This window comes from Shewanella sp. SM32 (genome assembly GCF_025654235.1).
Classification (GTDB): domain Bacteria; phylum Pseudomonadota; class Gammaproteobacteria; order Enterobacterales; family Shewanellaceae; genus Shewanella; species Shewanella oncorhynchi.
Genome location: NZ_JAKKRO010000043.1, coordinates 1 through 41,831, shown reverse-complemented (window position 1 = coordinate 41,831; position 41,831 = coordinate 1). Strand labels below are relative to the sequence as shown.

The following is a 41,831-nucleotide window of genomic DNA, read 5'->3' as shown; positions in this document are numbered from 1 at the left end:
TTGAAATCCGTGAGCTGAAGAAGCAAATAGCTCGTCTTGAGGAGCACAATCTTATCCTAAAAAAGGCAACCGCTCTCTTGATGTCAGACTCGATGAACAATTTACGCTAATCAGCGCACTCAAGCAGAGCCACTCTATTCTCACAATTTGTAATGCATTCAAAGTGCATCGAAGTAGCTATAAGTATTGGCTAAAAAGAAAAGAACATATTGATGCAGACTTTACTATTTTATGCAGTGAAGTGAAGGCTGCACATCGTATTAGTCATGGCTCTGCCGGTGCGCGAACGATAGCGCAATTAGTGACTAACAAAGGGATTGGTCTCAGTCGTTATCGAGCCCGTAATCTAATGAAAAAACTTGGGTTATTAAGCTGTCAGCAGCCTAAGCATTCTTATCGGAAAGCGACACAAGAGCATGTTGCAATCCCCAATACGCTTAATCGACAGTTTGCAGTAACTCAACCAGATCAAGTGTGGTGTGGCGACGTGACGTATGTTTGGGTCGGTAATCGCTGGGCCTATCTAGCCGTTGTTCTTGACTTATTTTCCCGCAAGCCTATTGGATGGGCCTTGTCATTATCACCAGATAGTGCGCTGACCTGTAAAGCTTTGAAAATGGCATTTGAGTTAAGGGGTAAGCCTGAGAATGTGATATATCACAGCGATCAAGGTTCGCATTACACAAGCTTGAAATTCAGACAATTAATATGGCGTCTTCAGATTGAGCAAAGTATGAGTCGCCGCGGGAATTGTTGGGATAACGCACCAATGGAGCGTTTCTTTAGAAGTTTGAAATCTGAGTGGATACCCGCYAGTGGTTATGGGAATTTTACAGAAGCAGATAAAGAGATCACAAATTACATCACTGGATACTACAGTGAGACCAGACCCCATCAATATAATGGTGGGTTAACGCCAAATGAGTCAGAACGTTTATATTGGAATGACTCTAAAACCGTGGCCAATTTTACTTGACCACTACAGTACAGTTTGCAGCACTTGAAGCTGGTGTGGGTGGTGGAGAAAGCATTTTAGTTGTTTCACCAACATCAACAGGTAAAACCCAAATCGCAACATGGGGACTAGCAAATGGCATTCAAGCTGGCTGCACAACTGTATATCTTGTCACTCATAGAGCGTTAGCTAAGCAAAAATTTGCAGATTTCAAAGTTCAATTACTTCCAACCCTCTTAGAGAATGATCAAAGCTCACTCGTTATTGCGACTGGGGATCTCATTGAAGATGCAAATAATGAATTACCAAGTGATCCTCTAAACTCGAGGCTCCTAGTTGCTACTTACGAAAAGTACCTAGCTATGTTATCTGCATCAGGCATTCCTAAAGATATGAGCAACACAGTTATAGTCTGTGATGAAATACAATTAATTGGAGACAAGTATCGAGGTCAAAGTGTTGAGGTTCTCCTAACGTTATTAAAAACTGCAGGCTGGCGTCAATTTGTTGGACTTTCTGCGGTACTCCAAAGTAGTGACGCTGAAATGCTAGCTAATTGGCTTGGGATTAAATTAGTTAAACAGGTTATACGAGAAAAACACCTTAACTACGAATGTTGGGGGCAAAACTCTATTGCTTCATGCAGCACAGCATTACCTGATGAGATTGTGGAAAACAGGCCTTTACCACCAAATACTGAATCAAATGCACTTTCAATCGTTTCACATTTACTAAAACATGAATCCCCTCCTACACCAATTATTGTTTTTTGTATGAAAAAGCAAGATACATATGATTTAGCAAAACTATTTGTTGAAAAATATATATCACCTTCAAGTCCACAGCTTTCCCTGGCTTTTGAGGAGTTACCTGAGACAAGTGCAAATCAGTTTCTATCAGGAATAATTGAACATAGAATAGGTTCACATAGTGCTGATTTGACAGATGAAGAGCGAAATATTATAGAGACTCAACTAATAGAAAATAAATTAGATGTCGTCTTTGCTACATCTACACTTGGTGCAGGTGTTAACTTTCCACTCGGTGCTGCAGTATTCTCTTCTTGGAAACGCTGGGATGGTGATAAAAGACAGCATATTCCAATTGATGCTGCGGAATTCCATAACATGTCAGGCCGCGTTGGCCGAATGGGTTTTGAACATGAAGTAGGTAGGGTAATTTTTACGGCTATTACTCCAATTGACAAAATGTTGGCTGGACATTACTTGAATTTATCGACACTACCAGCACTGCAAAGTAGAGTTTATCCCTCTGGTTTCGAGCAACTTTCACTTCAACTAATTGCATCTGGCTTATGCAATTCTGTAGCAACAATTTCAGATTTAATTTGTGGCACTTTAAGCGGCTTAAGGGAAGCTGATAATAATTTAAATAATTTTAAAAATTGGCCATCTTGTATCCAAACAGCTGTAGATCAACTAGCTACAAAAGGAATGCTTATAAAAACTGGTTCAGGTTTATTAATAACAACAGAAATAGGTAAAGCGACAGCGTTTAGTGGCCTTCAACCTAATACTGGTATTAACTTATTAGAATATTGTACAAAAAAGATTGATGTTTTTATTGACTGCCTGAATAATAGAGATGAAAAAACTTTGGCTTTCCTTATTTTCTCAGCATGTTTTTCAAGTCAAGAGTTTACAGCCCAAGATGGTAAACAGCCTACTAGATTTCTACCATACCCATTGGGAACGTATTTATTCGATCCATCTAACCATGCCCCAAATCTATATGAGCCAGTATGGCAAGCAAATATTCCAGCAATAAATGGAGCTAAAATTTCATTAGATTGGATTTCAGGGTTTGAAATTAGAGCACTAGAGCAATATTTACCTAATCTAACAGCTGGAATGCTAAGTGAAATGTTTAGAAATCTTATATGGGTCATGCAAGGACTATCTACAATTATAATGTCTGCTGTTGATACAAGAGTTCCGATTTCTAGTAGGCCTTCTTTTTTACAAAATAATGATGATTTATTGAAAAAGCTTAGGAAGTTACCAAGGACAATTAGACGTTTAAGTTACAGACTAAACGAGGGACTTCCCGATGATGTTCTCTGGATGACTGCAATATCTAAAGTAAAAAGCACTCAAAATTTTAAAATCAATAGAAATGAAATATTAAAGTTTAAAGAGTTAAACATAACTTCCTCTGAAATATTATGTTTAGGAAACTCAGAATTAGATGCAATTAGATTATCTGTTTTCAACAAAATTAAACCTTCTCCTCACCAGAAAGCAAACTGGCTAAGGGATGCATGCAGACAATGGAAAACATTACAAAGAAAAGACGCTGCAACTCGCCATATAAATAAGGCTAAACAGTGTGGTTTAGGCTTACTATTTGAAAGTTACTATTCTTCTCTAGGTGATAATTTTGAAGTTTCGTTAGAAAACCTTTTAAAAGCTTTAGGTATATTATTCGAAAAAATTGATGATAAACAAAAAACAGGTGCACCTGATTATTTGTTAAAAATAAAAAACTCTCCAAAATTAGTTTTAGAATTAAAATCTAAAAAAGGAGATAAACTTGTTGATTATAATGGTGCTACCGAAGTTCTTGCAGCTTCAGAAATTCATGGGCATGGAGATGCATTCTGCTGCACCTTATGCCATCCAGGGGTTGATCCGAGCGTTGCTCCTGTCATAACAAACTGCGGGCGATTAAGCGTTGTCGAAAGCCATGATCTTGGAGAGGCATTACTTCGTTTAGCAATAGGAGTAATAACACAGGAACAGCTTTGGCATTGGCTTGCAACACCAGGGCAAGCTCTAATGGATGACCTCCCATATCGTGATAATACTGTTTAACCTATCAAAAGTTAGCAAATGTTAACAACATGCTAAGGTATATATGGTCACCTCGGGGTTGGAAACAAATGTCACGACAGGCATAACTCTTCACTCAATGGTTACACCAGAACTGGCATTGTTGCACCAGTGACCTTCTAAAACATGGATGTTTTAGCAGAGCTTACAGGGACGTATTTACAGCGTGTCACTGGTGTAACAGTGCGAGAGCCTGCGGCAGGCAATTGGGAAATATCGTAGCCAAAAGCCATGATAAAGCTATTTCGCACCACTTAACTCAACAGAAATAAAATTCAAATCATTAAAGGTGGACGGCACAATTTAACCCTTCTAAAGTAGAAAGTTGTGATTGGGGTGATAAGATATTGGATGATGCTCTTTCTATTCTAAGAGGTAAAAGATTGTGAAAATGAGATATCAAGAAGGTGATATTTTTATTATTCCTACAGAGGGTAAATTTGCCATCTGCCAAATTGTTTTTGCCCCAAAAGGGAAGTTTAAGCAAGTCATAGGTTTCTGCGTCCTATTTCTACAGGATAATAAAGTTTTTAAAAGTGATGACGTACTTCGCCCTCTTCCTATCATGGATATGGGGAAAGAAATGAAAGTTATATTTACTGGGAATCAAAATGTAAAAAATGGTTCTTGGGAGATAATTGGACATGCAGACCTGACCGAAGATAAAGACGAGTTAAGGATCTTTAATTATGCAGGAGGACTATATAAGGGAGAGGAAGAAATTAAACGAATCCCTGTCTCTGAGTATAATAACTATACCTCAATGGAGGTGTATGGTTTCGAGCTTGTTAATAGCTTATTGGCAAGCCTGTAACACCTCCGTTTTATCAGCAAGCGTCTCGTATTTGGGATATATCAGAACAAGCATAACTCTGTGCTCAACCGTTACACCAGAACAGGCATTATTGCACCAGTGACCTTTTAAAACATGGGTCTTTTAGTAGAGCCTACAGGGACGACTAATATTTAAATTATTGCCGGTGAGTCACTGATGTAGCGAATATAAAAGAATGCGGAAGCCTGCGGCAGGCAATAAAAAAGCGACCTTTCGGTCGCTTTTTTATGCTTCAAATTCGCTGAAGCCAACTACACCATAATTGCGTTGCTGGCGAAGCTAATGCAAGGCGGATTGAAAGCTTTCGCGCGGAGTTGACTCCTGTCAAACTCTCTATTTCGAGCTATGCGAAAGCCTCATTCAACGCCGCAGTAGCTAGCCTAAGTAGCCATTATTAATTATTCGTAGTCTGATAATGGTGCACACGAACACATTAGGTTACGGTCGCCGTACACATCATCAATACGGTTTACGGTTGGCCAGAACTTGTTAGTACGCACTGCTGCACTTGGGAACACGGCCACTTCACGGCTGTATGGACGCGTATCAAACTCTGGGTCCATGATATCGGCCATAGTGTGCGGTGCGTTGTGCAGCGGGTTGTTGTCCGCTGGCCATTCACCCGATTCTACTTTGGCGATTTCGGCACGGATTGACACCATAGCGTCGATGAAACGATCGAGTTCCACCTTAGACTCAGATTCCGTCGGCTCAATCATCAGGGTTCCCGCAACAGGGAAGCTCATGGTTGGCGCGTGGAAACCGTAGTCATTCAAACGCTTAGCGATATCCATTTCGGTCACGCCTGAAGCTTCTTTCAGTGGACGTAGGTCGATAATACATTCGTGCGCGACGCGATCATTACGGCCACGGAACAATACTGGGTAGTGTTCTGACAGCTTCTTCATCACGTAGTTAGCGTTTAACAGCGCAGTTTGGGTCGACTTTTTAAGACCTTCAGAGCCTAACAGCTTAATGTACATCCAGCTGATCGGCAGAATGCCTGCGCTACCGTAAGGGGCAGCCGATACGGCGCCGTTGTTGTCACTTTCACGGCCCGGTTTAACCACAACGTGACCCGCAACAAATGGGGCTAAGTGTGATTTCACGCCGATTGGGCCCATACCTGGACCACCGCCGCCGTGTGGAATCGCGAAGGTTTTGTGCAGGTTAAGGTGTGATACGTCGGCACCGATAAAGCCAGGAGACGTTAAGCCGACCTGCGCGTTCATGTTAGCGCCGTCTAAGTACACTTGACCGCCGTGCTGATGCACTATGTTGCAGATTTCGCGGATAGATTCTTCATACACACCGTGGGTCGATGGGTAAGTGATCATGATGCAAGACAGGTTTTCAGCCACTTCGGCAGCTTTCGTCTTCAGATCTTCTAAATCGACGTTACCTTGCTTGTCACAGGCCGTCACCACCACTTGCATACCGGCTAATTGCGCCGATGCAGGGTTAGTACCGTGGGCTGATTGCGGGATCAAACAGATGTTTCTGTGCGCATCGCCACGTGACTCATGGTATTTCTTGATGGCTAACAGACCAGCGTATTCACCTTGAGCGCCAGAGTTAGGTTGGATACACACAGCGTCGTAGCCTGTGATGTTCACTAACCAAGTCGACAACTCTTCAATCAACTGAGTAAAGCCTTTGGCTTGGTCCAGTGGGCTGAATGGGTGCATGTTGGCAAATTCTGGCCAGCTCACTGGGAGCATTTCAACCGCTGCGTTTAACTTCATGGTGCAAGAGCCCAGTGAAATCATCGAGTAGTTAAGTGCTAAGTCTTTGCTTTCGAGACGTTTGATATAACGCATCATCTCGGTTTCGCTTTGATAACGATTGAAGGTTGGGTGGCTTAAAATCGCATCTTGGCGCACAAGTGCCGCCGGAATCGATTGGCTACCTTGGCTAACGATTTGCGCGTCTAACGCGGCAACATCTAAACCATGGCCGGCACCTAAGATCACATCGAACAGGGCTTCGATATCTGTGCGTAATGTGGTTTCGTCTAAGCTCACGCCCACAATACCATCGGCATCGAAACGTAGATTCATTTCAGCAGCCAGTGCGCGTGCATTGACGGCAGCAACATCTAAGCCTTTGATGCTAACAGTATCAAACCAAGTGCTGTTGACTAAGTTCACGCCCTTCGCTTTTAAGCCTGCCGCTAAAATGTCGGCGAAACGGTGGATGCGTGATGCGATAGTTTTCAGGCCATCTGGACCGTGGAATACGGCGTAGAAAGACGCCATATTCGCCAACAGAATTTGTGCAGTACAAATGTTTGAGTTGGCTTTTTCGCGGCGGATATGTTGCTCACGAGTTTGCATTGCCATACGCAGTGCGCGGTTACCACGGGCGTCTTTTGACACACCAATGATACGGCCAGGCATAGAACGTTTGTGCTCGTCACGGGCAACGAAGAAGGCCGCGTGTGGACCACCAAAACCCATTGGCACGCCAAAACGCTGGGCACTACCGAATACCACATCGGCGCCCATAGCGCCCGGTGATTTCAGTAATACTAAAGACATAATGTCGGCAGCGACAGTCACAACCACATTCTTCGCACGCAGAGTTGCGAATAATTCGCTGAAGTCAGTGATTTGACCGAAACGGTTAGTATATTGGAACAAAGCACCAAACAGCTCATGGTTAACGGCCTCAGATGCAGGGCCAACCACCACTTCAAAACCAAAACACTCAGCGCGGGTTTTCACTACGTCTAAGGTTTGCGGGAACACATCATCGGCAACGAAGAAGATATTGGCTTTTTTCGCTTTAGAAACGCGCTTTGCCAGCGCCATCGCTTCGGCAGCAGCAGTTGCTTCATCTAACAAAGAAGCAGAAGCCAAATCTAAACCCGTTAAATCCATCGACACTTGTTGGAAATTTAGAATGGCTTCTAAACGGCCTTGGGCGATTTCTGGCTGATATGGCGTATAAGCCGTGTACCAACCTGGGTTTTCAAATACGTTACGCAGGATCACGTTTGGCACTTGAGTGCCGTAGTAACCCATACCGATATAGCTCTTAAATACTTGGTTTTGTTTCGCTAAACCACGAATGTAAGCAATGCCTTCGGCTTCGCCGCAGGAATCACCAATGCTCAGATCTTGGCTTAAACGGATCGACTCAGGCACGATTTGCGCGGTCAGATCGTCCAGAGACTCAGCACCAACATAGTTCAGCATGGCTTGCTGTTGGCTGCTATCTGGGCCGATATGACGACGTAGGAATAAATCGTGCTGTTCTAACTGAGTGAGGGTTTGCTTGGTCATGATAAACCTTGTTCCAGATTTGCCGAAATTCAGAACTGTAGGGTACTGATTAACGGACTGTTGTTATGTCAATCTTGCGCTAAAACAAACGAAGCCCCTTAGGGCTTCGTTAGCGTCGACGATTATTCTTCGTCGATAACAGCTTGGTAGCCTTCAGCATCCAGCAGAGCGTCGACTTCTGATTCGTCAGAAGGCATTACGCGGAAGAACCAGCCTTCGCCGTAAGCACTGCTGTTAACGAGTTCTGGCGAATCTTCCAGCGCTTCGTTCACGGCAATCACTTCGCCAGAAATGGGGGCATAAATGTCAGACGCCGCTTTTACTGATTCAGCTACAGCACAGTCTTCACCCGCAGTCACAGTGTCGCCAACTTCTGGGAGTTCAACGAAAACCATGTCACCTAACAGCTCTTGGGCGTGCTCAGTGATACCTACTGTGTAGCTACCGTCTTCTTCCTTGCGGATCCATTCGTGTGAAGAGGCGTATTTCAGTTCTGTCGGAATATTGCTCATTGTTCTTGTTCCTTGTTCCGTTTTTTTAAAATGCTTGTTTACCGTTGCGCACAAAGTTTGGCGCCACTACTCTAACAGCCACACGTTTTTTACGCATTTCGACTTCCGCAGTACCCCCAATCGAACTAGGAACACGTGCCATCGCAATAGAATAGCCCAATGTTGGCGAGAAAGTCCCGCTGGTGATCACGCCTTGTTGCTCTACACCGGCAGCGTCAGTGAAAAATACTGGCATATCATGGCGTAACACGCCCTTTTCTTCCATCACTAGACCAACAAGTTTGCTGGTTCCTGCATCGCGAAGTGTTTCGAGGGCTTTACGGCCGATAAAGTCACGGTCGTTTGGTTCCCATGCAATAGTCCAGCCCATGTTGGCGGCCAATGGGTTGATGGTTTCGTCCATGTCTAAGCCGTAAAGGTTCATACCAGCTTCGAGACGCAGCGTGTCACGGGCACCAAGACCACAAGGTTTAACGCCTTGATCTAACAGTGCTTGCCACAGTGCTTCGGCTTCATCTTCTGGGACGATAATTTCGTAGCCCGCTTCGCCTGTGTAACCCGTAGTCGCAATAAACAGTGAACCAGCTTGCTTACCGAAGAAAGGTTTCATGCCTTCGATGGCGGCGTTTTGCTCGGCACTGAACACGGCAGCGGCTTTCGCTTTTGCGTTAGGACCTTGAACGGCAATCATCGCCAGCTCAGGACGCTCAGTCACAGTGACATCAAAACCTTGGGATTGCTTGGCGATCCAAGCGAGATCTTTTTCGCGGGTCGCTGAGTTCACTACCACGCGGTAGTTAGTGTCAGTGAGGTAATAAGTGATGAGGTCGTCGATGATACCGGCATTGTCATCTAACATGCCGCTGTATAAGGCTTTACCTGGCACTTTAAGTCTAGCCACATCGTTCGCCAGCAACTTACGTAGAAATGCACCAGCGTCGCTACCTATCACATCAACCACAGTCATGTGGGATACGTCGAACATACCCGCGTCTTGACGCACAGCGTTGTGTTCTTCGATTTGTGAACCATAGTTGAGGGGCATATCCCAACCGTGGAAGTCGACCATCTTAGCGTTTGATTCTAAGTGCTTGTTAAACAGAATAGTTTTGTTAACCATTGTTATCCCTTTTTGCGGCCTTTTTCAGGTCTCTGCCTAGTGTAGGGTGTAGATACTAGGGTCTAAAATGCGGCGAAATTATACCTTGCGTCACAAATTTGTATACAGGAGATTTTTCTAATCCGAAGCCATTGCCATTAGATTTCCTCATCTTCAACATGTAATTTTTTTACATGCGAAGGCCAGATTTGCGCAGCTTGCAGTCAATATGCTGATATTAGCGGCAATTCTGATCACATTAGCGCAACCTAGGCTAACGGCACAACTTAGGCAGTGCCGACTTATTGCCCATGGCCTGTTGTATGAACACTGTTTTCAGCCCAGCGACATTATCAACCAGATTTAATCCCAGATCGCGAATCGCCTTTTTGACTGGGTTTGAACCTTCGAATAGGCGTTTAAAGCCCTCCATCGCCGCGATCATCTCCATTGCATCGGCTTTGCGCCAACGTTCAAGTGCACGCAGCTGCGCATAATCGCCGATATCTTTACCCGCTTGCTGTAATTCGCTGATCACTTCGATAATGCTGGCCGCATCTAAAAAGCCGAGGTTCACCCCTTGGCCAGCCAGCGGATGAATAGTATGGGCTGCATCACCTGCTAACACTAAACGGTGGCGGGCAAAATGGCGGGCGTAGCGCATCCGTAATGGAAAGGCTTGGCGCTCGCTTTCCAGCTTGCAAATCCCTAAACGACCGTCGAAAGCCGCGGTTAAGTTGCGCTCGAATTGCACTTTATCCATTGCCAATAATTCAGTGGCGCGCTCGGGCGGCACCGACCAGACGATAGAGCAGAGATTGTCTTCATACAGGGGTAAAAATGCTAGCGGGCCGTCCTGCAAAAACACTTGGCGGGCGGTGGCAAGGTGTGGCATTTCGGTACGAATAGTTGCGACGATTGCGTGGTGGCCGTAATCCCAGAATGTCAGCGGGATCTTGCATTGCTCGCGCACCCAAGAGTTGGCGCCATCGGCGGCTATCACAAGTGCAGCACTGACACTTTCTATTTCAGAATCGACGCCATTGGCAAGGGTCAACCAAGCTTCGCGCTCACCAAAAGCAATGCGCTCTAAGCGTTGGTTTTGAATATGGGTGATATTGTCAAACTCACTGGCGCGTTTGGCGAGGGCAAAGCTAATGGCATCGTTTTCGATAATCGCGCCGAGACTGGTTTCGCTGATGCTGTTGGCATCAAAGGCAATTTTACCGAAACCGTCTTTATCCCACACCGCCATTTTTTGATAAGGCGTGGCGCGGGAAGTGTCTAAATAACTCCATGCCCCTAAGTTTTCTAACAAGCGCTGGCTCGCCTTATTGATGGCGCTCACCCGTAAACGCGGCTCGCCGCTCACGGCCTCGGTTTGGCCCGCATCGATAACGACGACATTCAGATCGGCCTGCGCCAATCCAATCGCGGTGGCGAGTCCCACCATGCCGCCACCCACAATGGCGATGTCATAGGCTTGTGAACTTAACATGGGTACATCCTTTTCGCGTTGCGATACCAGTAAATTACTGAGTTATTTCCAGCCCATTGCCTTTTGAGCGACGGGGGTTTTCAGTGGCGGAAACCAAGACAAGAGCCGCAATCCTAAGTTACGCCCCAGCGCCATCGGCCAATATTGGTTTGAAAAGCCACGGACTAAAAATTCGATATTTCGGATAGTGCTGTTTCTGTCGTGCTCGCGGGCATTTAGGTACGCATGGGTCACAGCGGCGGAGCCGATATCATCACCCTGCGCGAGCGCCGTTTGGATCACCTCGAGCAAACTCACCACATCCCTCAACCCTAGGTTAAACCCTTGTCCCGCAATCGGATGCAGTGTCTGCGCCGCATTGCCGATAAACACACATCTGTGATGAATTGGCCTTGGCATATAAGACAAATTAAGCGGATACGCATGGCGCGCGCTGACATCGATAAACGTGCCCGCACGATAACCAAAGGCCTGTTGCAGCGCCGCTAAAAACTCAGCCTTAGGCGCGTCTTGCATCTGTTTAGCCCGCACATCATCGAGCGCCCACACGAGAGATAATCGAGGTTGACCTTGAATATCGGCCATAGGCAATAACGCTAAGGGACCCGTTTGGGTAAAGCGCTCATAGGCCCAATGTTTGTGAGGCCTATTGGTTGGCAAATCGGCGGTTTGAATATTGGTAATAATGGCCGTTTGCTCAAAGGCCACTTGGGTCACGGGCAAATTAAAACTGCTGCGCACTTTGGATTGCAAACCATCTGCGGCAACCACAAGTTTGGCTTGAATTCGCTCGCCCGTATCGAGCACTAAGGTGTGACCTTCAACGGCGGGTTCTACTTGGGCAAGCTTGGCGGGGCAATAGAGTTTGACATTACTCTTATTCAACTCGTTAAACAGCACTTGGCCAACTCGTTCAAGCTCAACCACTTGGCCTAGGGCATCTAAATGAAACTGCGCCGCATTGAGTTCTGTCATGCCAAAGTGGCCGCGATCCGACACATGGATATTTTCAATCGCCGTGCCCAAATGGGCGAGCTTTTGCCATAAACCTAAACGGGATAATTCGAAAATAGAACCGTGGGCGATAGCAATAGAGCGGGCATCGAATCCGGGGTGTTGCTTATCGGGAAGGTGCGCTTCGATTAAGGCGATAGAAAGTGGCCGAGCTGCGGATAAAGAAAGACGCGCGAGAGCTAACGCTAGTGTCGCCCCCGCCATCGCACCGCCTACAATCGCGATGTCGACGTGTTGAACTGAAGTATCCATGTGATTTGTGGCCGTCATGGGGATCTCATTCAAGCTTTGGCATAACACTAAGGCATGTAAACATAAAAGATGTAAACATCAATGCTATGCACTCAAAAACACCAGTGCTATGGACTCAAAGGCAGATTTGCCCACCTTTGACATCTAATTGAAGCCACTACTGTGTTAACTTATTGAACATTAAACAACTGCGGTAAATTAATGCACAACCGCAGTATCGTCAGCCTCGCCATGGGGAAGCTCAGGACCAAACTCCGAGTAACACATGATGGCTGCAATACGTACAAACTCGAGTAATTCAGTGTAAGCGGCTTCGGATTCTTCATCGTCGGCAACATCAAATTCCACTTGGGCAATTTCCGCCAAGTCTTTGATCACTTCACGTACTTCTGCCGAGGCTTGATTCAGTTTCGGCTGAATAATCGCCATGCCAGTCAAAAAACTCTGGGTCCACAGGGACAAGGCTTCAACACGTTGGCTGAGCGGCTCTTCTTCTTCGGGCAACAGCGGCATGAAACCAAATTCAAAATCCACTAAACGCGTCACTGAATCGTTAAACAAATCACACACTAATTGGTGCAACTGCGCTGGCAAAGGTTGACCATCGTTCATCAGGTCGAATAAAGGCTTGATCCAAGTGTCGCCAGTTTGCTCTACACCACCGCAGATTAAACCGACTAAAGCACCGTGAACTTCTACCGGATGCTGGCCGATTTCAGCCGCATCTAAGGCGAGTTTTAAGCTGTCGATACGTAACGAAGGAGGGGTTGCCATATCAGATCCCAATAAGATTTTTCCAGCAGCAATGCTAGCAGAGATAAAGACTTGAACCAATACTGAATCCCAATAATGGCGAAATCGGCCACGCCCTGATAAAAAACTATCCAACTGCTCACACAAACAGCAAACAAAACCGTCAAAGACCAATCCATTTGCGGCTTACCTTGCACTTTTAAGATCAGCCCTATATAGTCCGCCCTAAGAGGCTAACGAAAGGATCACCCGCGACATGAGTAACAGTGCTGTTGAAATTACCCTACTTGGGCGCACCTACTCTATCGCTTGCCCGAAAGGTCAAGAGGATGCCTTACGTACGGTAGCGTTGGGAGTTGAACAACAACTCAGTGCGTTAAAAACCCGAACCAATAGCCTAAGCCGTGAAGAAATTGCGATTATGGCGGCGCTGAATATTGGACACGAGTTGTTCCAAGAAAAGCAAAAAAATAAGCACTACATGCAACAGATGGACGACAGGATCAGCTTGCTGCAGTCGACCCTCGAAAGTGCCTTAGTTGAGCGTTCAACTAAATAGATTTAAACTGTGCACCTTAGTGATTTAACACTCATTGAGTTAAACCAACTGACGCACAGTGAATGGCTAAACTGGCTTATTTAAATAAACCAATGCTTTAGCGATTCAATACCGTTTTGCTCCCTGGGATGCATGCCAACTGGTAATGTCCCTGTGCCGATAATTTTGAAATTAGGGTGAATGCTTTACTGACATTGTGCATGCTCGGCTTGTACCGAGAAGCCTTAGGAGGTAATCATTTACCCGCCTTGAACCTACGGTTCAAGGGCTACACCGGTAGCGGCATTCTGGGGAGCATCTTAATTCTATGTCTACATCTTCCAAACTTTCTCATTTGAATGCCCAAAGCGACACGGCGAACCTTGCCGTAGAAGTCGCTGATGCCGTAGATGTTGCAAGCTATGCGGCAAATATCGCACTCCATACAAAAGAAAGCCGCAATCTGTTACGCAAAGCCATTCGCACCGCCCGTAAATCTCTCTCCGAAATAGAACAAACCCAAGCAAGTTTAAACGCCTGCCAGCGAATGCTCGATGCATTGCAGGCCAACAAAGCGCAACATGTGGCATTATATCTCACCCATGATGGCGAACTCGCCACGCCACCGCTTATCGCTGCGCTGTGGCAAATGGGCATAAACACCTATCTGCCTAGGTTACATCCCTTCAATGCCGGACAATTATTATTCCTGCATTACACCGCAGACACCCCCATGCAACCCAATCAATTCGGCATCTTAGAACCTAAATTAGATGTGCGCACCATTATCCCAGTGACAGAGTTAGATGTGGTTATCACGCCCTTAGTGGCTTTTGATTTAATGGGGAATCGCATGGGCATGGGCGGCGGCTATTACGATAGGACGCTGGCAAACTGGCAGCTTAAAGGTAAACCTTTGCCTATGGGTTACGCCCACAACTGTCAGCAAGTGACGAGTTTACCCTGCGAGTATTGGGATGTGCCTTTGCCATTTATCATCACTCCAAGTCGGGTACTGACATTTTAAGCCATTGGTTGTTTTCGAAAAATCAAATCACTATTGGCCACCATCCACTATTTTAAATGACGGCCACCATCGACATTATGGCAACGACCGCTGACGTAGCGGCTATTCAGCAGATATTCGACTAAGTCGATAATCTCCTCATTCCCCGCCTCTTTCGGCAACAGCGCTTTGGCTAAGGTTTTTTGCTGATAGGCAACGTCATCTCCTGCATTAAATAGGATCATCGCCGGCGCAATCGAATTCACTTTCACCTCGGGCGCAAATTTGGCGGCAAAGGATAGCGTCATATTGTGCAGCGCGGCTTTACTGGCGGCATAGGCGATATGCTTCTGACTGCCCTTCTCTGCCACATAGTCAGTAATATGAATCACATCGCTCGCACCGATTTCATCGCCAGCAGCGGCACGTAGCTGCGCCTCTAAGGCCAAGTTCAACTGATAGGGCACGCTCACATGCACTTGCATCATCCGCTGCAGCACTTGGCTCGGTGCAAAAGTGGCACTCTTGAAAGGCTCATTCTTTGTAAGCACAGGATCCGGCAGCCAGTCCGAGGCATTGTGAATAATGGCGCGAATTTGCGGCAGCTTAGCTAACTCATCAATCAAGGATCGCACTTGAGTATCGTCATAAAAATCACAGGGATACAGAGTCGCACCTAAGGCGTTCAGCTCATCTATGCTAGCGTAATGGCTGCGATAGGTACCAATCACCTGCTGACCTTGGGCGAGAAAATGTTTGGCTAAGGCGTAACCGATACGCTTACCCACGCCTGTGATTATGATGGGAGATGTCATACCTATCCTTTTGAGTCGTTATTGGTCAGGCTTTACCTTGTTCGCTTAAAAATCAGCAATCAAGTTAAACTGATGAATAACCAAGATGTTACTGCACTCATTTGAATTTAACCTAACAAAAAGCCCAATGAGATGCTGATCCGTTCTACAATCGCTTCGATCTAAACCCCTTTATTCTGCGTATAGGGTAGAAGAAAACCAAGCTTGAGTACTCAAGCCAAGAGCTTAGACCAAGTATTGTGATCAAGTCATCAGAGGTGATACCGATGGAACTGCGGATTTTTTACGATGGTAATTGTCCATTATGTCGCGCCGAAATGCGTCAACTGAAGGCGCGCGATCCCAAGGACTTGATTGCGCTTGAGGATTTAAATGCACCAGACTTTAGTGAGCGTTTCAGCCATATCGATAGGGACTATGCCAATACCATTCTCCATGGCGAAACCGCAACGGGCGAAGTGTTACTCGGGTTAGATGTCACTTGTAAAGCGTGGGCACTGACAGGCACACGCGCTTGGATCCAACTGTTACGCCTGCCCGTGATTAAAACTGTGGCCGATTGGTGCTATCTCAGATTTGCAAAACACAGATATCGCATCTCCTATTTACTGACGGGCAAAGCCCGCTGCGACGATAATTGCCAACTGCCCACTAAGCGCCGCTGATCGACTGAATTAGCTTAGTAAAGTGTAAAACCTAGGCATAAAAAAACGGAGCTCAATGGCTCCGTTTTTAATTCGTCATAATCTAAAAAGATTATCCGAAAGATTATTTAACGAAATCAACGCCTAGTTTGATATCGCCTTTCAGCGTATCTAACATAGAATCACGAGCGTTAGCTTCGAATGCACTCACTTCACCGTAAGGCAGTACTTTTTCAATACCGTTTTTGCCTAACAGCACAGGTTGTGCGAAGAATTCAGCATGCTCGCTGCCGCCGTCAACATAGGCGCATTCAACTATGTTAGCTTCGCCTTGCAGACCACGAACCAGAGACAGACCGAAACGGCAAGCCGCTTGACCCATAGACAGAGTCGCGCTTCCGCCACCGGCTTTAGCTTCAACCACTTCGGTACCCGCGTTTTGGATGCGAGTCGTCAGACTTGCCACTTCTTCGTCAGTGAAAGTCGCGCCTTCAACTTGAGACAGTAATGGCAGAATGGTCACGCCGCTGTGGCCGCCGATCACATTCACTTTAACGTCAGCAACGTTCAGGCCTTTTAATTCGGCGATGAAAGTTTCAGAACGGATCACGTCTAGAGTCGTGATACCGAACAGACGGTTCTTATCATAAACACCCGCTTTTTTCATCACTTCTGCAGCGATAGCCACAGTCGTGTTGACTGGGTTAGTGATAATGCCAACCAAAGCCGTAGGGCAAGTTGCCGCTACTTTTTCGATCAGGTTGCGAACGATACCCGCATTGATATTGAACAGATCTGAACGATCCATACCAGGCTTACGTGCAACACCAGCAGAAATTAGAACAACGTCAGCACCCACGAGGGCAGGCGTTGGATCTTCACCAGCAAAACCTTTGATTTCAACAGCAGTTGGAATGTGGCTCAAGTCAACCGCAACACCCGGAGTTACCGGTGCGATATCATATAGAGACAATTGTGAACCCGCAGGCAATTGAGTTTTTAACAGTAGGGCAAGAGCCTGGCCGATACCACCAGCAGCACCAAGTACAGCAACTTTCATAGTTATCTCCGTTATTTCTCGGATATGTGTGACATGGATCTAATTTGCGTTGGCGTCACATTACTGGAATGTCACAACAATTTCAATTATCCCTTAGTCGTGGGACAAAAGAATTCCGGAATAACGTAAAAGCAATGTAGAACAATTACTCAAATTGGGATTTTTACGCCCCCTACAAACGCTTAACCACTGGGACTTAGTGAATTTTTATTCAACCAATCTGGTTATTTGTTGACAATTTTTCTAAAAATATTCAAAATGGGCCTGTTTTTTTGAATAACGAATAATAATATTATGCAAACGACCAAGAATCAGGATGACCTTGTTAGAATTTTTAAGTCGATTTTAAAAGAAGAGCGCTTTGGCTCTCAGAGTGAAATCGTCACCGCCTTGCAAGCTGAAGGCTTTGGTAATATTAACCAATCAAAAGTGTCACGCATGCTCAGCAAGTTCGGCGCAGTGCGGACTCGCAACGCTAAGCAAGAGATGGTGTATTGCTTACCAGCCGAATTAGGCGTACCCACCGCGGGTAGCCCACTGAAGAATTTGGTACTCGACGTCGATCACAACCAAGCTATGATCGTCGTGCGAACTAGCCCAGGTGCCGCGCAGCTGATTGCCCGTTTATTGGATTCTATCGGTAAACCAGAAGGCATTTTGGGTACGATTGCCGGTGACGACACTATCTTTATTTGCCCATCGAGCATCCAAGATATCGCCGATACCTTAGAAACCATCAAATCTTTATTCAATTACGCAGAATAAAAAAACAGGTCAGTGAGCTGACCTGTTCTATTTTATCTGTACATTTTGAAGTGCAATACCGCGCTGGTTATTTGGCCATTGTCCCGATTACGTTACACATTCCAGCACAATATCTAACTCACAATATCTAACTCAACTATAACGATATCAGTAAGCCACACTGATGCGCTGGTTTGGGTGAGCGCCCTTTTCGGCTTCATCTACCATGGCTTTTGCGTAATCAGTTACAGAGATACGGCTTTGACCATTAGCATCGGTAAAGAAGCTGTCGCCACCAAGACGGTACGGGCTTTCACTCTCACCGGGATAAATCTCAGCAGCTGGGCTCACAAAGGTCCAATTGATTGCCGTTTGCGCCGCACGGAATACCTTCAAGGCTTCACCCTGAGCTAACGCCTCATCTTTATATACTGCGGGGAAATCTGGGCTAGAGACCAGCGTCACACCCGGCGCCACTTCTAAACTCCCAGCACCACCGACCCACAATAAACGTGGCACGTTAGCGTTAGGCAGCACATCCAGTAAATGCTGAACCGTACTCGCCACTAGACCATGATTTTGTTGGGCGCGGCCACCAACGGCGGCAATCACGACATCTACGCCAGCAAAGGTATCGGCGACCAATGGCTGCTCTAAATCCACGGCACGTACTGCCACATCAGCCACGGATAACTTGCTTGGATCACGCACTAACGCTGTCACTTGATGTCCACGACTCTGTGCTTCTTTTAAAATTGCACCACCGATCCAACCCGTTGCACCTAAAATTGCGATTTTCATTTCATTGTCTCACTCAGATGATTTACATTGGAACCAGTTTACTTGCAGTTTTTCACCTAATAAACATCAATAATTGAGCATGATTGTTTCAATATAGGATACTAATGTGGATAAAATTGCCGCAATACGCAGTTTCGTCGAAGTCGCAAACTGTGGTAGCTTTACCAAAGCTGCCGAACATTTAGACCTCAGCCGCCTGCAGGTTTCCCGTCATATTCAAGAAGTGGAGCAGTGGTTGAGTTTACGCTTATTACACCGCACCACGCGCAGCGCCAGCTTGACTTTGCAGGGTGAGGAAGCACTACAATTTTGCCAGCGGATCTTAAGTGAAGTTGCGGCCATGGAGAGCCGTGCCCACAGCCATAACAGTGAACTGGTAGGCAGTATTCGTATCGCTACGCCTATTGGCCTTGGGCAGCACAGTCTGTTTGATGTCGTCGATCGCTTTATTAAAATTCATCCTAAGGTCAACATTCAGCTGGTGATGTCGGACAGTTTTGCGCAATTGGTAGATGAGAGAGTCGACGTGGCGCTACGTTATACCGAGCAGCCCGATGAGAATCTCATAGCTCGGCGTTTGATGACCATAGATGCAGTACTTTGCGCGGCGCCGAGCTATCTTGATAGCGCAACGCCACTCCTCGAACCCATTGATCTGCTGGCCCACAACTGCCTCATACACTCAGCGCAACAAAACTGGCCTTTTCTAAAAGAACTGCAAGCCGAGCACGTCAAAGTTACAGGGAATCTTAGGGCTAACGATATGGGAGTGTTGGTCAGTGCGGCGCTACGTGGACATGGCATAGTGCGTTTACCCTGTGACTTAGCTAACCAATACCTTGCCAGTGGTCAACTCAAAGAAGTCCTACCCGAATTTACGACACCAGGCCAAACCTTGTGGGCGGTATATTTGTCCCGCAGTTATCAGCAAAATCTAGTGCGCGCTTTTATCGATTTCACCGCCCTGCAATGGCAGCTCGATATCAAAAAATGGGTTCCCGCGCATTAGCATAAAAAACGCACTTAGGCGTTAGCTTAAGTGCGTCTCGATTGATGCTAATCCGGCTTGATTATAGAAAGCTTATTCGTCGAACTGCAGCATAAAATCCAGTGCGGGGGCAAAGAAAGATGAACCAGTCATCGCCTTAGTAAAATGCATCAAGTGATCATGATTGCCTTCGCCATCACCAAACATCATGCTATGCAGCATCTTTTCAAAATGTTCTGGCGTGCGGCAGTTAGAGATAAACATTAATCCCTGCTCCTTCAGCGAACCATAGGGCATACTCTGACGCAGGATCTCCATTGACTTACCATCGGCATCTTTAAGATTAACGCGCTTGATATGGCTGGTCAGTGGCTTATCTTCAGATTCATACTCGATATTATCTTGCTTAGTACGGCCGATAATATCCTCTTGTTTTTTAACTGGTAATCTATGCCACTTACTCAAGTTATGGGCATACTTTTGCACATGAATATAGCTGCCACCCTTAAACTCAGGATCCTCATCACCCACAAGTGCCACTTCCTGGCGGTGACGCCCCTTAGGGTTTTCGGTACCATCGACAAAACCAGTCAAATCACGGCTATCCATAAATCTAAAGCCACGCTCTTCTTCAACTAACTCCACTAAATCTTCAAACATTTGGCTGATTTCATTAGCCACTAAATGCAGAATATCGTAACGATCACTGCGAATATGCACGAATAAATCATATTCAATTGCAGGTGCTTCACGACTGCCCACTTGCATCGCAGGGAAAGGTTTAAGCAGTTCTGGGCGAGCAGTAGGATAGAGGCTATCCCAATAATTAGCACCAATACCAACAAAACCATTGAATGCACTGTCGGAATATTGATCTGTCAGCTCATAAATATACTGCGCAACGTTGGCAAGACAGGGACGTAATTGCGACTCGACATTGTCATTGGCATTAAACATCAAATAGACACTGTGTAAGTTCCCCTCTGCACACACACCCAACTGTTCACGCGGCATATTTTGAATATCCATTTGGTTATCACCCTTTTTCTAAATTCATTTTCGGCAATATTATCCGCAACTTTACCTAAAAATGACATTAACTAACGCACAGTTTGCTCTGATCTGTTTATGATAATGCCAATAGCGGAGCATTATCCCACCCCAGACCCTTAAACATAAAAATTGACGAGACCATTAAAGTCTCGCCAATCAGTTAAATCGAATCAATGACGTCAGGTTCACTCAGTGTTGAGTTTACCTTAGCATTTATCTTAGTGTTAATAGCCTGCGGCGTGACCATCCTTGCGACTCTCAGAAGCCGCACGATATACGCCGGTTTCGGCATTAAATCCAATGGCTTGATAGCCACCAAACTCCCCAAGTCCATCACGCAGTACATGGCCTTTCTTAATCAACTCACGACGGGTTTCTACCGGAAAACCTGATTCCAAACTGACGTAGCCGCCATCCTTCATCACTTCGCCTGTGGGCTCGGTTGACCCCATATGCAAAATTCTGGGGGCATCGCCCGCTTCTTGCAAGTTCATTTTAAAATCAATCAGATTCATTACAATCTGCGCGTGCATTTGTGGCTGAGTCGCGCCGCCCATCACCCCAAAGCTCAGCCAAGGTTTACCGTCTTTGGTCACAAAAGCCGGAATAATGGTATGGAATGGACGCTTGCCCGGTGCGTAGGTATTAAAACGCCCTTCCGTTAAATCAAACATTTGCCCGCGGTCTTGCAGCACAAAGCCGAGATCCGGTGGTGTCATCCCTGACCCCATACCACGGTAATTACTCTGAATGAGTGACACCATGTTGCCATCTTTGTCAGCGGTAGTCAGGTACACAGTATCGCCATGTTGCAACGCTGGATTACCCGCATCGACACTCTTGGCGGTTTTTGTAGGGTCAATCAACTTAGCGCGATCATAGTTATATTTCTGTGAGATAAGCTCGGTAACGGGCACTTTATTAAAGGCCATGTCGGCATAAAACTTAGCTCTGTCGGCAAAGGCGAGTTTCTTTGCTTCGACAAATAAATGCACATATTCAGGACTATTAAAGCCCATGGCAGCCACATTAAAGGGCTCCATGGTTTTTAAGATTTGTAGCGCCGCAATGCCTTGACCATTAGGTGGCAGTTCCCACACATCGTAACCACGGTAGTTCACCGAAACGGGATCTATCCAGTCGCTAGTATGGCTGGCTAAGTCATCATAACTTAAATAACCACCTTGGGATTTCATGTACTTATCAATACTTTTGGCAATATCACCTTTATAGAAAGCATCGCGGCCGCCCTTGGCAATTTTCTCATAGGTGTTAGCAAGCGCGGGATTTTTAAAGATTTCCCCTACGGTAGGCATCTTACCATTAGGCATATAGGTTTCTTTAAAACCGGGGAATTTAGCCAGTTTTTTACCACTGCCATCAAGGTAATAGGCAATCAACTCTGACACTGGGAAACCATCACGGGCGTAATGAATTGCAGGCGCGAGGTTATCAGCCATAGCTAATTTACCAAACTTATTATGCAGCTCATACCAACCGTCCACAGTGCCCGGTACAGAAACCGGCAAAGGTCCAAGCGGCGGTAAATAGTCTAATCCGAGGGATTTAAGCTTTTCAAAACTTAAGGATTTGGGACTGCGCCCCGATGCATTTAGACCATAGAGGCGTTTATCTTTTGCGCTCCAAACGATAGCAAATAAGTCCCCGCCGACACCCGAGCCCGTTGGCTCGACTAATCCTAACATAGCGTTAGCGGCAATCGCTGCATCGACCGCACTGCCGCCCTGCTTGAGTATATCAATAGCGACTTGCGTGGCTAAAGGCTGACTGGTCGCCGCCATCCCTTGGGTTGCATACACTTCTGATCGCGTTGCGAAGGCTTTACCTGTGATCCTATCCATGGCCATCACTCCTGAAGACGATATTGCCGTTGCTACAATAACGAGGGTGCAAATTGAATTTATTGTTTTTATCATAATTCCTCCAAAACCGGAGGATAAAAGTAGCAAGGATGGTCTAAAATATCACCAACCAATACCGTATAGACCCAAGTTAAACGTAAGCAAAAATGTCGTACTTTAGTTGGCTATGCTATATCAGCATTGAATAAATACTCATCGCTTAGATTGGGTCCCCACAGTTTGAATATGCTGAAGATTCAAACAGCACAAGCGAATGCGGCTCAGTCGTTACCCCAACCTTTTGACCGATACTTAGCTGCATCATTTGGCTACGCACCTCCACATAATAAGCATGGGAAGCGGCCTCAATTTTGACCCAATAATGACAAAAGGCGCCTAAGAAACGTCGCTCAGTGATAGTACCAACGCCCTGTTCATCGGCGCTGAGCGTCAATTGCTGTGGTCGCAAGAATACTGTTCCGCTGAACTCGCTCGGCAAATTTAATGGCGTGAGGCTGGTTAAATGACCGATGGGAGTGACAACACTGTGCCCATCAAACACTGCTGCAGGTAAGTAATTACCGCTACCTAAAAAGTCCGCCACATAGCGGCTGTTTGGGGCGGCATATAAGGCTTCGGCACTACCATGCTGCACTATGATGCCTTGATTAAAGATGGCTAAAGTATCTGCAAATACAAAGGCTTCATCCTTGCTATGAGTAACAAACACCGCGCTGACATTACGCTGTTTTAAGATGCTGCGAATTTCCGCCATCATCTCGTAGCGCACTTGGGCATCAATATTGGAAAAAGGCTCATCGAGCAGCAATAACTGTGGCTCATAGGCAAGTGCTCGCGCAATCGAAACTCGCTGCTGCTGACCGCCAGATAATTCATGGGGATAACGCTGTGCCAACCCTTCAAGTTTGACCAAGGCTAGCATTTCATCCAAACGTGCCTGACGTTCTGCGCCCGACAATCTAGCCACCCCAAAGAGGATATTTTCCGCCACAGTCAAATGAGGGAAAAGCGCATAGTCTTGAAAAATCATGCCGATGCCGCGCTGCTCGCTAGGTACAAACTGGCTATCGCCACTCACTATGCGACCATTAATCTGGATTTCACCTTGGCTTATGGCCTGTAATCCAGCAACCGCACGTAATAAGGTCGTCTTGCCACAACCGCTTGGGCCTAACAACGCCAAGATTTCCCCTTGGGCGAGCGTTAAACTCAAACCTTTAAGTACTTGCTGGCCCTGATAATCACTATGAATTTGCTTAAGCTTGAGCGTACTTGTCATCAGCTGTGATGCTCCAATGAACGGTTTAAATAAATAAGCGGCACTAAACCCACCAGTACAATCACAATAGCAGCTAATGCGCCGTGCTCGAGTTTTTCATCGGACGCAAACTGGAATACATAAGTTGCAAGATTCTCAAAACCGATAGGCCGCAGCAATAACGCAGCGGGCAGTTCCTTCATGCTTTCGATAAACACCAATAAAGCGCCCGCAAACAATCCCTTGGCAAGTAAAGGCAAATGCACCCGCCGCAAAAGTTGCCTAGGAGTTTGCCCCATGGTCAGGCTCACCATGTCTAGCGATGGCGAGATGCGTTTATAACTGCTTTCAACACTGCCAATCGCAATTGCCACGAAACGCACACAAAAAGCAAAAATCAATGCCATCACACTGCCTGTAAGGATAAGACCAGGACCTGCTATGCCGACAAGATCCGCCAGATCGTTAATCGCAAAATCTAGCATAGTTAAAGGCACTAATACCCCAATAGCCAGCACAGTGCCTGGTAAGGCATAGCCCGTCGAAGCTAACCGTGAGGGCAAAGCATCACTCTGTCTTGGGCTTATCCGGCGAACGAACATAAGCAGTAAGGCGATTAAGCAACAGAGTAAACTGGTGATCAGCGCAAGACTGAGGCTGTTAAGACTCAATTGCCAAAAACTCTTATCCCAGCTTTGTTCAAAGTAACCAATCGCATAGGATAATAAAATCCCGAAAGGTAACAGAAAGGCTAATAGCAATAGCATGCCGCAAAAGCTGAGTGCGACCAAGGTTTGAGTCATCGAGAGTCGATACAAGTCAGTGACTTGTATACGTGATTGTTTTTGGAATAACTGCTGTTTACGACGGGCAAAACGCTCAAATCCAATCAGACTAAATACCACCAGCAAGATAATCGCCGATAACTTAGCGGCGGCGGTCAAATTGCCATAACCCAACCAAGTGTCATACACGGCTGTCGTTAAGGTGGGCACGGCAAAATAGTTAACCGTTGCAAAATCAGCGGCCGTCTCCATCGCCACTAAAGCCACCCCAACGGCGAGCGCAGGCCTTGCCATAGGCAAAGATAAACGCCAAAAACTTTGCCACGGTGAACAGCCCATAATGCGCGAAGCATGCGCCAAACTTAAGGATTGCTCCATAAAAGCGGTACGCGCCAAGAGATAAATATAGGGAAACAATACCAGCGACAACATACACGCCGCGCCGCCTAAGGTACGAATATCGGGGAAGAAATAATCCTGCGGTGAGTCCCAGCCAAATATCGAACGAAGACCGCGCTGCACTGGCCCCGCATAATCGAGTAAATCGGTATAGACGTAGGCAACAATATACGCAGGCATAGCGAGGGGCAATAATAGCGCCCATTGCAAATATCGCCTGCCTACAAAGTCACAACGAGCCATCAACCAAGCGCAAGGTAACGCGAGTAATAACGCCCCCAGACTCACCCAGAAAATCAGCAATAAACTATTAATGATATATGTCGGCAGAACCGTTGCCATCAAGTGCCCAAACACGGCTTCGTCAGGCTGAAAAGCTTGAAATATCAACGCAAATAGTGGCAATACCAGCAAGGCGGCCACGGCATAACCAGCAAGCGACCAGCTTCTGGCTAATCCTAAAATCATGTCAATCCTTAAAACGTCACAGCGCCAATCACTGGCGCTGATAACCTAAATCTGCATTTTGTCGCTAGCACTGGAGCTAGAGATCAAACTGCACTTCATCTAATAGCTTAACCGCCGCTTGGTGATATTCTGCCAACTTAAAAATGGGCAATTGATCTGACTTAAACTTACCCCATGAAGCCACTAAAGATGAAGGTGCCACATCGGCTTTCACTGGATATTCCATATTCACATCGGCATAGGCCTTCTGAGCAACATCGGCGGATAAGAACTCCATCAATTTGATCGCATTGGCTTTATTAGGCGCATGGCGAGTTAATACCATGCCAGACACATTCACATGGGCACCGCGGTCAGCTTGGTTCGGGAAGTTGAGCGTCACAGCTTCGGCAATCGCCTTTTGCTCAGGATCCTGCAACATATTGCCGTAATAGTAGCTATTACCAATGGCGATCTCACACACACCTTCTTTTACTGCGGCAATTTGCCCCCTGTCGTTCCCCTGAGGTTTACGGGCTAAATTAGTTTTCACGCCTTGTAACCAAGTTTTTGCCTCAGCTTCACCGTGATGAGCAATCATAGATGCGACTAACGCTATGTTGTATGGATGTTTACCACTGCGAGTACAAATCTTTCCTTTGTATTTGGGATCGGCTAATTCTTCATAGGTCAATTGCTGCTGGCCTAAACGATCCTTGGCTGTATAGAGATTTCGCACCCGCATAGTCAGGGCATACCACTGGCCATCGGGATCGCGATACTGCGCAGGAATATTGCTCTCTAGCAGGGGATTTTTGACTGGAGAGGTTAGATCTTTATCCACTAATTCAACTAAACGTGAAAAATCAGACGTCAGCACAAGATCCGCTGGGGATAAACGGCCTTCACGGACGAGACGCTCGGCAATACCGTCTTTAGCAAATACCAAATTCACACCTATGCCAGTTTCTTCGGTGAAACGCGTCAGGATAGGCTCCACCAAGAAAGCTTGACGATAAGAATAAACGGTTAATTTATCATCTGCATTCGCTGAATGCCCAACCGACATTAACCCAACAATAGCCGCGCAAGTTACCCATTTCATTACCGAATTCTCCCCAAAGTGATGACGTGTTCAGTAAAATTTGAACACTAACGCATTAATGATAATGCTTATCAGTTTCGCAAGAGTAATAGATACAGAACTTGAGAGCAAGCAGCTAATTAACTTTATGTTTTTAATGGTATTAATCTGAAAATTTGAGATTATCTCAAATCAAACTAAACTGAACCTTAATTTGATAAAAATGCTTTCAGGAGGCGTTATGTTAACTGTTTTGCTGCTAGGCGTAGCCGCAATTGTGCTATTTGGCTTATTCAAACTCAATACTAGTCCCAAAAGACATAAACACTCTTCTCAAGCTGCAGATCCCAGTATTAATAAAACTCACAGTTTTCACAGTGTGAGCATAGTGAATAACGGCAGTTGCTGTGAGCAGATTGAAGCGCTTTCTGGAAAACGATTTTTATCGAAAGATGCGCCCGAAATTCCGATGGAAGAATGCACTATGGCAAACTGCCAATGCCGCTATCAACACCATGAAGACAGGCGCCAACTAGGCAATGATCGCAGAGTAGAATATGGGGTTACTCGTGAGTTATTCGGCGCTTTTGGTGAACAAAATCGCCGTGATAGGCCAAGAGGAAGACGCGCAACCGACGGTTGAGCATCCTCTGCGGATTATTGGGGACGAGTTTGAATAAATGCAGGTAAATCACGCATTTCACTGAACCAAAGTGCTGTCGCAGGTGCAACCTTACGCCAATCTAGCTCTGGATGTCTAAAATCCACATAATCGAGTAAGCAAATCAAGGCTAATTGCGGTGCTTGAATCGTGGTTTGGGTGATCACAGTTTGAAGCTCAATCTGCATAAGGCCGCGCAGCAGTGCTTGTTCAAAACGTGCAGTCCAAAATACTGATCTCACGCCTTCTTCTTCACGCATTTGCTCTTGGCGTAATTTCACCGCGCTATCGATTAAGCCTTTGACTAAAGAATACTGACACTCCAGCACCCAGTTATTATTTGAGATCCCAAACATCTTACGATCGCCAAGCTCTGCATCTAGGTAACGCATGATCACTTCACTATCGAATAGTGCTACACCATCGTTGGTAATAAGACATGGGATCTGTCCTAACGGGTTAGCATCGAGTAATTCTGCGCTGTTTTCAAAGGGATTAACTAACTGCTCTTCAATATTGTTAATCCCTAGATACTGGATTAAGGCTCTTACACAACGGGCATAGGGCGAAGCTTGAGAACTTAACAACTTCATCAAAAATTTCCTTTTGTTTGCATTAAACGCTATGGCTTTTTAGGGGCAAGAACGGCAACAAGTTTACTCTCGCCTTCTATGTAAAATTGAGATTACCAGTATTTTTCAACGGTAATTTGCCCAGGAGCACGGCGTAAATTCTTCACCAACCCTTTATCGAGTAAAGCGGCTTGCGCACCATTAATCATACCCGGATTGCCGCAGATCATAACTTGAGAGTCAGCTGCGTTTAAGGTTAGTCCTGCCTTTTTTTCGATTTCACCCGAGACTATTCCCTCGGGAATGCGGCACTGTAAAGCATCGGCAAAGGGTTTACGGGTCACACTCAAGACTAATGTAAATTGTTCAGGGTATTTGCGTTCTAAATTACGCAGCTTATCAAGATATGCCAAATCCTGTGCCTCGCGCACGCCATACACAAGCACGACTTTTTCAAAACGCTCCCAAGGTTCATCGGTGTCGAGCATAGACAAAAATGGCCCTACTGCTGTTCCTGTGGCTAAAAACCACAAATGCTTCCCTTGGAGTTCACCCTTAGGAATTTCAGCTAAGGTCATAAAACCAGTCGCGGTTGAGGTAATTTCAATTTCATCGCCTATTGCAAGGTTGTGTAATTGAGGCGATAACAGGCCATCCTCTACCGCAACGGCGAGCACCTCGGCATAGGGTTTATCGGGAGAATTAACTAAGGAGTAGGCTCTAGCCACACGCTTATCATCTTGCATTTGACTTAACTTGATAAACTGACCAGGAATAAATGGAGCTAACTCGGCAGCAATGCGCAATGAGAATAACTTATCACTCCAATCAATACGTTCTATCACTTGTCCCCTAATCCACATAACTTGCCCTCAAGCGAAACGTTAAATAGGCTTCCAGCATAGACTTTTTTCTGCACAACAAAAACCCCTTATATAAGGGGCTTATGACTATAACGCTGAATATAGAACTGAAAATACTGAGGTATTAACTCGGACTCTATGCTGTCTCATCAGTCTTCTTGTTAAAGCTATCTCTAAAGGCTTGCAGCCCCTCTTGCACTAAGCTGTAGGTTTTATCGACACCATCGGCAATATCACCCTGCAATACTTTAAGGCCGGACAGAATATCTTTAGCCTCTTTAAAGCCATTGTCGATGGCACCGCCAATAATCCCCATAAAGCTATCGAGTTGATCACTTAGACTCATACCCGAATTTTGTTGTTGGTGAATGCTAAAAAACTGCGTCGCAAAACTCACGATACGATCTGCAGTCGCTTCTGGAGAAGTATCTACGCCATTATCGTAAGCCGTCTGAATCGCGTTCTCGCCCATAGTGGGCGCTAATTCTTTATTAATCGACTCTATCGCTGCGCGATAAAGCAAGGCCATAGACTGATCGCCTGACTTGATATTCACATCTTGCTGTGCCGATAAAATCGCTTGATTCATCAGCTGCTTGCTCGTTTGCTGCGCAGTTTGCTTCGAGGTTACTTCTGTGGCTTTCGCGTCCTTCGAATCACTCACTTCGGTGCCCTTAGACGCCGTGTTTTCAGCATATTTTTTCTGTGGCAAAGGAGTACTTTGCACTTGAGGGGGTTTATTGATTTCCATGATGACTATCCATTCAATTCGGGTCGACTTAATTATCGACCAAAATTTAACCAGCTTTAGTAATTTTTAGAATTGAAGTACCATCTGACCACAAGGCCATGATAAGGCCCACATAAATTAAGTGGGTTCATTCTTTAATAAGGTGCATAAAGCGCCAACCCACCGCAATGCAGATCATTACTATCGCTGAGCTTAGACATAAGCCAATAGAAAAGGATGTTACACCATGGCAGCAGGCCGCAGTTTGAGTCATTTCCGCTTTCACGAGTTTACACTAATCCTTAAGCACTATTTTAAGCATAATCTGGGTATCAATATAAAACGCTTTAGCCTGCTAACAAGCCTCGTCATATTCACTTGCCTCGGCTTTACTCCCATTAGCCAAGCTCATGCGGAGAGCAGACTAATTATTTTAGTCAGACATGCGGAAAAAGCCGACACGCCAGCCAATAACCCGCAGTTATCACCCAAGGGAGAAATACGCGCAGCATCACTGATCACTGCCTTGAGCCGCACGCCGCTGTCGCAACTTATTGCGACTCAATACCTAAGAACCCAACAAACACTCGCGCCCATCGCCGAGGCTCGCCATTTACCTGTGACGATAGTAGAAGCAGCCAAACCTATCGAAGGACATATTCAACACATTGTCGAACAAGTGCATGCTGTAAAGGGCAATACACTCATCGTTGGGCATTCAAACACTGTCCCACTGATCATTAAAGCCCTTGGCGGACCAGAGATCCAAGCGATCAGCGAAGATGACTATAGCCAGCTGTTTTTACTCTCTCTTAATGATGACCAACCTGCGAGCTTGATCGCCACCCGTTACGGACAAGAATAAGGATAAATAACATGAGTGAACTCAATTGGTTTATGTGGGGACTCGATCTATTTTCAGGGCTGTTTTTGATTGTAATAGGACTCGCTGTACTCGCGGTTATTTACATGTATATCGCAGATAAAATGCAGACCAAACAAGCGGTAAGACATAACTACCCAGTAATTGGTCGCTTTCGGTATCTGTTCGAGAAACAAGGCGAGTTCTTTAGACAATACTTTTTCGCCCAAGACAGAGAAGAACTGCCATTCAACCGTGCAGAACGCAGTTGGGTTTACCGCGCGGCTAAAAATGTCGATAGAACTATCGCCTTTGGTTCAACTCGCCCCTTAGATAATGCTGGTACCATTATGTTTATGAATACCGCCTTCCCAACCCAAGATGAAGAGATCACACCCATTCATCCACTGACAATTGGCACCAATTGCCGCCAACCCTATACGACTCAAGCTATTTGTCATATTTCAGCCATGAGCTTTGGGGCTCTATCGCGCCCAGCAATTACCGCCCTTTCCCACGGTGCAGCGCAGGCGGGTTGCTGGCTTAACACAGGTGAAGGCGGCTTGAGCCCTTATCATCTAAAAGGTGGCTGCGATATCGTCTTTCAAATTGGAACAGCCAAATACGGTGTACGTAATGAGCACGGACATTTAGACGATGAAAAGCTCAAGTCGATAGCCATTCATCCCGAAGTCAAAATGTTTGAAATTAAAATGAGTCAAGGGGCTAAACCGGGTAAAGGTGGCATTTTACCAGGGATCAAAGTCACAGCTGAAATTGCCCATATCCGCGGTATTCCTCAGGGTTATGACTCTATTAGCCCTAATGGTCATATTGAATTCAAATCCGTGAACGATATTTTGGATATGGTTGAACGAGTACGTGAAGTTACCGGTAAACCAACGGGCATTAAGGCCGTACTCGGTGACGTACAGTGGCTCGAAGATTTATGTGATGAAATCGAACGTCGTGGCGAAGACTCTGCCCCCGACTTCTTTACTTTAGACAGTGCCGATGGCGGCACAGGCGCTGCACCACAACCTTTAATGGATTATGTCGGATTACCACTGAAGGAAAGCTTACCAATCCTAGTTAATGTCTTGATCCAACGAGGCTTGCGTAAACGCATCAAAGTCATCGCTTCGGGTAAACTCATAGTGCCATCAAGAGTCGCTTGGGCTTTAGCATTAGGTGCAGACTTCATCGCATCGGCCCGCGGCAATATGTTCGCCCTAGGTTGTATTCAAGCCTTACAGTGCAATAGAGATACCTGCCCAACGGGCATCACAACGCACAATCCCAAGCTACAACAAGGACTCGATCCTAGGGATAAATCGGCTCGTGTTGCTAACTATAATCATAATTTACACCATGACTTAGCCTTAATTGCGCACTCTTGCGGAGTGACAGAACCAAGACAACTCAAACCCTCACATGTCCGAATTGTACTCGATAGCGGTTTATCCATTTCACTCGATAAATACTATGCACATATGGATAAGTAGCCGCGAACCCTCGCGGTTAATGGCGAATACAACTTTCGTTTATATAGGGTTTACATAAGGTATATTTGAATGCGTATCACAAAAGAGGTAAGATCCGTGACGTGAGACATTATTCAAATGTCTTACCCACAATTGAACTTAAGGAAACACTTTGAAATCTAGCTTCGTAAGCCAACTGCCCGCCAGTAAAACTGTAAGCACTAGCTGTAAGAGCTGTAATCGCCTGACCGAGATCGAAGGTGAACTGGTGTGTTTTCGCGAAGGGCAGATCATTCGACTCACTTTGATAGATGAGTCAGTACCTAAATTGAATCTTTTATGTGAAGGTTGGAAAGCGGGGAAGCTGAACGGCGTAGCTTAATTCAGTCATATTTTATCTCTGGAGTCTCTCTAGAGCATCAAGAATAGAGGCTCACCTCTATTCTCGTACGTTCTCACCTAAACTGTACTAAAGCACTAGCGAACACACCTAACGCATACCCATAAAGTCACTTGTCGGCGCGTTCATATCGCGGATCACACCTGCCAGCACCATTTCTGGATTGACTTTAGCCAAGGTAAGTCGCCGAGTTGTAACCAACAGGCCCGCATTCAATTCAGCATGAATACGTTGCAATGAATCATAATCAACACCACGTTTTTTCAATGTCGCCATGATGGCATACCAATCAGTGGCGACTTTTTCTTCTTTGCCTTCAATATTAGCTCTCAGTGTAATATTTTCCATGCCAGATCTCTTCCGATTGATGTGTTGGCATTGAGTATAGAGAGCCGAAGCTGAATAAAGACTGAACTGTATTACGCTATTAACTGCTCAGAGGAGTATGTTGTTGCTCATTTTGTATCCGCCATAATTTGGCATAGAGACCATTTGCCAACAGCAAAGTCTGATGATTACCTTGCTCAACTATTTCTCCTTGGCTTAATACGACTATTTGATCGGCATCGACTATGGTCGATAACCTATGAGCCACCACTAGGCTAGTGTGCCCCTTAGCGACTTCCCGCAGTGCCGACAAAATAGCTTGCTCGGAGCGACTATCGAGTGAAGATGTCGCCTCATCAAACACCAGCACTGGCGAGCCCTTCAAAATGGCCCTTGCTATCGCGACACGCTGTTTTTCTCCGCCAGAGAGTTTTAAGCCGCGCTCACCCACCTTTGTGTCCCAACCAAGGGCAAGTGATGCAATAAATTGCTCTAAGTGCGCTAATTTAATCGCGTTACGCACCTCTTCATCAGTCGCGTCTGGGCGACCATAACGTATGTTTTCGACTAATGAATCGTTAAACAGCACGGTATCCTGCGGCACTATGGCGATGGCACGCCGCAGCGCATCTTGGGTGAGATGGCGGATATCTTGTCCATCGATTTTAATCGCACCTTGGTCCACATCGTAAAATCGAAACAGCAGTTTAATCAGGGTCGATTTACCTGCACCACTATCACCTACAACAGCCACCTTTTTACCGGCTTCAACCTTAAAGCTCACGTCCCGCAGAATTTGCCGCTCATCGTAGCTAAAATTAACATTTTCAAATATCAACTCACCCTTAGTGGGTTGAAAATCGAGTGCTTGGGGTAAGTCGACTATCATAGGATGTTTATCGAGCAAGCTAAACATGCGCTCAATATTGGCTAACGCGCCGCGAATTTCGCGATACACAAAACCTAAGAAGTTAAGGGGTAAAAAGAGCTGCATCATAAACGCATTAATCAACACAAAATCACCTAAGGTCATATCGCCATAGGTGACTCTGTATGCCGCCAGCGCCATCATAGCCGTCATCGCCAAAGCGATAATCACAGCTTGTCCACCATTGAGCGCAAACAAAGATAAACGATTCTTACGCTTAGCGACTTCCCACTGTTCAAGCGCTTGGTCATAGCGCTGCGACTCATACTTTTCATTATTAAAATACTTCACCGTTTCATAGTTCAGCAAGCTGTCGATGGCGCGGGTATTCGATAACGAGTCAGCCTTGGCCGCATCACGTACATACTCAGTACGCCATTCGGTCGCGACCACAGAAAAAATAATATAAGCCAGCACAGCAACAAAAGTGATTGCCGCAAACGCAATGCCGTAGTTATAAAAGAAAATGCCGATCACCATGACAATTTCGAGCAAGGTTGGCACTATGTTGAACACCATAAAACGCATGAGGAAACTCACGCCGCTGGTGCCGCGTTCAATATCGCGGGATAGGCCGCCGGTTTTGCGCTCTAGATGAAAGTCGAGGTCCAGTCGGTGTAAATGGTCGAATACTGCTAAGCCTAAACGGCGGATCGCCCGCTCGGTTACGCGGCCAAACAAGGTATCGCGGATCTCCCCCGTAATCGCCGTTAGTAAACGTACCGCGCCATAGGCCAACACTAATCCTACGGGCACACTGAGGGCTTGCGCAGTTTTATCGGCATCTAAGGTGTCGACCAAATGCTTCAGAATAAAAGGCAGAGCCACGCTGGTCAGCTTAGCGATGATGAGGCATGACATCGCCAACGCAATACGGCCTTTGTATTCCAATAAGTAAGGCCAAAGCAGTTTCATGACGTGCCAGTTTAATTTATCGACTGGACCTTCAAAATATAACGTTGGGCGCATAGGACATAACCTTGAATGAGTTATGCCAATTGTAACAGTTCACACCGGACATAAGCTAAGCGAAACTAGCAAAGTCTGAATAAAATCAATCAGATTTTCCTGACAGACAAATAGACTTATTCACGACATACTCATCTGCTATTTTGATTGTATTTAAAGCCAAAACATCATACTTACGCATTACACTGGCGTATTCACAATAAATGAATTTATACTAATTTGTGTTCAGGCATGTACCGTTTTACTTAACCTCAGAGCCGTATGTAAGAGGATAAGAGTGCAATGGAAGAAGGCTTGGCACAAAGTTGCTGCTGTTGATTATTTTTGCCGTTTTGCCCAAAATGCCATGGAGGCGGTTATACAAATCAATAGAATTTGTTAACCTCTACGCGCTAGATTTTGCGATTCATACGCCCAAGTTCTAGCGAGAATATTAAGATAAACAAATTAAATTAAGATCAAAGGAAGCTTTATGTTGGATTCCGCTAAAGTTCAATACCCGCCATTACCACTGATCCAAACTTGGGTGTGGATGATGATCGAATCAGGCAATCCAGAGATACAAGATAAAGGTAGAAACAACCTTATTGCCGCCTTTGGTAGCTTAGCCAAAGCAAATGAATACATTGTTGAAATAAGCAATAAATAGATAAAACAAAGGCGCCAGGATAGCGCCTTTGTTTTTACTTAACCCGCAATCGTTAACGGCTAACTCAGGTATAGTTGCGGTTTATGTTCGCTCGAGCAGACAATTAAACCTGACGGCGTTCGATAATGCTTTGGTTCAAAATGGCTAATAGACGCTCGGTATCATCCCAACCAATACACGCATCGGTAATACTCTGCCCATAGCATAACTCTTGACCTTCAATAAGATCTTGACGACCTTCCACTAAATGGCTTTCTACCATAACACCAAAAATAGCAGTATTTCCCGCCGCCACTTGACCAGCTACATCTTCAGCAACCACTAACTGACGTTGATACTCTTTACTACTATTCGCATGGCTAAAGTCGATCATGATGTTGTCGGCAAGCTTTGCTTTTAACAATTGCTGGCTAATCTCAGTGACATGCGGCGTGCTATAATTGGGCTCGCGGCCACCCCGTAAAATAATGTGGCAATCAGGATTGCCCTTAGTCGAAACGATCGCCGAATGGCCCAACTTAGTCACAGATAAAAAATGGTGTGGTGCATTGGCAGCACCTATCGCATCAATAGCAACTTTGATCGTGCCATCAGTACCATTTTTAAAGCCGACCGGACAAGAAAGACCCGAGGCTAACTCTCTGTGTACTTGAGATTCTGTCGTACGGGCGCCAATGGCTCCCCAGCACATTAAATCAGCCATATATTGTGGGGTGATCATGTCAAGAAACTCACCCGCGGTTGGCATACCGCTGTCGTTCAAATCCACTAATAATTTACGGGCGGTGCGTAAACCATCATTGAGTTTAAAGCTGTTATCCATGTAAGGATCATTAATCAGCCCCTTCCAACCCACTGTGGTTCTTGGTTTTTCAAAATACACTCGCATCACAATTTCGAGTTGATCTTTATAACGTTCACGCAGTGAGACCAAACGCTGTCCATATTCCAACGCAGCTTTGGGATCGTGGATAGAACAAGGCCCAATCACCACTAATAGACGATCATCAGACTTAGCCAGAATATTATGGATACTATTACGCGCATTAAACACAGTCGCAGAGGCTTTTTCGGAAGCAGGAAATCGTTCAAGAATCGCGATAGGTGGAAGTAACTCTTTTACTTCTTTAATGCGAACGTCATCATTTTGGTAATACATAATTTTACTGCTCCAACGCTGGTGTTTTAGGCTATTTCTATCGCTGCGATAAGGGATCTCAACTGCAATACTGAGTTCAATTTATCGAGTCTCAAGCGCCAATGCAACCAAGTTGTCTCCATTTCAAAAAATCAAATATAACTTATTGTTTTAATATATTTTAAAAAAATAAAAATTCAAATATGCCAGCTAACTCACAGCCTTGATGAACAAAATCGAATATGGCGGATAAAAAGGAATAAACATATTTGCTGCAAGTGTATTTAGGTGCCCTATGTTAGCAAGCAAAGATGTTTACCCGTAATAAGCATAATTGATGGCCAGCTCTCTATAGAAAAGAGCGGGCAAATGCTAATGCTGTAACATGACTTGTAACTTGCTCTGATAGCGTTGACGCTCTGACTCATCTCGACTCAAAGCCAAGGCTTTATCCATATTCAGTTTGGCACGCTTTTCGTCCCCCAGCGCCCAGTAGGTTTTAGATAAACCGAAGAAGAACTCATGACGATAATCCGCTTTTGCCAACGCCCTTTGATACCAAGCCAAGGCCTCGTCGTATTGATGCTCATCATAGGCTTGCTGCCCCATGTCATAGTAATAATAGGGATTACGTATTCGCGCTAATTCAAGCACTTTATTAATTTCGGCCCATTCATCAAGCCGCCCCTGCTCCCCTAAAATCAAGGCTAAGTTATAAAGCGTTGTCAGATTCTTCGCATCAAACTTGAGTGCATAGCGATAAACCTGTTCGGCCCGCTTTTCATCACCTTTATGCCGGTAAATAATGGCGAGCGTGTTGAGTGAAGGAACAAACTGGCCGACTTTTAAACCCGCTTTGATCAAGGCATAGGCCCTGTCTAAATCACCGTTCACCAAAGACTCTGCCGCCATGTTGTTGTAAAACATACTGATTAAGGTCTGCCGATCCACTTGGGTTTTACCGTATCCCCGTAGAGCTCGCTCCGGCATAAAGTCCACTAAAACTGCGGCAGATGACACATAAACTGAATGTGCGTTTTCAGGTGGAAGTAAGCGTAAATTCACATGCCCATTGATTAAATAGAAATCACCTTGCTTATCCCATACGGGTTCTATCGCAATATCTTGATACTCAGCACTCACATTCAATATGTCCGCTAACGCAGAAGTCATGACCACTAAAGACATGCAATTACCCGCCTTTTGGGCGTAGGTTTCACGGGCAATTTGGGTCAGATTATCTTGATATCGAAAATCAATGTTAGCGCTATTGGTTTGACTCGCATTGATATAACTAGCTAACCATTCATTGGCTAACATGTTGTTATTGTGTGACAAAGTGTATATCCCATAGCGACGTTTTACGTCTGTCACAACCTCGGGTGGCAGATAAAAGATATCCGCAACAGAAGGTATATCGGCCACAGGGGTAAACAGTGAATCGGCAAGTAACGACTCAAGATCCGACGGATTAGGCTCAATGGTCGTCGAGCTACAAGCAAACAATTGACTGAATACAACGCTCAAGATCGTACTCAAGTATACGGCTCGGAATAGTTTCGACATACGCCCTCCCACACCATTAGCTCCTATTTGAGCTTATTACAAATGGTGAAAAAGACGACATAAAATGGTTACAAAAAATGATAATCGCGATCGATTGAAAATAATTGCAAATAATTTAACGAATTAACTATTGTGAAGGTCGGTCAACTTCTATGTATAACTCACGCTGCTGATAATCATACGGCCGATAGTTATGCTCTCCACAGGTAAAATGTCGATAGGGTTTCATGACCGTAACGCAACCTGAGGGTAAAGCCTGCAGAATTTGGATTTGCTGCTGGCGACGAAGCGACTCCTGCCATTCAAAATCCTTGAGCACTTGATCACGCACGGCAAAGGCATCGACAGGCTCACTTGAGCGATTAACGATCACTTCTCCTGCAAAGGCAGAAACCGATATCCAGCCAGAAATGACGATAAGACTTAGTCGCAAAAATTGACCTATTGTTTTTATATTCAAGCTCATAGAACACTCCTTAATTTATGCAAGAAAACAGAATTGCTCAGTAATTAAGCTTATGACCCTGTACTTAAACTTCAATCACAGTGATTACCCATAAAAAAGCAGAGCCTAAGCTCTGCTTCACTATCCCTCGATCCAAGCTAAGCATCAAGGTGAATCACGCGTTAATGTGCAAGTTTAATCAGCCCGCATTTTTGACCGTAACAAACTCAGGATAGGCATCAATACCGCAGTCAGAAGCATCCATACCGTTGTATTCTTCTTCCTCAGTAACACGGATCCCCATGGTTATCTTAATCACATACCAGACTGCAAATGATGAGCAGAATACCCAAGTGAAAATGATCGCTGCCCCCGTCAACTGTCCGGTAATACTTGCATTGGCATTGGATAATGGCACACACATTAAGCCAAGGAAACCAGCCACACCGTGTACTGAAATCGCACCGACGGGATCGTCGATCTTAATGCGATCTAAGCCCACAATCGAGAACACCACCACGCCGCCCGCCACTAAACCAATCACACCCGCCATTAACAATGAAGGCGAGAGAGGATCTGCCGTAATCGCCACTAATCCAGCCAAAATACCGTTAAGGATCATGGTCAAATCCGCTTTACCCCAAATCATCTTACACACGATAAGAGCAGAGATAGCACCAAAAGCCGCTGCAGTATTGGTATTCACAAACACTTTCGCCACTGAGCTTGCATTCGCCGCATCCGACACCATTAATTGCGATCCGCCGTTAAAGCCAAACCAGCCCATCCACAGAATAAACATACCTAAGGTTGCCATTGGCAAGTTAGAGCCTGGAATAGGATTCACTTGACCATTAGGCCCGTATTTCCCCTTACGCGCACCGAGCAATATTACGCCAGCAATCGCCGCGGTCGCCCCCGTCATATGCACAATACCGCTACCAGCAAAGTCTACAAAGCCCAGTTTAGCGATAAAACCTTGGCCCCAAGTCCAATAACCTTCTACTGGATAGATAACCGCTGTCATCACCACAGAGAAGAACAAGAAAGCCCACAACTTCATCCGTTCCGCCACAGCACCAGAGACAATTGACATCGCCGTTGCCACAAATACAACTTGGAAGAAGAAGTCAGATTCTAATGCATGGCTCGCATCTGCTGATTGCGAACCAATTAAGGTGCCAATTGACGGTAACCAGCCACCTTCAGTGTTATCCACATACATGATGTTATAGCCAACCAACAGATACATCACACAGGCAATCGCGTACAGCACAACGTTCTTAGTTAAAATTTCAGTGGTATTTTTAGAGCGAACTAAACCCGCTTCTAACATAGCGAATCCCGCCGCCATCCACATGACTAAAGCGCCAGAAATCAAAAAGTAAAAGGTATCGAGTGCAAAGCGTAGTTCAGTGACTGTACCGCCTAATTTCGTTAATTCTTCCATTGTCAGCCCCTTATAGCGCTTCAGTATCAAGTTCACCCGTACGGATACGGATAGCATGTTCTAAATCAACGACGAAGATCTTACCGTCACCAATTTTCCCCGTATGGGCCGCAGTGGTAATGGCCTCAATCAACATGTCGAGATTTTCAGCCTTAGTGGCAATTTCTAGTTTTACTTTTGGCAAAAAATCCACCTGATACTCGGCGCCGCGATACAACTCTGTATGCCCTTTCTGACGGCCAAAACCTTTCACTTCGGTCACCGTCATGCCCTCAATACCAATTCCGGCGATAGCTTCACGGACATCATCCAACTTAAACGGCTTGATGATAGCGCTGACTAGTTTCATCCTGACCTCCAAAAAAACGCGATTGTTATTAACTTGTATCAAAGGTAATTCAATCATTAGGCCAACAATTTAATCCATTGATTATTATTGATTTAAATTGTTTAACACTATTTTTTAAGGTTAAAAATGCACCATAATCGAGCACTAACTGGTGCGATGCACTCTTTTAGTGAGCAGTTTAAGTGCGACAGCTATTCGACCTTAGGCCTATTGGTAACAAGGTTAAATTAGGGTCTACTGGGGGAAGCGTAAATCGAGATGAAATCTGAGCATCACAACACAAGCTCTTAAACAAAAGCGAAGATCATCACTAAGACAATCATCAAGCGCAGAAGGAAGGCCCGATGTTAAAACCAGAAGAATGTGTTCTCGTTATCGTCGATGTGCAAGGAAAACTTGCACAAATCATGGATAACAGTGACAAGCTGCATCAACAACTACAGACCTTAATCCAAGGCGCACAATTATTTGAAATTCCAATACTGTGGTTAGAACAGCTACCCGATAAACTCGGAGCAACTAGCCCTGAGCTGCAAACTTTACTTGCGAAAACCAGCTCACCCATTGCCAAGCAGCATTTTAGCGGCTGGCACTGTGACGCGTTTGCAAAGGCATTAACTAAGACGAATCGCAAACACGTCATACTCGCGGGTATTGAAACCCATGTGTGTGTTTACCAAACCTGTTGTGACCTTATCGAACAGCAATATTCGGTGCATCTCGTCGCAGATGGCGTCTCGTCACGCAGTGCCGATAATAAAAAACTGGGTATTCAGATGATGACGGCCAGAGGCGCCCTATTAACTAACGTGGAATCGCTATTATTTGAATTACAACATCAAGCCCAAGGCGAGCGCTTTAGGGCATTATTAAAACTGATCAAATAGCGACTTAGCCCGTGGTATTTCTTCAGCCAGCATGACCAACGCCTGACATTACTCGATATTTTTTCCATAAAAAAGCCCCCACTGAGTCAGCGAGGGCTTTTGTTTGCATGAGGGGTTAGCTCATATCGAAAACTCAACCGCGATTGATTAAAACCTACTTATAAGTGGCTTCGCGTTTTTTCGCTTCTTCATCCCACTTAGGTAATATGTCTTTCTTAAATGCTTCTTTCTCAGCATTCATCTTTTTCATGTCCATACCTAAGGCTGCTTGTGCTTTAGCTTTAGTAGAGATATCAGGAATCGCAACAGGATCTGTGATGCCTTTTTTACCGAGTAATTGCGCTAACTTAACACGAGCATCAGCAGCTTTACTTACCGAAGTTCCCAGAATACGCAATGCTTCATCCGGTGCGTGAGCTGCAACACCATGGGAAGCAATCGCTAAATCCCAACGCCATTGTGAGTGGCGAATATCTGTCAGTATGGGTTTCATTTCTTCTTCAGTTGCGCCAGCTTTCCACGCAGCCTCTGCTTCAAAGTGTGCTTTGACTAATTGCTCTTCCGCTTTCAACTTCATTTCTTTGACTTTGGCTTTACGCTCATTAGTCACGCCAACCAAAAACTCTTTAGTCTGGCTATGGCAAGTTGCACAGGTTTCTTCAAAACGGTCGAATGGATTGCCCACTTTATGATCGGTAAACTTCTTACCTTCAGCACTGGTCACTTTTGGCATGTGACAGTCGGAGTTTTTCAAGGTAGTTGTCCGATTTTCCCGTTTTATGCTGCTGCCTGAGCCTGCACGATTTCCCGCTCCGGATTCAAACTTACTGGCCCTATAGGGCTCCAGTTTCTGGTTGCTCTGCCAGCCCACCGTTGTGGGTAGTCTGACTTAGCTTGTTCATATACCGCTTTACGCTTCTCCAGCAGAGCGACATCTTGTTGCTGATGCCGCTGCGCCGGTGTCACGAACCTTATGCCGCTATGGCGAT

37 protein-coding genes, 1 other RNA gene and 3 pseudogenes are annotated in these 41,831 nt (G+C 45.5%); 15 read left to right on the top strand and 26 right to left on the bottom strand.

Annotated features, from left to right (window positions below; genetic code table 11):
• The 3 genes and pseudogenes from L5M10_RS16360 to L5M10_RS16350 all read left to right on the top strand — a co-directional run.
• Positions 1 to 976 (top strand): annotated as a pseudogene (locus tag L5M10_RS16360) (IS3-like element ISSba5 family transposase); the annotation flags it as partial.
• Positions 973 to 3,789, top strand: a complete 2,817-nt coding sequence (locus L5M10_RS16355) for a DEAD/DEAH box helicase (RefSeq protein ID WP_263255597.1) — start codon at positions 973 to 975, stop codon at positions 3,787 to 3,789. The pseudogene L5M10_RS16360 and the gene L5M10_RS16355, both read left to right, overlap by 4 nt.
• 409 nt (positions 3,790 to 4,198) lie before the next feature.
• Positions 4,199 to 4,621, top strand: a complete 423-nt coding sequence (locus L5M10_RS16350; protein WP_227498156.1) for an Imm26 family immunity protein — start codon at positions 4,199 to 4,201, stop codon at positions 4,619 to 4,621.
• Positions 4,622 to 5,040: 419 nt separating this feature from the next.
• Here L5M10_RS16350 and gcvP read toward each other — a convergent pair whose 3' ends face one another.
• The 6 genes from gcvP to L5M10_RS16320 form a co-directional block, all read right to left on the bottom strand.
• Positions 5,041 to 7,929, bottom strand: coding sequence for an aminomethyl-transferring glycine dehydrogenase (gene gcvP / locus L5M10_RS16345; protein ID WP_263255596.1), 2,889 nt, complete (start codon positions 7,927 to 7,929; stop codon positions 5,041 to 5,043).
• A gap of 122 nt (positions 7,930 to 8,051) precedes the next feature.
• Positions 8,052 to 8,441 carry a glycine cleavage system protein GcvH gene (gene gcvH / locus L5M10_RS16340; protein WP_011845766.1) on the bottom strand — a complete coding sequence of 130 codons (390 nt, stop codon included), beginning with the start codon at positions 8,439 to 8,441 and terminating at the stop codon, positions 8,052 to 8,054.
• A 25-nt stretch (positions 8,442 to 8,466) separates the two neighbouring features.
• Positions 8,467 to 9,561 carry a glycine cleavage system aminomethyltransferase GcvT gene (gene gcvT / locus L5M10_RS16335; protein WP_263255594.1) on the bottom strand — a complete coding sequence of 365 codons (1,095 nt, stop codon included), beginning with the start codon at positions 9,559 to 9,561 and terminating at the stop codon, positions 8,467 to 8,469.
• Positions 9,562 to 9,814: 253 nt separating this feature from the next.
• A complete protein-coding gene (locus tag L5M10_RS16330) occupies positions 9,815 to 11,038 on the bottom strand; it encodes an FAD-dependent oxidoreductase (RefSeq protein ID WP_263255593.1) in 1,224 nt (407 codons plus the stop codon).
• A gap of 42 nt (positions 11,039 to 11,080) precedes the next feature.
• A complete protein-coding gene (gene ubiH, locus L5M10_RS16325; RefSeq protein WP_263255592.1) occupies positions 11,081 to 12,322 on the bottom strand; it encodes a 2-octaprenyl-6-methoxyphenyl hydroxylase in 1,242 nt (413 codons plus the stop codon).
• Between the two features lie 180 nt (positions 12,323 to 12,502).
• Entirely contained in the window at positions 12,503 to 13,078 is a 576-nt protein-coding gene (locus tag L5M10_RS16320; protein ID WP_105252998.1) for a UPF0149 family protein, read from the bottom strand.
• A gap of 235 nt (positions 13,079 to 13,313) precedes the next feature.
• On the opposite strand from L5M10_RS16320, the gene L5M10_RS16315 reads away from it, so the two are divergent.
• From L5M10_RS16315 to L5M10_RS16305, 3 genes are all read left to right on the top strand, one after another.
• On the top strand, positions 13,314 to 13,616 hold the full coding sequence (locus L5M10_RS16315) for a cell division protein ZapA (RefSeq protein WP_105250206.1): 303 nt from the start codon (positions 13,314 to 13,316) through the stop codon (positions 13,614 to 13,616).
• A gap of 117 nt (positions 13,617 to 13,733) precedes the next feature.
• Positions 13,734 to 13,914, top strand: a non-coding RNA gene (gene ssrS, locus L5M10_RS16310) — 6S RNA.
• Between the two features lie 9 nt (positions 13,915 to 13,923).
• Positions 13,924 to 14,622, top strand: coding sequence for a 5-formyltetrahydrofolate cyclo-ligase (locus L5M10_RS16305; RefSeq protein WP_263181904.1), 699 nt, complete (start codon positions 13,924 to 13,926; stop codon positions 14,620 to 14,622).
• A gap of 47 nt (positions 14,623 to 14,669) precedes the next feature.
• Here L5M10_RS16305 and folM read toward each other — a convergent pair whose 3' ends face one another.
• The gene (gene folM / locus L5M10_RS16300; RefSeq protein WP_263181903.1) at positions 14,670 to 15,416 is read right to left on the bottom strand and encodes a dihydromonapterin reductase; all 747 of its coding nucleotides are present in this window, start codon (positions 15,414 to 15,416) and stop codon (positions 14,670 to 14,672) included.
• 266 nt (positions 15,417 to 15,682) lie between these two features.
• Between folM and L5M10_RS16295 the strand changes: the two genes are divergently transcribed.
• Entirely contained in the window at positions 15,683 to 16,081 is a 399-nt protein-coding gene (locus L5M10_RS16295) for a thiol-disulfide oxidoreductase DCC family protein (RefSeq protein WP_263255591.1), read from the top strand.
• A gap of 103 nt (positions 16,082 to 16,184) precedes the next feature.
• Here the strand turns inward: L5M10_RS16295 and mdh are convergent, their stop codons facing one another.
• Positions 16,185 to 17,120 (bottom strand): malate dehydrogenase, encoded by a 936-nt coding sequence (gene mdh, locus L5M10_RS16290; RefSeq protein ID WP_105250210.1) that lies wholly within the window; start codon positions 17,118 to 17,120, stop codon positions 16,185 to 16,187.
• Positions 17,121 to 17,414: 294 nt separating this feature from the next.
• Between mdh and argR the strand changes: the two genes are divergently transcribed.
• Positions 17,415 to 17,885, top strand: coding sequence for a transcriptional regulator ArgR (gene argR, locus L5M10_RS16285; RefSeq protein ID WP_006080175.1), 471 nt, complete (start codon positions 17,415 to 17,417; stop codon positions 17,883 to 17,885).
• A gap of 147 nt (positions 17,886 to 18,032) precedes the next feature.
• Here argR and L5M10_RS16280 read toward each other — a convergent pair whose 3' ends face one another.
• The gene (locus tag L5M10_RS16280) at positions 18,033 to 18,665 is read right to left on the bottom strand and encodes an NAD(P)-dependent oxidoreductase (protein ID WP_263255590.1); all 633 of its coding nucleotides are present in this window, start codon (positions 18,663 to 18,665) and stop codon (positions 18,033 to 18,035) included.
• Between the two features lie 106 nt (positions 18,666 to 18,771).
• Between L5M10_RS16280 and L5M10_RS16275 the strand changes: the two genes are divergently transcribed.
• On the top strand, positions 18,772 to 19,674 hold the full coding sequence (locus L5M10_RS16275) for a LysR family transcriptional regulator (RefSeq protein ID WP_113939097.1): 903 nt from the start codon (positions 18,772 to 18,774) through the stop codon (positions 19,672 to 19,674).
• A 72-nt stretch (positions 19,675 to 19,746) separates the two neighbouring features.
• Here the strand turns inward: L5M10_RS16275 and L5M10_RS16270 are convergent, their stop codons facing one another.
• The 5 genes from L5M10_RS16270 to L5M10_RS16250 all read right to left on the bottom strand — a co-directional run bounded on the left by L5M10_RS16270 (position 19,747) and on the right by L5M10_RS16250 (position 26,583).
• Positions 19,747 to 20,682, bottom strand: a complete 936-nt coding sequence (locus L5M10_RS16270; protein ID WP_113939098.1) for a Dyp-type peroxidase — start codon at positions 20,680 to 20,682, stop codon at positions 19,747 to 19,749.
• A 248-nt stretch (positions 20,683 to 20,930) separates the two neighbouring features.
• Positions 20,931 to 22,643 carry a gamma-glutamyltransferase gene (gene ggt, locus L5M10_RS16265; protein ID WP_263192655.1) on the bottom strand — a complete coding sequence of 571 codons (1,713 nt, stop codon included), beginning with the start codon at positions 22,641 to 22,643 and terminating at the stop codon, positions 20,931 to 20,933.
• 145 nt (positions 22,644 to 22,788) lie between these two features.
• Entirely contained in the window at positions 22,789 to 23,868 is a 1,080-nt protein-coding gene (locus L5M10_RS16260; RefSeq protein ID WP_028759403.1) for an ABC transporter ATP-binding protein, read from the bottom strand.
• Positions 23,868 to 25,499, bottom strand: a complete 1,632-nt coding sequence (locus L5M10_RS16255) for an ABC transporter permease (RefSeq protein ID WP_131525199.1) — start codon at positions 25,497 to 25,499, stop codon at positions 23,868 to 23,870. Before L5M10_RS16255 ends, L5M10_RS16260 begins: the two co-directional genes overlap by 1 nt.
• 76 nt (positions 25,500 to 25,575) lie before the next feature.
• Entirely contained in the window at positions 25,576 to 26,583 is a 1,008-nt protein-coding gene (locus L5M10_RS16250; protein WP_263139687.1) for a Fe(3+) ABC transporter substrate-binding protein, read from the bottom strand.
• Positions 26,584 to 26,803: 220 nt separating this feature from the next.
• Between L5M10_RS16250 and L5M10_RS16245 the strand changes: the two genes are divergently transcribed.
• Entirely contained in the window at positions 26,804 to 27,205 is a 402-nt protein-coding gene (locus tag L5M10_RS16245; RefSeq protein WP_263163572.1) for a hypothetical protein, read from the top strand.
• A gap of 14 nt (positions 27,206 to 27,219) precedes the next feature.
• Here the strand turns inward: L5M10_RS16245 and L5M10_RS16240 are convergent, their stop codons facing one another.
• The 3 genes from L5M10_RS16240 to L5M10_RS16230 all read right to left on the bottom strand — a co-directional run bounded on the left by L5M10_RS16240 (position 27,220) and on the right by L5M10_RS16230 (position 29,409).
• Complete coding sequence (locus L5M10_RS16240; RefSeq protein WP_131525196.1) at positions 27,220 to 27,816, bottom strand: glutathione S-transferase N-terminal domain-containing protein; 597 nt, start codon at positions 27,814 to 27,816, stop codon at positions 27,220 to 27,222.
• A gap of 92 nt (positions 27,817 to 27,908) precedes the next feature.
• Complete coding sequence (locus L5M10_RS16235; protein ID WP_105250220.1) at positions 27,909 to 28,658, bottom strand: ferredoxin--NADP reductase; 750 nt, start codon at positions 28,656 to 28,658, stop codon at positions 27,909 to 27,911.
• 136 nt (positions 28,659 to 28,794) lie between these two features.
• The gene (locus L5M10_RS16230; RefSeq protein ID WP_263163574.1) at positions 28,795 to 29,409 is read right to left on the bottom strand and encodes a DUF5610 domain-containing protein; all 615 of its coding nucleotides are present in this window, start codon (positions 29,407 to 29,409) and stop codon (positions 28,795 to 28,797) included.
• Between the two features lie 226 nt (positions 29,410 to 29,635).
• Between L5M10_RS16230 and L5M10_RS16225 the strand changes: the two genes are divergently transcribed.
• From L5M10_RS16225 to L5M10_RS16215, 3 genes are all read left to right on the top strand, one after another.
• Positions 29,636 to 30,253: a SixA phosphatase family protein gene (locus tag L5M10_RS16225; RefSeq protein ID WP_263167803.1), complete on the top strand. Its 618-nt coding sequence runs from the start codon at positions 29,636 to 29,638 to the stop codon at positions 30,251 to 30,253.
• Positions 30,254 to 30,264: 11 nt separating this feature from the next.
• A complete protein-coding gene (locus tag L5M10_RS16220) occupies positions 30,265 to 31,755 on the top strand; it encodes an FMN-binding glutamate synthase family protein (RefSeq protein WP_105250223.1) in 1,491 nt (496 codons plus the stop codon).
• Positions 31,756 to 31,906: 151 nt separating this feature from the next.
• Positions 31,907 to 32,116 carry a hypothetical protein gene (locus tag L5M10_RS16215; protein ID WP_105250224.1) on the top strand — a complete coding sequence of 70 codons (210 nt, stop codon included), beginning with the start codon at positions 31,907 to 31,909 and terminating at the stop codon, positions 32,114 to 32,116.
• Positions 32,117 to 32,224: 108 nt separating this feature from the next.
• Here L5M10_RS16215 and L5M10_RS16210 read toward each other — a convergent pair whose 3' ends face one another.
• Positions 32,225 to 32,482, bottom strand: a complete 258-nt coding sequence (locus L5M10_RS16210) for a hypothetical protein (protein ID WP_105250225.1) — start codon at positions 32,480 to 32,482, stop codon at positions 32,225 to 32,227.
• A gap of 79 nt (positions 32,483 to 32,561) precedes the next feature.
• Complete coding sequence (locus tag L5M10_RS16205; protein ID WP_263163578.1) at positions 32,562 to 34,358, bottom strand: ABCB family ABC transporter ATP-binding protein/permease; 1,797 nt, start codon at positions 34,356 to 34,358, stop codon at positions 32,562 to 32,564.
• A gap of 472 nt (positions 34,359 to 34,830) precedes the next feature.
• On the opposite strand from L5M10_RS16205, the gene L5M10_RS16200 reads away from it, so the two are divergent.
• On the top strand, positions 34,831 to 35,007 hold the full coding sequence (locus L5M10_RS16200) for a hypothetical protein (RefSeq protein ID WP_105250227.1): 177 nt from the start codon (positions 34,831 to 34,833) through the stop codon (positions 35,005 to 35,007).
• Between the two features lie 103 nt (positions 35,008 to 35,110).
• Here the strand turns inward: L5M10_RS16200 and aroG are convergent, their stop codons facing one another.
• From aroG to L5M10_RS16175, 5 genes are all read right to left on the bottom strand, one after another.
• The gene (gene aroG, locus L5M10_RS16195; protein WP_263163580.1) at positions 35,111 to 36,166 is read right to left on the bottom strand and encodes a 3-deoxy-7-phosphoheptulonate synthase AroG; all 1,056 of its coding nucleotides are present in this window, start codon (positions 36,164 to 36,166) and stop codon (positions 35,111 to 35,113) included.
• Positions 36,167 to 36,517: 351 nt separating this feature from the next.
• Entirely contained in the window at positions 36,518 to 37,711 is a 1,194-nt protein-coding gene (locus tag L5M10_RS16190) for a tetratricopeptide repeat protein (RefSeq protein ID WP_263163581.1), read from the bottom strand.
• A 127-nt stretch (positions 37,712 to 37,838) separates the two neighbouring features.
• Positions 37,839 to 38,177, bottom strand: a complete 339-nt coding sequence (locus L5M10_RS16185) for a hypothetical protein (protein WP_263163583.1) — start codon at positions 38,175 to 38,177, stop codon at positions 37,839 to 37,841.
• Positions 38,178 to 38,355: 178 nt separating this feature from the next.
• Positions 38,356 to 39,606, bottom strand: a complete 1,251-nt coding sequence (locus L5M10_RS16180; RefSeq protein WP_263163584.1) for an ammonium transporter — start codon at positions 39,604 to 39,606, stop codon at positions 38,356 to 38,358.
• Between the two features lie 10 nt (positions 39,607 to 39,616).
• The gene (locus L5M10_RS16175) at positions 39,617 to 39,955 is read right to left on the bottom strand and encodes a P-II family nitrogen regulator (RefSeq protein ID WP_028761800.1); all 339 of its coding nucleotides are present in this window, start codon (positions 39,953 to 39,955) and stop codon (positions 39,617 to 39,619) included.
• A gap of 344 nt (positions 39,956 to 40,299) precedes the next feature.
• Between L5M10_RS16175 and L5M10_RS16170 the strand changes: the two genes are divergently transcribed.
• Positions 40,300 to 40,842: a hydrolase gene (locus L5M10_RS16170; RefSeq protein ID WP_168824640.1), complete on the top strand. Its 543-nt coding sequence runs from the start codon at positions 40,300 to 40,302 to the stop codon at positions 40,840 to 40,842.
• Positions 40,843 to 40,996: 154 nt separating this feature from the next.
• On the opposite strand, the pseudogene L5M10_RS16165 reads toward L5M10_RS16170, so the two are convergent.
• A pseudogene (locus tag L5M10_RS16165) lies at positions 40,997 to 41,584 on the bottom strand (ammonia-forming cytochrome c nitrite reductase subunit c552); the annotation flags it as partial.
• A gap of 35 nt (positions 41,585 to 41,619) precedes the next feature.
• Positions 41,620 to 41,831: pseudogene (locus L5M10_RS16160) on the bottom strand (IS3 family transposase); the annotation flags it as partial.

Coding starts and splice junctions, on each gene's coding strand:
- L5M10_RS16350 (WP_227498156.1), top strand. CDS start 4,199: ATGAGATATCAAGAAGGTGATATTTTTATTATTCCTACAGAGGGTAAA.
- gcvP (WP_263255596.1), bottom strand. CDS start 7,929: ATGACCAAGCAAACCCTCACTCAGTTAGAACAGCACGATTTATTCCTA.
- gcvH (WP_011845766.1), bottom strand. CDS start 8,441: ATGAGCAATATTCCGACAGAACTGAAATACGCCTCTTCACACGAATGG.
- gcvT (WP_263255594.1), bottom strand. CDS start 9,561: ATGGTTAACAAAACTATTCTGTTTAACAAGCACTTAGAATCAAACGCT.
- L5M10_RS16330 (WP_263255593.1), bottom strand. CDS start 11,038: ATGTTAAGTTCACAAGCCTATGACATCGCCATTGTGGGTGGCGGCATG.
- ubiH (WP_263255592.1), bottom strand. CDS start 12,322: ATGACGGCCACAAATCACATGGATACTTCAGTTCAACACGTCGACATC.
- L5M10_RS16320 (WP_105252998.1), bottom strand. CDS start 13,078: ATGGCAACCCCTCCTTCGTTACGTATCGACAGCTTAAAACTCGCCTTA.
- L5M10_RS16315 (WP_105250206.1), top strand. CDS start 13,314: ATGAGTAACAGTGCTGTTGAAATTACCCTACTTGGGCGCACCTACTCT.
- L5M10_RS16305 (WP_263181904.1), top strand. CDS start 13,924: ATGTCTACATCTTCCAAACTTTCTCATTTGAATGCCCAAAGCGACACG.
- folM (WP_263181903.1), bottom strand. CDS start 15,416: ATGACATCTCCCATCATAATCACAGGCGTGGGTAAGCGTATCGGTTAC.
- L5M10_RS16295 (WP_263255591.1), top strand. CDS start 15,683: ATGGAACTGCGGATTTTTTACGATGGTAATTGTCCATTATGTCGCGCC.
- mdh (WP_105250210.1), bottom strand. CDS start 17,120: ATGAAAGTTGCTGTACTTGGTGCTGCTGGTGGTATCGGCCAGGCTCTT.
- argR (WP_006080175.1), top strand. CDS start 17,415: ATGCAAACGACCAAGAATCAGGATGACCTTGTTAGAATTTTTAAGTCG.
- L5M10_RS16280 (WP_263255590.1), bottom strand. CDS start 18,665: ATGAAAATCGCAATTTTAGGTGCAACGGGTTGGATCGGTGGTGCAATT.
- L5M10_RS16270 (WP_113939098.1), bottom strand. CDS start 20,682: ATGGATATTCAAAATATGCCGCGTGAACAGTTGGGTGTGTGTGCAGAG.
- ggt (WP_263192655.1), bottom strand. CDS start 22,643: ATGATAAAAACAATAAATTCAATTTGCACCCTCGTTATTGTAGCAACG.
- L5M10_RS16260 (WP_028759403.1), bottom strand. CDS start 23,868: ATGACAAGTACGCTCAAGCTTAAGCAAATTCATAGTGATTATCAGGGC.
- L5M10_RS16255 (WP_131525199.1), bottom strand. CDS start 25,499: ATGATTTTAGGATTAGCCAGAAGCTGGTCGCTTGCTGGTTATGCCGTG.
- L5M10_RS16250 (WP_263139687.1), bottom strand. CDS start 26,583: ATGAAATGGGTAACTTGCGCGGCTATTGTTGGGTTAATGTCGGTTGGG.
- L5M10_RS16245 (WP_263163572.1), top strand. CDS start 26,804: ATGTTAACTGTTTTGCTGCTAGGCGTAGCCGCAATTGTGCTATTTGGC.
- L5M10_RS16240 (WP_131525196.1), bottom strand. CDS start 27,816: ATGAAGTTGTTAAGTTCTCAAGCTTCGCCCTATGCCCGTTGTGTAAGA.
- L5M10_RS16235 (WP_105250220.1), bottom strand. CDS start 28,658: ATGTGGATTAGGGGACAAGTGATAGAACGTATTGATTGGAGTGATAAG.
- L5M10_RS16230 (WP_263163574.1), bottom strand. CDS start 29,409: ATGGAAATCAATAAACCCCCTCAAGTGCAAAGTACTCCTTTGCCACAG.
- L5M10_RS16225 (WP_263167803.1), top strand. CDS start 29,636: ATGGCAGCAGGCCGCAGTTTGAGTCATTTCCGCTTTCACGAGTTTACA.
- L5M10_RS16220 (WP_105250223.1), top strand. CDS start 30,265: ATGAGTGAACTCAATTGGTTTATGTGGGGACTCGATCTATTTTCAGGG.
- L5M10_RS16210 (WP_105250225.1), bottom strand. CDS start 32,482: ATGGAAAATATTACACTGAGAGCTAATATTGAAGGCAAAGAAGAAAAA.
- L5M10_RS16205 (WP_263163578.1), bottom strand. CDS start 34,358: ATGCGCCCAACGTTATATTTTGAAGGTCCAGTCGATAAATTAAACTGG.
- L5M10_RS16200 (WP_105250227.1), top strand. CDS start 34,831: ATGTTGGATTCCGCTAAAGTTCAATACCCGCCATTACCACTGATCCAA.
- aroG (WP_263163580.1), bottom strand. CDS start 36,166: ATGTATTACCAAAATGATGACGTTCGCATTAAAGAAGTAAAAGAGTTA.
- L5M10_RS16190 (WP_263163581.1), bottom strand. CDS start 37,711: ATGTCGAAACTATTCCGAGCCGTATACTTGAGTACGATCTTGAGCGTT.
- L5M10_RS16185 (WP_263163583.1), bottom strand. CDS start 38,177: ATGAGCTTGAATATAAAAACAATAGGTCAATTTTTGCGACTAAGTCTT.
- L5M10_RS16180 (WP_263163584.1), bottom strand. CDS start 39,606: ATGGAAGAATTAACGAAATTAGGCGGTACAGTCACTGAACTACGCTTT.
- L5M10_RS16175 (WP_028761800.1), bottom strand. CDS start 39,955: ATGAAACTAGTCAGCGCTATCATCAAGCCGTTTAAGTTGGATGATGTC.
- L5M10_RS16170 (WP_168824640.1), top strand. CDS start 40,300: ATGTTAAAACCAGAAGAATGTGTTCTCGTTATCGTCGATGTGCAAGGA.